Raw genomic sequence first — 57,671 nt, 5'->3', positions numbered from 1 at the left:
AAGATTTAAAGCGAAAGCTTCCAAAGCTGCGCAGGCACAAAGTATCGCCAAGCGGCTGGATAAAATAGAAAGGATCGAGCAAACGGACAGTGGTCCATCCAAAATACGGATGAACTTTACCGTAGATAAAATGCCCGGTAAGATCCTCACTACTTTGGAGAATGTGAGCAAGTCCTTCGGCAACCTCACCATCCTGAAGAACACCAGTGCAGAGATCAACCGCGGCGATAAGATCGCGCTGATCGGTGCAAACGGTAAAGGTAAATCCACCCTGCTCCGCGTGATTGCAGGAACAGAACAATTTGAAGGTAACCGTGTACCCGGCCACAACGTAGTAACCAGTTTCTATGCCCAGCACCAGCTGGAAGCATTACACATGGATAATGAGATCCTGGAAGAGCTGAAGAGCGTAGGCAGCGGCCGTTCCGAAGTAGAACTGCGTACCCTGCTGGGTTGCTTCCTGTTCCAGGGTGATGATGTTTTCAAGAAAGTAAGGATCCTTTCCGGAGGAGAGAAAGCCCGTGTAGCATTAGGTAAAGTGATCATCGGCCAGGCCAACTTCCTGCTGCTGGATGAGCCCACGAACCACCTGGACATCAACTCTGTAGAGATGCTGATTGATGCTTTAGGTAAATATGAAGGCAGCCTCGTACTCGTATCGCACGACCGGTATTTTGTGAGCAAAACCGCTAACAAGATCTGGGAGATCGTAGATGGTGAGATCAAGGAATTCAAAGGCAACTACACCGAGTGGGAAGAATGGAAGAAACGCCAGGCATTAGCAGCAGCACCTGCAAAAGCCGAAAAAAAAAACGCTCCGGTAGTACAGCAGACGCAAGCGCCAACTAATCCGGCGCCGCAGAAAAGCTCCATAGACAAGGACCTGAAGAGAGAATTGCAGAAACAGCAAAAGTTGTCGGAGCAACTGGAACAGCAGATCACTACGCTGAAAGACCGCCTGAAACACCTGGAAGCTGATATGGCCAACCCGGATGTATATGGCGATAAACAGAAATTCCGCAACACGGAAGATGCTTATAAGAAAGCGAATGCAGATCTGGCCAAAGCCAATACGGAATATGAGGAAGTGTTTGAAAAGGTGATGGAACTGGAAGAGAAAATGAAAAGCTAAATGTTTGCCGCGCTGCAAAGGGCGGTTTTTCTCTTCTTGTTGAAAGAATAAAGAACAAAAGCAAAACGACCTTTTTAGGCAGCCTTTTCTCTTTTTGTTGAAAGAATAAAAGAACAAAAGCAAAACAACCTTTTAGGCAGTTTTCTCTTTTTGTTGAAAGAATAAAGAACAAAAGCAAAACGACCTTTTTAGGCAGCCTTTTCTCTTTTTGTTGAAAGAATAAAAGAACAAAAGCAAAACAACCTTTTAGGCAGCCTTTTCTCTTCTTGTTGAAAGAATAAAAGAACAAAAGCAAAACGACCTTTTTAGGCAGCCTTTTCTCTTTTCGTTGAAAGAATAAAAGAACAAAAGCAAAACGACCTTTTAGGCAGTTTTTCTCTTTTCGTTGAAAGAATAAAAGAACAATAACAAAACGGCCTAAAAGGCCGTTTTGCTTTTGGAGCACTTAACAAGAAAAGCTCTCTTCAATTTATAATGGTTGGCTTAGCCCCCTTTTACGATCTCCAGGATCCCCTCATTCTCTATAATGATCATCCCCTGCCTGTCCTGTGTAATACCTTCCGTTAGTTTGTAGGTATAAGTAGGCTTATGGCCTTCCATAATGGTAGGGAGATAAGTAAAGCTGAAATTATCACACTGCTCCCTTAGTGCCTCTCCTACTTCAATAATATGCGTGGAAATAATGAAAAAGCAGTTCCTGTTTTCCGAAAAAGCTTCGGTGATGCTTAGCGTGGCATCATAGGCATCTTTAACATTGGTGCCTTTAAACAGCTCATCAAATATTACGTACAGGTCCTTGTCCGCAGCTACTTCTTCCGCTACTGTTTTTACACGAAGCACCTCCGCATAAAAATGACTGTAGCCCAATTCCAGGCTATCAGGTACGTTAATGGAAGTATAGAGGCCATCCATCACAGAGAATTCCATCTGGCTGGCTGCCACCGGAAAACCCATATGTGCCAGGTAAACACAGATCCCGAAAGATTTCATCAGGGTAGATTTCCCTGCCATGTTTGCTCCTGTGAGGAATATCACGTTTTTGTTCCCGGATAAGGAAACCGTATTTCCTATGGCATTTTCAACCGCAGGATGATAAAGATCCGTAATCGTTAACTTGTTACTGCTTTTGGGCAGCGCAACTGCATAATTAAATCTTCTTTGCCTGCCAATGGCTGATACCGCCACATATACATCCAGATGAAAGATGAGCGTCATCAGCTGCTTCATTTGGGCATGCATGGCTGTTCTCAGCAGATGATCATACTTCACCAGTTTCACCAGGGATAAGCTGTTCACTCCCCGCTCCTGCTGCAGCCAGCTGAGTTTTGGATGACGAAAAATTACCCCGATCAATTCCAGCTGCTCTTTGTAAGCACCTTCCCGGTCCTGCAGCTGTTCAGCAAAATCCCTGAAATGGTTGAGCATTTCAATGGTCTTGCATATTTCCCCGTTTAATTGCTCATATGCGGTATCCTGCGCTACGATCTGCAATACTTTCTTAGAGAGCACGTGCATGATATTGCTCCCTCCCGCGCTCAGGTAGTTTTCCATCACCGCAAATTCTTCCGCTGTAAACGGAAAAGTTACAGGCTGGGTAGAGAAGTACCTGAATATGCTGCTTCGCTGATTGATCTCCTCCGCATCCGTTAACGGATGCTGGAACAGATGGTCCATCAGTTTACGGCCACCCATGGTGATCACGGTATCAAAAAGACGGGAGATGGAATTGTTCTTATGGCGCCCCGGAATATTGAGGTCATTCAAGGTCTGTTTATCTGCAAAGAAACTCATACGCTCGCTGTTTTGCTTTTTCTGCTCCTGATGATCTCCAGGATCCGTTCATTATTGATGATGACCATGCCATGCCGGTCTGCCGTAATACCTGTTTCCAGTTTGTAAGTATACACAGGTGTGTTCCCCTCCATCCTGGTAGGGAGGTACACAAAATTGATATTGGGGCATTGCTTTGCCAATACATCTCCTGCTTCAATGATGTGTGTAGAAACCACGAACATGCAGTTCCGCCTTCCCGCAAAAGCCTGTGTAATAGCAATGGTTCCCTCATATGCATCCTTTACATTCGTACCACGAAAAAGCTCATCAAAAATGATGAACAGGTTTTTATCTGCTCCCAGCTCTTTGGCTACTTTCTTTACCCGCAACACCTCTGCATAGAAATGACTAATCCCGGAACTCAGGTCATCCGGGAGATTGATGGTAGTATATATGCCATCCCTCACAGAAAATTCCATTCCTTCGGCTGCTACAGGCAGGCCCATATGCGCCAGGTAAAGCGCAATCCCCATCGATTTCATTAAAGTAGATTTACCAGCCATATTAGCCCCGGTAAGAAATAAAACATTCTTCTCAGGGGTGATGGTGATATCATTTGCTGTTGCATTTTTAACCAGGGGGTGGTAAACCTGGCGCAGTGTTACCGTATGATCACCCTTATCAAGGGCAACCGGGAAAACATATTTACGCGCTGTTGCTACCTGTGCAATAGACATGTACACATCCAGGTGATAGATGTAAGCGAGTATTTCCTTTACTGTATCGCGGATAGTGAACCTGAACACCCCATCCAGACGAACCGCTGTTTCATAGGAAAGTTTTGCATTGGGCCGGCCCTCACTCATAATAGTTTTTAGCAACCCTTCTATCGCCTGCAGGTCTTGCGGGATTGGACCGATCTCTTTCAGAAAAACAGCCAGGTCCGTACATATTTCCAGTATGGCCCCTATCCCCTGAACGATCAGTTTGTAATCGCCATCTGCAGAGATCATCTGGCTGAATTTCCTGGTTAAATTCTGCTGCTCAGCCGAAAGCCTTGTTCTCGGATCAGTCATGGCCAGGTAGATCTCTGCACTGTCCAGTGCAGCTGCTTTGATGGGGAAAGGCAATGTTACCCTGCTGAAGAACTGAATGGTCAGACTTCTGTTGTTGATAGCATCTGCATTATCCAGCGGAAACAGGAATAACCTTTCCAGGATAGTTGCGCCGCCGCTGGTATGCGTTTGATTGTAGATATTAAAAACAGCATCCTTGCCTGGCTTACTGAAAATATTCAGGTCTTCCTGTGTTTGCTTATCGGTTTTAAAACTCATCAGTTATTGCGTCTTTTGAACAGGATAATAGCACCCAGTATTACTAGTATCGCCGGGAGAATGTATTTGAAAGCAATCGTCAACAGGGAAAGCTGTTCCTTGCTAACCGTCATATCTACGTCTTTAGCCTCAGGCCGGTTCTCATCGAACGGAAACTGACCAATGCTCAGCCACCTGAACAAAATGTCTACACTGTACAGTCTTACTTCTTTTACCTCCCGTTCTACATTTTCAAACTGGCTATTGCCGAGGTAGTCTGCATCACCGGAAACAATGATGCGTTGTTCTTTGCCGTTCACTTTTCGTTTCAGGGTTACAGCAACCGGGAAGGTGCCTCTTTCATCGCCCTGTGCGACATCAAACACCAGTGAAGGCATACTGTCATTAACAGGTACCACTTTGTTCCAGCCACCTGCAGGGCTCATCAATAATGGCTGAATTTCAAAAGGACCGGATGCATCATATATTAAAGCGGAAGCCTTATCTAATATCACATTCTTTTTTGCCTGTAGAAAGAGTGGCACATAACGGTCAATGTCTTTTGCCTGCGGTGCATATACAGCAGCAATCTTTTGCTGGTCAAGATCTTTTTCCGGCTTAACTAACATGCCCGGCTTTTGCTGAATACCCAGGTTAGCTAAAACAGGATTGATAACAGATTGCCTTCCGGGATTAGTAGTGATCAGCAGGTTTCCTCCGCGTTCTATATACTGTTTTATTTTTCCAAGCGTGATATCACTCAGAGCTACCGTAGGATCAGCAATCACCAGGATGTCAGTTTTAGCAGGCAGGTCCTGGCTGTCCAGGTTAATCGTATCCACCTGGAAACCCTGGTTCACCATCGCCTTTCTTTTGGATCTATCACTGAGGATAGTGGCATATCCCCGGTCCTTCTTATCCGAAATACCTGTTTCATTATTGCCGGATAAAAAGAGGATATTGGGATCTTCTACCGATAAACGTTTCAATGCGGCTATCCATTCTGCTTCCTGCGGGTACTGTCCATATTCATCCATAAAGAACCGCAGGTAAGTGCTTTTCCCGTTGTATTCCAGCTTCCTGATATTCATGTAGCCCTCCGGTTTAAGATCGATCATTTTGTCAATCTCTTCAGGCCCTACGAAATTTTTAAAGTCGAAGTCGCTCACCAAAGCAACTTTTTCCCCCAGCTCATGAATGTCTTTGATACCCTTGAAATTGGGGTTCCACCTGGTAACGGACATCATGGTATCTGTGATCTCATGGTAATAGTACACGTACTCATTCTCAATACCCGGAATAAAGCGCTTGTACATGCTTTGAGATTCGAGATCACCATTGCGGAACACCGGCATTAAATTGTATGGATTAGGCGCCAGCATGTTCACATAGGTGGTTATCTTCAATTTCCCGGTTATCTTCTTTGCTACCTGCTGAGCGGGTACTGAGATCGTCATTTGTTTTCCTGCGGACAGATCGAGATAACCGATCAATGCGGGAATGGTGGTGAGATAACCTACACCAAACACAGCTACAAGCAGGAGCACATAACGCCCTGCCTTTACACGCCAGGGTTTCAGCTCACGCTGATTTCTCAGGTAAAGTACGGACAGTGCGAGGAACAGGAATATGATGATCAGATAGTACGCCACATCTTTCGTGGAGATCAATCCCATGATCATCATTTGAATGCTGCCTGAAATGGAAAGGAAGGAAGTGATATCCCGCACAATATCCATAGACTGGCCGATGCCACCTACATACCTTAATGCCGCAAATACTGCCAGCGTAGCGATGGCTGCCACGATCTGGTAGTTAGTGAGGCAGGACATAAAAAGCCCGATGGCCGCATAGGTACAGATCAGCAGGAACAGCCCGAATATTCCTGCCATCAACATACCCGTATCTGCATGTTCAATGGTCAAAATACCGGTAATGGCAAATAAAGTGATGATGGCAATAAAAGCCAGGCACAGTGTTACCAGTGCCAGGTACTTGCCAAGAATGATCTCCCGTAGTTTAACCGGGGAAGACAGTAATAGCTTAATAGAACCACTGCTGGTTTCCCGGCTCATGATGCCCATGGTCAAAATAGGCAGATATAGGTATAGGGTCTGCTGAATAGTTACAAAAAAACCGGCCGGTATACCATAAACGTTCCTGGTAATAGGGCTCGACAACCGCCCGTGCAACGCAATGGAATTCTGAAAGCTTTCCAGCGTTCCCATCACGGTGATGCTGCACAACACACAAAATATGGGAAGCACGATCCAGATAACCGGCGAATAGATCAAAATACTAAGCTCAAGCTTTGCAATCTTTAATATCTTTCTCATGAATATTTTATCTTTTTGTTTTTTTGGATAATTGCGCAAAAACTTCATCCAGGGATGTTCTTTCCTGCACCAGTTCCGTTAATTCCCATCCTTGTTGAACGGCATGCGTAATAACCCGTTTGGGTACATCCTTATCCGCAGAAAAACGTAACCGGATGCTTCTGTCATTGAGGAATTCAACCCCCGTAATGCCTGGTATAGCACTCAGTTCTTCGGCAGCAGGTGGATTATCCATAGCAAGCAGCATAGAATCCGGCAGCACATAATTGTTAAAAGCATCCATCGTATCCGCAAATACCATCTGGCCGCTCTCGATCATCTTCACTTCTTTACAGATAGCTTGTACTTCTGAAAGGATATGGGTAGAAAATATCACAGCTCTTTCTTCCCCGATCTCGCGGATCAGTTTCCTCACTTCCAGTATTTGATTAGGGTCCAGTCCATTGGTGGGCTCATCCAGTACTACCAGCCGGGGTTTATGAATGATGGCCTGCGCAATACCGGCACGCTGGCGGTAGCCACCGGAAAGATTGCGCAATACCCGTTTGCGAAAATGTGTAAGACCACATTTTTCCATGACCTCCTCTACCGCTTTTTTCACTTTATCTTTTGCTACGTCCCTTATAGCGGCGCAGTAAGTCAGGTATTCTTCTACCGTCAATTCCAGGTGCAGTGGTGCATTTTGCGGTAAGAAACCAAGCAGTTTTTTCGTCTCTTCCGGTTTTTCCCTGATGTTGATGCCGTTGATAAAAACATTGCCTTCTGTTTGATTCAATACCCCGCAAAGAATATTCATCGTGGTAGACTTACCGGCGCCGTTTGATCCAAGAAGTCCCAGTATCCCCACTTTATCAATATCAAAACTGATATCACGGATCGCCCAGTCCCGGGTGTATTTATGAGAAAGATGCTCAATTTTAACAATGCTTTGTTTCACGTAGTTTGATTTATTGTTTACTTAAAATCTCCGCCAGTTTCTTTTCCAGGTCCTCTCCTCTTAAGCCTTTCGCAACGATCTTCCCATTAGGGTCTATCAGGAAATTCTGCGGCACACCTCTGATGCTATACAATTTCACCAACTCGTTATTCCAGCCTTTCAGGTCGGAAACATTCGTCCATGCAAGACCATCATCTTTTATAGCAGCCAGCCATTTATCCTTTTCACCAGGCATATCCAGCGAAACACTGAGCACGGTAAACCCTTTGTCTGAAAAGTTTGCATAGGCTTTTACCACATGGGGATTCTCCTTGCGGCAAGGCACACACCAGGAAGCCCAGAAGTCCAGCAACACATATTTACCGCGGAAATCTTTCAGGCTAACAGGCTTATCGTTCACATCATTCTGTGTAAAATCGGGTGCAGTTACCCCTACCAGAGAGCCTTTCTCTCTGTCAAGATCCTTTTTCAGCGCCACCCCCATTTCAGTAGTACGTATCCTTTCCGAAAGATGACCGAAAACCGGTGTTACAGCCGGATCAAATTCACCATTCATCAGCCGTGTATTGATCATATCTCTCAAAACGATCAGGCTGAAGGTTTCATCCGGATGCTGCTGAATATATGCCGCGCGGAAGTTGTGTTGTTTTAGCATAGCCTCTTCATACAACTTCTTCCAGCTTTCCATAAAAGCTTCCGTTTTCTCCGTCTCTCCCCTTGCCGTTAACGCCATGATCACATCATTCACTTGTTTTTGAACGGGCGCCAGCTGTTGTTCGTACTTTTTAAGGCTCTCATTGATCTTCGATCCGCTAATGGTGGCCTCCCCGATATTTTCGCTGCCATTGATATCGGTCTTCCCGCTTTCTAAATAAAAATTCAGTGCATCCCTGTCTAAAGGACTGGCGTTTTTATGCACTACTATCAGGTTTACTCTCGCAGCAGCTTCCACAGCACCTTTAAACTGGCATTTACCCTTTACCACATCAACCGAATCCACCCTATTTTCCTGCATCAGGTATGCTTTCACTGCATCCGAGCTTTCATTCAATTTTACGTTGAGGAGATAGTCTTTGCTTTGGGCGTTTGCCAATACAGGCAGGCATACCATTCCCGTCAGGAAAAAATTCCTGTAAATTTTCATTATTTTCATATGGAGATTATTTTATGGCATTAGACCTATGTCTCCGATCAACGCTATGTTATAAGCGCCGAAGAAAGGTTCTATAGAAAGTATAGTGAATTTCAGATACCGGGCCGTGCAGTTTCCCGTTGCAACAACCTGTTTAGCATCGCTGGTTTGCCCGCCATACGTTCCTTTATCCTCCCAGTTTAAACCATCCATGCTTATTTCGATCTTTAACTGCTTTACATAACCACCTTGTTGTGTGTAGAACGGCGCAGGCGTACGATAGGTCACTGCACTGAAATCTATCGTGCCATCAAGGTCCAGCACTACATGTTGCGGTATGCCATCTTCTGTTGACCATAAGCTATTCACATCATCGTCCAGGAGGTTGCGCGCCGGATTGAACAGGTCTTCAGAAGACACGCTTTGGATCTTCCAGCCTGCCTTTGAGATAACAGAAGACCTGCCGGTTTTGACTACAATAAAAAGCGTCTGATCTTTCGCGGCATCGCCTTCGATACCATCTACGGATTGGATAACGATCGGCAACACATAAGTGGTGAGTGATTTCAACTTTGTGCCCTGCACAATGTTGATCTCTGAAGCCGGCCCCCCGATATTACAGGAAGGCTGGTAAAAATGCCACGAGTTAGCTGGCAGCAACAATGCCTCGCCATACTTCGCCTTATATTCCGTCAGCTTCTCATTATCCACGGCAAAGGTGACGTTATGATCCCCCGCAATGGGTGCATTGGCTATGGCGTTTATGTTCACAATAGCTACTGAATCATTTTCGACAGGCAAATTCAGTAATATCGTATCTGATACCTGGAGCCGGGCAAAAGAAATGCTGCCCGCTGGTATTACTACTTTATCGTTGTCTTTGCTGCAGGATGCCAGTATAACCAGCATCCAGCAAAGTAAAATGGTGTTCTTGTTCATCATGCAGGAATTAATTTTGTTGCATACCTGGATTAAAATAGAGTACCTGTACCGGGATCTTCAGCGTGTAAGCTGCTGCCGCATGCGGAAGCGTGGCAATGATATTACCCCTGGCATCGTACCTGTTCACCACCGGCATTTTTTCTTCCTTATCCAAACGCCGCATATCAAACCAGCGTAATCCGCTATAAGGCATTTCATTGTTCCGTTCACGCAGCACCCACGCCAATACCTCTTCCTGATCACCTGATTGCAGCGGCTGGTAATCCGCAGTGGCAAAACGCATCACCCTTATTTCGTTCAACTGGGTAAGCGCCGTAGTAAGGTCAGTGGCACGTGCCGCAGCCTCTGCAATGATCAGTTTCATTTCAGGCAATGAGGTGCCGGTATTGGTGCTCTGCAAGGCGTAGTTGGTTATCAGGGGGAAGTAAGTCGTATTTCCACGCCTGGAATAATTATCGCTGGAACTGTACATCAGTGCCAGGCGGAGGTCCTTCTTGCTGAAACTGCTAAGGAAAGCAGAATCCGGCGATTCGTACCCCATCAGCCTGCGGGAATAGATAGCATCCTGCCTGGTACTTAACGAACTTACCGTATTGGGGAGCGTGGTTCTGAAATCCAACATAGAAAGCGTGCCCGTTTGTATGGCGAGTGCTGCATTCTTACTGGCTTCAGGATAATTCCGCATATACAGGTATACCCTTGCCAGTACACTGTATGCTGCCGGCACAGAGCCACGGTAGCGGTTCTTGCTGTTGTCTTTCGCCAGATCAGGTAAAGCCGTGCTGATATCTGCAATGATGTGATCATAGATCTCCTTCACCGTACTTCTTCCCGGTACTTGCTGCGTTACATCGTTAGACGTAACAAAAGGAACGCCCAGGTCTTTATCTGCCGTTGCAGGATCATATGGCTTTCCGTATAAATTAACGAGATAGAAATACTCAAATGCCCTGCCCAGCAACGCTTCAGCCTTCAGTGCCCTTTTCGCTGCCGGTGTGCCGCCGGTTGCATCATCAATACCCAGCAGTACCGTATTGTACTTGTTGATGTTGGCATAGTGAGCACCCCAGCAGGCCGGAGCAGCTTTCAGATCTGTATTGAATTGCGGAGCCCAGGTATAGACCAGCTCATTCGCTGATACCGCCGGCACCTTAATATTTACATTATCAACATTATCCGCCAGCAGGTTCAGTTCCGCGGTAGCAGATGCGCCGAGTTTATCTGCATCGTTCAGCCATTGATCATAATTGTTAACGGTGGAGAGTATAGTGAACCCTTTGGGCGTAATGTCCAGATATTTGTTGCAGGCGCTGATGGCCAAACAGCCAAGCGCAATAAATCCTGTTAAATATCTTTTGTATAACATAGTGTAGATTTAGAAATTAGTAAAGAGCGCTGCTGAATAAGTGGGCGTGATGTAAGGCTTGGCATAACTGCCTGTTGCCATACTGTAGTTGTATTTGTTCAACCCACGCGTCCACACATTCGATGCCTGCAGTTTCACTTCAAAATGGTTCATACCGATCCGCTTCAGGAACAGGCTGTTGTTAAAAGTATAAGACGCCGTGATATCCCGGATGGTCACATAGTTACCTTTCACGACATAGTTGTCCGCATTCCGGTACACCATTCCTGCAAAGAAATCATTAAAACCTGCCAGCGCCATTACCGCATCAGGGTTCTTTTCATCACCGGGTGCTTTCCAGTAATTACCAGCCCCATCTAACGGACGGAAAGCTGCAGGATCAGCACGTGGCACCTGTACTTTGAACCCGCCGTAATAACTCACCATGCAGTAGAAATAGAAGTTACCAATGTCTAACCGGTTACTCAGGCCGATATTAGTAGTGGGAATAGAAGTTCCCGTATAATAGAATGCTGCAGAAGTATTATCATAATTCAGAGAGGAAGATGTATTGCCTTTGTCATCCCGTACCATCGGCATGCCATTGGCATCCAGGCCGGCATAACGATAGGCATATAAAGCTCCTACCGGCTGGCCTTCCACATACCCTGCGGCATTTGTGCTGGAGGGCCATAACGTGAGGTTCTGATAGATCTTCAACACTTTGCTGGTGTTGTAGGAAAGCACGAAACCTGTATTCCAGTTCACATTTGCTTTTTTGATCCAGTCTGACCGCAGCGTTATTTCCATCCCCTGGTTGTTGATGGAAGCATTGTTGATGAAAGAAGGACTCGTACCAATGGTAGGATCGATCTGTCCGCTGGCCAGCAGGTCTGTACTGTTCTTGTGATAGAAGTCTATACTGCCGCTCACATTATCCAGGATACCATAATCGAGGCCGACATTCACATTCTTCGTTTGTTCCCAACGCAGGCCACTGTTAGCATTGGCGAACAAGCGCAGGGCATCGGAGTAAGGTGTGGTATAGGTGTTCAGATAACTCTGTGCAATGACCTGTGGAAGTGAGAGTTTGGCAACGTTCCCGTTAAAACCATATGCTGCACGCAGTTTCAGCTGTTTCAGCCAGGGGGCGCCCTGCATGAAATGCTCATTGGCAATATTCCATGCACCACCTACTGACCATAATGGTTTGTAGCGATACTTTGGATCCGTACCAAAAAGGTTAGACTGATCAATGCGGATACTACCGGTCAGTGAATACCTTCTTTTGTAAGTGTACACGATATTGGAATACCCGGATACAAACCGGTCCTCTGTGTACAATTGATCAAACAGGTTGGCATAATTGATGTTGCGGCGGTTTACAAATGAACCGATGATAGTGCTGTTGGCAATACCATCATAGTTGATGGGCTGCTGCAGCAAAGTTTCATCATTGTAACCAAAGTAAGCAGCACTGCTTCCCTGTTGGGTGAGGTTCCTTACTTCTGCACCCGCAATGCCGTTGATGGCATGGTCCTTACCGATCGTTTTGTCGTAGTTCAGCTGCGCACGAATGGTATAGCTGCTCGTCTTTGTATTTTGTTCACGCAGGAATCCGCCTTTGGGAATATTAAAAACAAGGCTTCCATCTGTATTCTGCGTAACATAGCTGTCTATATACTGGTGTGCTTCTGAAGATCTTTCAGAGGCGTTATGACGGAGATTGATGGTGTTACCTTCGTAAATACCACCTAATGTGACCGTAATACCCGGCAGCAGTTTATAATTAAAATTGAGGGTAGTTCTGTTGCTGGTGCTGCGCGTTCTGTCGTTTATTTCATGCACGTCTGTCATGGGATAATACAGGTAATCCAGTAGCCCGTTATCCATCATTACCTTGTTATAGAACGGGTTGATAGTAGAACCACTGATAATGGGCATAGGTTTCCCGTTTGCATCCTGCAGCCGCTCATAGGGATAAATGCTGTTGATATCTGGAACGGGCGCAGCATTCTCGCGGTTTTCCTGGTAGTCTGTCATCAGCTCTGCAGACAAGCGTTCAGAGAGCTGCAACGTGGTTCTGCCGGAAAGAATGATCCGGTTGTTATCATTATTTATCTGAGCGAGTTTGTTACGCGCGTAATTGGCCGTAAAATAATAAGTAGCATTGCTACTGCCGCCGGACACATCCAGGTGATAATTTTGGATAGAGGCGGTACGTTGGAAGAGCTTGCCGTATTCCGCCGAATTATTATGATCTTTCAGCGCATCGAATGCCCTGGAAGCCTGATCCGGTGTGATGATGGAGGCAGCCTGCTGCGCCATAATGTAGTACGCCGGCGTTTCTGCATTGGCGCTGTTACTGGTGTTCAGGCGATTCCAGGTAGTAGCATCTATACTGTTCTTATTGATGTCCTGATCATACCCCACATTGATCGCTGAGCCGTCTTTCGCCCAGCGGTAACGGGTATAATCATCTGCAGGCGTAAAACTGGTAGTAGCACGGAAATTCATCCTGGGATGCCCTGCTGTCGCCTTCTTCCTTTCGATCACGATCACACCGTTGGATGCACGCACCCCGTAAACCGTGGCAGCCGCCGCATCTTTGAGGATGGTGATGGATTTGATCTCATTAGGATCTATCATACTCAACGATAGCTCCGTAGGAAATCCGTCAATCACGATCAGTGGATTTTGATTGCCCGTGATGGTAGAAATACCGCGGATATTAAAGAGACTTTTGGAAGAAGGAACGCCATTCACCGTACTGTTGAATTTGATATCATTGTTGATGAGCAGGCCGGATACTTTTCCATTGAGGCCAGACAGGAAATCCGTACTGATCTGCGATTCATATTCCTTCGTGGTGATCTGCGAGATCGCTCCTGTACTCTGCTCCGGCCGGATGCGCTGATAACCGGTGTTAACCACCACCTGCACATTTTCCAGCACGGTAACCGAAGGTTCCAATTGAATAATAAGGCTGGTGGCATAAGCAAGGGTTTCGGTGACAGGAACGGACCTGGTTTCATAACCAATGTAGGACACCTCGATCACGTCTCCGGGAGAAACGTCTAAGTGCAGCATACCAGTGGCATCCGTTATACCGGACCGCCTTTTCTTTTTGTTGACGACGGAAGCACCTGAAAGCGGAACACCTGCCCGGTTGATGACTTTGATATTCAGCGGTGGCACCGGTGGCAGCATGGGAAAAGTGGCGGGAGGAGAGGTTGCTGGTTTTCGGGAGATAAAAATAGTTTTACCCTGGATATCATACTTGAACGGAATGTCTTTCAACACAATGTTCAGCAGATCATTTAACTGCAGGTTGTAGGCATCCAGGGAAATAGATTTACGGCTGGCAATAAGGTCCTTACTGCTAAGCACTACATACCCCGTCTGCTTTTCAATAGCAGTGAAAACCTGTTTCAACGGCAGGTCTTTGCCGGACAGTGTGACCGTTTGTGCGCTGCCGGAGGCATAGGCATGAACAAGAACAGTAGTCAGAAAGAAGATGGTTAGCTTCATAACCATGACGATTTTGGTTAGCGTGTGATGCCTGCCGCAAACCGGATGCCCAATGGGCACACGGAAAAAGCGCACACCACAATCCGCAGTTTTTTGCATAAATTGTGAATGTTTGGTTGAGAAAAAATGGTTAGATGTCATTGGTTCAAGCCCGAACGTCGCCGGTTACCGATTCCAGTCGGTATCCGGCTCTTTGTTTGAAGCGGGCATACTTTCCCCCTTTAGCCACGAAGGCTATTGAAATTGCATGATATATTGCGTGTATTGTTTACTCCTTTGCATTCCCTGGCAGCACCGTCAATATGCGGCCTTCCAGTCTGTAATTCACCCCTAGTTCCTTTAGATTCTTCAGTAAGCCATTCAGCGGCACATCCCTTGTCATTTTGCCTATCAGGTCTATGTCCGGTATACCTTTTTCATATACCACGTCAATATCGTACCAGCGTTCCAGTTGCCGCATTACTTCTAACAGCGAAGTGTTTTCAAAGTTGAACATACCGTTCCTCCACGCCATTACCTGGCTGGTATCTATCTTATTGGTCACCTCAATATGCGTATTCACCTGCGCCTGTTCTCCCGGCCTGATAACACGTTGCTCATTACCTCTTACTATCTTTACAGCACCCTCCAGCAAAGTGGTGGCAATGTTATCTCCATTCTGATAGGCATTGATATTGAAATGCGTGCCCAATACTTCTACCGCCATCTTATTATTAACATTCACCACAAATGGCATTTCCTTGTTTTTCGCTACTTCAAAGTAAGCTTCTCCTGTGATCTCCACTTTTCGTTCATGACCTGTGAAGGCAGTGGGATAGCGGATCGTACTGGCTGAATTCAGCCATACGATCGTACCATCAGGTAATCTCAGCTGGTATTGGCGGGCTTTGGGTATAGCGATCTTATTATACAAGGGCTGGTCACCATTTCCTTCATAAGAGAGTTTGCCGTTTGTTACTTTCGCAATTACACCGCCTTGTATAGCCACGCTCCCATTCTGCATCGTGTCCAGCAGGATCTCAGAGCCGTCAGCCAAAGTGAGGATGGCGCCTGCTTTGCCGGGCTGAATATCCGATACTGCCGCAACGGGCATCACGTGCTGTGAGCGGTTGGCAAAAAAGTACGAGCCGGCGCCCAGTAATAATAAAACGGATGCTGCCGCCCACCATCTGCGATATAATGGTATGCTGCGTTTTGTAAGCTTATTCTCCCTGAATAATTGAAATGCGTTTTCGGTATGCTGAAAGTCCAGCATAACCGCAAGGTAGCGGTCTATCTCACCTTCATCCTGTATCTGCTCAAATACGGCCCGGTTGGCCGCTGACTGTTGCAGCCAGGCCTCCAGCAACACGCCTTCTTCCGGGCTTATCTCCTCTTCCCGAACGTGTTTATATAATATGGCAGTGATCTCTGTTTTCATAATGTATTATCAGCCTGTAATAAATAAACGACTGAAGACCGCTCCGCATCACAGCGATTTCATAAATAAATAAAAAAAGGGAAGTATCAGGCGTTTCTTCAATAACACAGCGCGCAGTTTTTCCAGCGCCCTGGCCTTTTGGTTGCGGACATTATTAGGTGTTATGCCCAGCTTTTGGGCTATTTCAAGTGTATCCAATCCCTCTACGAAGATCATTTTCAGCAGTTCTACCTGGTTGGGGGGCAGTCCCTCCACTTCCTGGAAAATACGGTTAAAGAGGTCTTCCTTGATGATAGTGGCTTCCAGGACGTCTTCCGAGATCTCCTGCCCGCCGGCTATTTCGTCCTGTTTGGCCAGGCGGACCTGCAGGTGTTTCTTATGATCCAGACATTTGTTACGGGCTACTGTAAAAAGGAAAGTCCCCGCGGCCTTAACCGTCGCATCCCGGAAACCCTCCCGCCGGTCCCAGAAAGCAGCGATGGCATCCTGGGCAATATCCTGCGCTTCCGCGGCATCTTTCATGAGGTCCAGGCAGAAGTATTTCAAACGAGGGTAATATGCATGAAAGAGGATCTCCATTGCCTTCTCATTCCCATCCGCTATGCTGGAAAGCAGGTCCGGATGATCAATATGTAGAAAGTTGGTTGGCAAATGTTCCCCTGGTTTAAAACAAAATGCAAAGTATAATAAAATTCTTAAAAGGTGGTTTTGATTGCAGAGGGGCTTTTTTCAATGGATTGCATTACTATTATTTTCAAATTGTGAATAAATCACTGTCAAAAACACTGATTTCTTGTCATTTGACAAACCGGCGGAAGCTGATATTTCGTAAATTGAATGTTCACCAAAAAACAATCTTTATGGGATTTCAGGAAGGAGTAATAAAAGTAAACGGCAGCATCGGAGATGAGGTCGGTTACAGGGTGGATGGAAAACTCCGCATCCGCAAAAAAGCAAAAAATGTAAAGAGAAGCGAGGCCACCAAACGCGCCGCTATCGATTTTGGTACCGCCAGTGCAGCCGGAAAGATCATCCGCCGGGGCGTAAAACAGGGGCTGGATATCCGCACGGATAATAAGCTGACCAACCGCCTGAATGTAAGAACGAAGCAGGTACTCTATGCCGGCAGCAATGAGCCCGGCGAGAGAACTTTTAAGCGGGAAGCAATAGCGGGATTAACAGGCTTTCAGTTCAACAGCCACACAGACCTGGGCCGGTTGTTAAATTTCCGGCCTAAGGTGAAACAGGATGGCAAAGGAAATCTCCGCATTGCCCTGCCTGCCCTGACAGCCAGTGATATCCTTCATGCAAAGAACACCACGCACATACAGATCAAAGCGATTGCTGTGGGTGTGAACTTCACTGATGGTGAATACCAGGATGCAGTATCTGACAAAGTATTGATCGATCTCAGGAAACCGGCAGTGGCAAACGAATTGATCCTGCCTTTCACTGCAGGCGATGATGAAACCATCGTAGTATTACAGGTGACTGCATTCAGGGAATATGCCGGACAGCTGTGTGCATCAGGCAACCGAAAATACTTCGCAGCAGATATCATTGATGTGATACCATCACTGGTGATAGAAGAAGCAAACCTTGTACACCATAGTCATGCAATAGGTAAACCGCTCTTTCAGCTGCACGGAGATCATACCCTCGCCACCCCACAACGGGAATGAAACAAGGCGAGGCGGGTGACAGGAATTGATGTGAAGTTTTTCTTCCGCCAGGGAAATTATATTCATCACCCAAAAAATGGAAGTATTTTTGTAAAATGAAAGTGCATATGAAACATCTTGCTGTAAAAAATACCGATCTAAGCAGCCAAAAGAGCAATAACTCCCCGCTCTGACAGCTAAACATCCCCTTCACCACACCTTCACCTCCGGTACACATTCTATCCACATCAAGTCCACCTTCCATTCGGTTATCTCTGGTCTATCAGCCGTCAATCGGGCATCTCCCCCTGGTAGTACAAGCTAAACACTGTAACAACAACCTTCTTCATCATCCCCGTAGCATAAGACTAAAAGTACAACGACTTATCATCCTTAAGATATAATTCAAGGAATTTGGTAAAAGAATAAGCGATTATTTTAAATTCTTCACCACAAATTATGTATATCTCGTTAGCATCACTTTCTTTATCATATAATTTGATCGCATATGTGAAAAGATGAAAACTGTGATCTGCAATTACAAAAACATTTTTATGATCTGTTAATTTAGAGGTTATGTTTCTATAGTCCGGGGGCCCAATCCAATCCTCCAACTCATCCTTAACCGTTTTAAATTCATCAAAAGGATAAAGTTTAAATAAATTGTTGTCATAACCTTCCGTTCCATTCAGTTCCTTAAAATAATCCAGTATGTCGCCGGGTAATACCAACCTGTTACTTTGATAAAAGGTTTTAAGATCTATCTCTGAAACAGGTTGAGAATGTGTCACTTCATTATTCTTCCAAAATTCGCTTATTGCAAGAATTATTTGATTCTCCTCCATATTAACGTTTGTAAGGTTTTATTAATCATCCCGTAACAGCAAATGCTGCAGCATGAGCATTTTATTATAAGCAGGGCTCCGGTAATAATACGTCACCACATGATAACCACTGAAGATCTTCTTGAATGGATCCGGTAAAAGCGAATTGAATCCCGCCATAAAGAAAACAAAATTGGTATCCTTAAATGAAACCTTCGGTACCGTGGTAACTCCCAGCCATATCAGCGCTGTAGAGAGGATAACTTTATCCATAGGATCCCGGGCCATGCGAAGCTGCGCCTGCGCATCCACAATAAGTTGGGGCCGGTGTTTCTCCAGGGCAGCAATGGGAAACCTCCCCATTAAACGCGCAATATGATAGAGCAACACCGGTGTCCGGGCATAATGGGGTGAGATATAGGCAGGATGCGTGATATACTCGCGGTGATGAATAAAGGAATCAAGCAATGCCGTGGTGGCCTCATCGTAACGCCCGCCTGCCATACCGTAAGCATGATTGAAATAAAGTACATTCGTCAGAACACAGAAATCAAAGTCAATAGGCATATCGCGGCCAAACCAGGTAGAATAAGCAGGTATATGCCTGTACTTCGGAAAGGTGTTCCGGATGCTGTACCGCACTGTATTGGCATGTTGCTCCATCAGCAACTTCACAGCACGGGCTGTACTATCGTCCGCCTGCATGCCCATCAGGAGAATAACCGTATCGTCCACATCATCCGGCAACGTATGCCATTTTTTAAAAAGCCCGAGGAAAGGGGAATTGGGGAAAACAATACCAGGGTTCGTTTTCCAGAAATTGTAAGTAACATTATGACGGAAATGCCGGAAAGAAGAACGGGCATTACGGAGGATCCGTTGGCAAAGCAGACTATCTTCTCCATGAAACTTCGTTTGTAATTCCGATAAAGTGAAAGCGATCAGACCGGTGAAGAAGATATTGTTATCCTCCCTCATCTTCCCATGCAAATTGCCATAATGCCGATAACTCCGGAACATCCCCGTGTAATAAAAACTATCTTTTTCGATCTGTTCCGCCGCAATTTCCTTCAGAAGACGGGATGCCTGCCCGCTGGCCGGCAGAACAAATGCCAGCAACATGATCACAACTAAAGATTTCCGCCATTGTACACAGCGCTTCCAGGTGAAACGCATACAGTGGCAGATGCCGGAAGGTTTTTCCATGTCAACGATCAACGTTTTGCGGGGCAATTCCGAAAAGTCAGGAAGTTGTGCCAGGCCTTGCTGAACGGTTTGCAATCTGCTGATAGCGAATTCACCAAAAGAACAGATCGCCATCATATCCAGCAAAAACTGTTGCTTACGTTCAGCCGATCCAGGCAAAGTATTGATGGATGCTTCCAGGTTATTCACCATGCCCATAAAAAATTCATGGAATGCAGAAGCATCCCGCATCCGCATAGGCAGTGTCTGGAAACCTGTTTGTAAGTCTTTCCAAATATCAAAAAGATCATTCGTGAGTTGGATAATACCGCCCAGCTGAAACCAGCATTGCCGTTCAACAGCACTCACTTCTTCATCCAGGTAAAAGCTGCATAACAAAACAGCATAACTCCCCTTCCCTATTGTTACACGATGCAGATCAGTATCTGTGATAGCAACAGAAGCCTGTAGTGCAGAATCTATCTGGGCCTGGAACAAACCGCGGGTAGCATCGCCGTACGCTGCTTTTTGTTTTACGAAGTTGTTGAGGTATAAATGCGCATGCAGGAACATCCGCTCTTCAATACGTTGCGCCACAAAAGACGCCGGTTCATAAGAGATGTTGTGCAACGCATCCGATGAAAGCTCCCCTCTGTCCGTAAAATCATCGAAGGTAGTACTGCAGATAAAATACAGCAGCATCCGCTCCCGTTCCCCGTCAGACACTTTACGCCCGCGGAAATTAGAAAAAGCCTGCACGATCATGGGCACATAGATGCTGTAGCTGGTAATGATCTTCCTGCGGGCATCCTCTCTTAAACGCCCGCCAAGCTCCACTTCCAGGGCAGACAAATACTTCGCTGCCCAAACGGCCTCCCGCTTGCGGCTGGTAATGATCCCTATCACCCGGTAAATAACACGCATACCAAATTGCAACCAGTACATAAGCTTAAATATATTGAACAAACAACATGGACAAGATCCCCATCAGCATCACTATCTTGATACTTCCGCTTAACCGGTTATAATCGGCGCAGGCTTTCGCCTTAAAAACTTTCAGTATGATCCGGATCAAGGGTATCATCACCAGAAGGATGATATAAACAGATAACACCCTGGTCCATAAATTCCCTCCCCACAAATAGGGTTGTATAACACCCAGCAGGATGATCATGCAAAAAAGGTTCAATACCACGATATAACGTACAACAGCATCGCTTAACACAATAGCCATCGTCTGGCCTCCGTGAAGCCTGTCCCCCCCTATATCTTCCAGGTCTTTTATTACTTCCCGTGCAAAAGAGAGAAGGAATGCAAACCCGGTGTATAACAATGTGGCCATTTGCAGGTAACGGAACCGCTGTTCCACCATCATGAAAAGCACCAGCACGGCAGATGCCGTAATACCAGATACGAGCACATTCCCCGTGAGGAAACTTTTCTTCAGGAATGCGGAATACATGAACAGTAAAACGATAGAAATGATCACACAGATCAGTGGCAAAGGATTAGAAAGCGATATACTCAGCAATATGGCTGTTACGTTCATAGCGATATACAAAGCCAGCGCCGTTCTTTTACTGATGCCCTGTGTGATAAAAACCTTATGGGGTTTATTGACCAGATCAATAGGAACATCGAAATAATCATTAATAATGTAACCCGCTGCCGCAATCAACTGGTAAGCGGTTGCGATCATCAGGAAATTCCGGAGCTCCACCAGGGGGCCTATACTATATCGCAGCATCAAAGGATTAATTACACAGTATTGGAACAGGAACTGCGTTAGCAAAATAAATAACAGGTTTGGCCAGCGCACCAGTTTCAGGAAGAGGGATATGCTTCTCATTTGGTTGTAGGTATTCTTAGTTAGGGACGAAGGGCGAAAGTAAAAAAATAAATGGCTATATTTAAATACCGTATGAAAGTATTTTCACAGATCATAAACTGGCGCCTGCACCACGTGTTCTTCTGGCTGGCCTTCTTCGTGGTATGGATCACACTAAGAATAGATGACTATCCTGATCTGTTACCCACTATCCTGGCCGGCCTCTTAAAAGTACTGTCCCTGGCCGGTGCTGTATACTTTACCAATTACGTACTCATCCCAAAACTGTTATACACTAAAAAATACTTCTCCTTCTTCCTCAGCTTTACAGCATTAGTGCTGGTCACCGGTTTCCTGGTGATAAAGATCCTCAATCTCATCCTCACCCCTTACGCCTCCCGCATCACCCACTGGCCCAATGCCACCTTCAACAGCCAGGTATACGATGTGTACATCCCCCTGTTCTTCATGGTAGGTGCTGCTGCAGGCATTAAGTTCTACATAGACCAGTTAAGGACCTTACACCGTTTGCAAGGTGCATTGAGAGCTGGCGCAGAACAGGAACTGCAATATTTAAGAGCGCAGATCAACCCCCATTCGCTCTTCAATTCCCTCAACACGATCTATTTCCTGATCAATAAAGAGAACAAGGAAGCCCGGGAAACGCTGATGAAGTTCTCGGACCTGCTGCGTTACCAGTTATATGATTGCAATACGGATAAGATCGATATAGAGAAAGAGATCCAGTACCTCAGGAACTTTGTGGCCATACAGCAGTTGCGGCATGATGAACGATACAATATCACCTTTGATTGCGATGAGAACGTAAAGAATTTCAGCATTGCCCCGCTCCTGCTGATCACCTTTGTGGAGAATGCGTTCAAACATGTATCTGCCCACGAGCAGAATGAAATAAACATAACGTTAAAACGCAAAGATCAAATACTGCAATTAACAGTACACAATACCAAAGAGAACCGCCCCGCAGAAGAGCCCGGCGGCATCGGCCTCGCAAATGTGAAAAGAAGACTGGAATTATTATACCCCGATAAGTACACATTGGATATTTCAGACAACAGCGCTACATTTACGGTCACCCTAACTTTAGTCATATGAAGATCCGCTGTATCATAGTTGATGATGAACCGCTGGCCCGCAAAGGCCTGAAGGAGTACATTGCCGATGTCAACTTCCTGGAGCTGGCCGGTGAATATGATTCCCCCATCAAAGCAGCAGAGGCCCTGCAGCAGGAGCAAATAGACCTGATGTTCCTGGACATCCAGATGCCGCGCATGACGGGCATTGAATTCCTCCGCTCACTCCCGCAGCCGCCACAGGTGATCTTCACTACCGCCTACCCGGATTATGCCGTGGAAAGTTTTGAACTGAATGTGCTGGATTACCTCGTAAAGCCCATTTCCTTTGAGCGTTTCATGAAAGCAGTGCTGAAAGCGAAGAATCAGCAGAAGAACACTACGGACTATTTCTTTATCAAGTGTGATAACAAACTCGAAAAGATCGCCTACCAGGATATCCTGTTTGCAGAAGCACTGCAGAACTATGTGGCCATCCACACTTCGTCCCGGAAATTCATCACTTACCTCACCTTTAAAGGTGTGGAAGATTACCTGCCCACAGACAAGTTTGTGAAAGTGCACAAATCTTTCATTGTTGCACTGGATAAAATAGATAGTATTGAAGGGAATGAATTACTGGTTGGGACGAACCATATTCCTATCAGCAGGACTTTAAAGGAAGAGGTGATGGAAAGGATCTTGAATAACAGGTACCTCAAAAGGTGACCTTCACCAGATCGCTCACCATCTTCAATAGTTCCTGCTCCAGCTCAACGGCCTCACCATGGCAATTGATCAATTCCTTTTGTGCAGCTGCTTCCTGCAATGGATGAAGGCTCAAACAACCCGCCACTACTTTCCCTACTTTAACATCCAGCGCAAGCACTTTTGCCATCAAAGGCGCCAATAAGTTGTATTTGGAAGTATCCTGTGCTGCGAGGATAACACGGGACGCCATCAGGTCACTCAGCTGCTTATGCATTTCCGTATTATACGACTTTATATTCCCTCTTATCGCTGCAGGGCTATGTTGCACAGACCAGCAAAGCCAGTTAATGGAATGGATACAGGAAGTGAGGTTTTTTGCCAGGTCCGCTAATGCTAAGCGAACACTTTTCGGCGTATCTGATCCGCGGCTCTTTAAGTAATAACCGACAATTAAAATAGGTACGCCTATTAAGACGCCTTCTATGATGCTAAGCCATAATGCTTGTGAATTGGGTAACATACGGGGATAAAAGTTTTGCTACAAAATTTAGCAAAATAACGCAAACTCCCTATCCCTCCTTTGTGCTATCTAACTGCGGTCCCACTTCCGTTTGGAAAATAACATCAGTCCCTTATCGATCCCTTTCCTCATCTCAGCCTGCTCTTCCTCGGGTAAAGCCAGCACTGCGGTACATTCTTCACTACAACATCCATTGTATTTCGCTGCACATGCAGCGCATTGAATAAATAAAAGATGACATCCTTCATTGGCGCAGTTGGTATGATCATCACAAGGTTCTCCGCACTGATGGCATTGGCTGATCACTTCGTCACTGATCCTTTCTCCCAGGCGTTCATCAAATACAAAGTTCTTCCCGCGGAACTTGTTGGGCAGGCCCCACTCCTTCGCTTTGTTCGCATATTCAATAATACCGCCTTCCAGGTGGAACACATTTTTGAACCCCTGATGCAACATGTACGCACTCGCCTTCTCACACCTGATCCCACCGGTACAATACATAATGATGTTCTTCTCCTTCTGGTCCTTCATCATATCCACCGCCATGGGTAATTGTTCCCGGAATGTGGAAGAAGGTACCTCCAGCGCTTTATCAAAATGCCCTACTTCAAACTCATAATGGTTCCGCATGTCTATGATCACCGTATCCGGATCTTCCGTCAGCTCATTGAATTCCTTCGCATTCACATACTTACCGCGGTTAGCCATATCAAAGGCCGGGTCCGTGATCCCGTCCGCCACGATCTTTTCCCGCACTTTTACCTTTAATACCCAAAAAGATTTGCCGTTATCATCTACCGCCACATTAAGACGAATGCCTTTCAGGAATGAAATGGAATCCAGGTGCTGGCGAAATTCCTCAAAGTGATGCGCGGGAATACTCACCTGTGCATTTATTCCCTCATGCGCCACGTAAATACGGCCAAAGACATGTAACTGGAAAAGTGCTTCGTAAAGCTGGTTTCGGAAGACCTGCGGGTCTGCAATTTTGGCGTACTGATAGAAGGAAACAGTTACGCGCTGAAAGGTTTCTGTTGCTAACCGGCTCTTTAGCTCGGTGGCAGACAATCTGTTATGTAATACCATAAGGAAATTTTAAGGACCAACGCCGGTGGAACAAAATTTCTGACACACCATTTTATGACATGCCGCCGCAAAGTTACAGAAAAATCTTATCCACAGAAACTACCTAATTTCAGGTAGTTTCTAACCCATTGGGAATCATAACAATTTATTAATATTTACCATTTATAAGCTTTTTGCATAGGTTCTGCCACAAAAAAATGTGGCACGCTATTGGAATATTGTGATAGTATTAACACAAATGGACAGTGCGGAATGCAATATTTCCTGACCCCCTTAAATAGAATTTATATGAGTATCTACGTTTTCTACTTCTTCGCTGTGATCATTGGTTTGTGGGCTTATCGGTTAGCCGCTTATTTTTTTGGTGGAAGTCCAAAAACCTCCAGAAACTCCCAGGCAAGGGGTGAAAAGAGAAGAGTAGCACGCTACTAAGTTATTTTCAACTATATCCTGGCAAGCAATTAAAAAATATAAAAAACGAGGTACCTTACAAGGCCTCGTTTTTTTATGGGCTTTCACTTATGAAACAACTATTATTACTGCTGTTACTCCCCTGTTTCACATTGGGGCAGGACTACACCACCAAAGAGAACATTCATTATTATACAAAATCCACAGACAGCTATATGGACCAGCAATGTGTGCTGGACGTGTACTATCCCACCAATATCAAAAATGCCCCCACGGTAGTCTGGTTCCACGGCGGCGGCATTACCGGGGGTGACAAAGAGATCCCTGCGGCTTTAAAAGGAAAAGGCCTGGTTATTATCGGAGTTAAATACCGCCTCTCCCCCAAAGTAAAGGCACCGGCTTATATTGAAGATGCGGCCGCAGCCATTGCCTGGACCTTTAAACACGTAGCAGCATATAATGGAGATACGAACAGGATCTTTATATCCGGCCATTCCGCCGGGGCTTATCTGGGCGCTATGGTCACCCTCAACAAGGAATACCTCGCCAGATACCAGATAGATGCCAACAGGATAGCCGGCCTTATTTCCATGAGTGCACAGGCCATCACCCATTTTACCATCCGCCAGGAACAGGGCATAAAAGACATTCAGCCCACTATAGATAAATACGCACCGCTTTTCCATGTAAGAGCAGACGCCCCACCGGTATTGCTGATCACGGGCGACCGGGAGATGGAAATGTTAGGCCGGTATGAAGAAAACGCCTACTGGGCCCGCATGATGAAGCTGGCAGGGCATAAGCAAACTACCCTGTATGAGTTGCAGGGCTTTGGCCATAATATGACGGCACCCGCTTTTCCCCTGTTATTAAAATTTATAGCCGAAAAACGCTAAGAAAATCGTGTAATGCTGCTTTATCATTATAGATAGTCTTAAAAAACCAGCAATTACATGAAATTCAGCTTCTTACTTTTATCAGTATTCGCTCCGGTGGCGGCTTTTGCACAAACACCTAACTTCACCATCACCGGCAACATCGGCAAACTGGATAAACCGGCCAAAGTATATATTGATTATTCTGATACCAACGGAAAAGGTAAGGAAGACTCTGCCTCCGTGGTGAACGGTGTATTTACATTTAAAGGTTTCATTACCGGGCAAACTACCGCCCGCATGTCCCTGGACCATGAAGGAAAAGGCAAACCTTTTTCCATTTACTCCCCTGGTGCCGATGTGATCTACTTTTATTTCGGACCGGAACAGATCAAAGTAACATCCAAAGACTCTTTAAGCAACGCGGCCTGGAAAGGTTCCAAAATATACGATGAGCATACTGCCTTTAACAAAAAGATCGGTGGCTCCATCATGGAGCTAACGGCTATGTACCAGAAAGAGTATGCAGAAGCATCCCCTGAAGATAAAAGAGACGAGGAGTTCATGAAGGCCCTCAATGCTAAACAAACGGAATTAAGAAAACAGAGAGGACTGAAAATGGTGGAATTCGCCAAAACTAATCCTAACTCCTTCTTTTCCCTGGTAGCACTGTCTGAAGCAGCAGGCTCCTATACTGACATGGCCACTGCACAAACCATCCTCAGCAGCCTGAACAAAGACCTGCAAAAAATGGATATGGCAAAGGAACTGCAACAGCGCATCAATGCAGAGAAACTCACTGCTGTTGGCAAACCGGCTCCCGCCTTTACCCAGAACGATGTAAACGATAAACCACTTTCACTTACTGATCTCAAAGGCAAAGTAGTATTGCTGGACTTTTGGGCAAGCTGGTGCAGTCCCTGCCGTGCAGAGAATCCCAACATGCTGAAACAGTATAAGATCTATAAAGACAAAGGTTTTGAGATCCTCTCCGTATCCCTGGATTCCAAAAAAGAACCATGGGTAGAAGCCATTGCACAAGATGGCCTTCCCTGGCTGCACGTATCTGACCTGAAAGGCTGGAGCAACGCTGCAGGCCGCCTGTATGGCGTAAGAGGTGTACCCGCCTGTTACCTCATTGACAGAGATGGAAAGATCATTGCAACGGATGTACGTGGTGAGAAACTGAACGAGAAACTCGCAGAGATCTTTAAAAACTAATCCTTCCCTTATTAAAGCAAAAGCCCCGGCTGGTCAATCAGCCGGGACTTTTAATTTTATTTGCTATATGAAAAGATCCAGGCTGCTGGTTATTTGTCTGACCATTATCTCCGCCAACACTTACGGCCAAAACATACATAAAGCGATAGAAAAAGCCTGGCCGGCCAGCGTGCGCATGTGGGGTTACGACACAAGTTCCAAACAACAAATGAGTGCCCAGTTCAGCGCAGTAGTAGTAAGCCCCCAGGGCGATATCCTCACTGCTGCACATACTTCCACGCCCGGTAAAACATACAAAGTAATGTTCCCGGATGGTAAGGTAGCCATTGCCCTGGCGCTCGGCAAAATAGAGATGGCGGATGATCCCACCATACCAGATGTGTCTATGATGAAGATCATTACACCCGGTACATGGCCGTATGCAGAGATGGGTTACTCCTCTTCCTTAAAACTCAACCAGCCCTGCATCAGCATAGCCTATCCTGAAACACTGAACCAACACCTGCCCGGTGTACGTTTTGGGATCATCACCAGTCTCGGTAATAAACGTGGCTTTTTACAATCCACCTGTGCAATGGAACCCGGTGATTCCGGCGGGCCGCTGTTTGATGAGTTGGGAAGGGTAATTGGCATACACAGCGCGATTACTATCTCAGAATCTGAAAATTTCGAAATACCGGTAGACCTTTACCGTAAGTACAAAACGGCACTGGCCGAAGCAAAGAAATTCAATGCGCTGCCTGCTGTTGAAGATCCCATAGGCAAAGATCAAATACAACTGCAAACATATACCCCCATTGAAAGCAATACTAAAAACGCCTGCGTCCTCATTACCAGCATGATAAAAGGTAAAGAAGAAAAGATTTACGGAACAGCGTTCGCCAACGCTTATGTTGTAAGCAAAAGTTCTATGGTAGGAAATGAGCCGCTCATCAACCAGAGAAAAGCTTCCATTATACGCCGCGACAGAGAAAATGACCTCGTGCTGCTAAAAATAGAAGCGCCTTTGCAAGACGGCATTACACTCACAAAAGCAAAACCAGACAGTATATCTTTTAAACAGCTCGGCCAATTCCTGGTAAGCCCGCGATTAGATACCGCTAACGCTATCAGCGTAGTAGGCACTTTACCATTCAGCCTGCCCAGGATCAATAGCACCGGTTTTTTGGGCGCTTCCATCGCCATTAAAAACGGGCCATTGCTGATCACGTTCATACGCAAAAACTCTCCTGCCGCCGCCAACGATCTTAAGGTGGGCGATGAAGTGATCAGCATTAACGGCATCACATTCAGCAAAGCGGAAGAGTTTGGCGCTACACTGCAAAAGTATTGGCCAAACGATACCATTACCATCAGCCTGAAAAGAGAAGGAACCGTTTATACAAAACAGATCATGCTGGACGAAAAGCCAATCCCCACACCAGGCCATCATCCTGCAGAAATGTTCGCCGGTGGCAAAAGCTACCGCAGAGATGGTTTCACCCGGCTCTTTGCGCACGACGCCATCTTAACACCCAGCCAGTGCGGCGGGCCTGTGTTTGATGCAGCCGGTAATTTTATGGGAATTAATATAGCCAGGTTTAGCCGTACCAGCACGCTGGTGATACCTTCAGAAGTAGTTTGGGCCTTTATAAATATCCACTAGTAAAAAAACGAGGCCCTGAAAGCCTCGTTTTTTATTGGCACTCCATGTCTTTATACAACCCACTGTCTTTAATAGCCCAGTCTGCCATGGCCAGGAGCACAGGGCTTAATAGCTCGGCCGATGGTGTGAGGCTATAAATAGTTATCGGTGGCATCTCCTGTTCCACTTTCCTGTTGATCAGGTTATCTTCTTTCAATTGCTTCAGGTGCTGCGCTAACATCTTCTCCGTAATAGCAGGTATTGACCGCCTCAGTTCACTGTAACGTTTAGGCCCACTCATCAGGTAATACAATATGATCGGTTTCCAATGGCCCCCTATCTTATTCATTACATAAGTTATGGGGCAGGTTATTTCAGCAATACCTTTATTTTGATGCAGGGTTGATTGTTCTTTTACTTTCGTCATGGCTACTTACTTTCGGGTAGGTACTTGTAATTAAGTTTGTACAAATATAGCTTTGCATTATGAAAATTACAATAACAGGTTCGCTCGGCAACATCAGTAAACCGCTTGCTGAAATACTGATTAAAAACGGCCATGAAGTCACCATTATCAGCAGTGACCCAAAGAAGGCAGATGATATAACAGCGTTAGGCGCCAAACCAGCTATCGGTTCGGTTTCAGACGTTGCTTTCCTGACAGACGCCTTTACCGGCGCCGATGCCATTTACACCATGGTGCCACCAAACTTTGGTGCCCCCCATATCAGGCAATACATGGCCCAAACGGGTAAAAACTACCAGGAAGCCATAAAGGCTGCCGGCGTGAAACGGGTGGTAAACCTAAGCAGCATTGGCGCCCATCTGCCCGAAGGCACCGGCCCCATTACAGGACTTTACGATGTAGAACAGACACTGAACTCCCTGGACGGTGTAGCCGTAAAACATTTACGGGCAGGTATCTTCTATATCAATTTCTTCTTCGATATAGGGCTTATCAAAAACATGGGAATAATGGGTAATAATTACGGAGAAAAGACCAAACTGGTGATGGTACATCCAAGAGATATTGCAGTTATTGCTGCTCAGGAACTGCAAACCCCATTTGAAGGAAAAAGCCACCAATACGTTGTGAGTGATGAACAGGAGATGACTGAAGTCGTAAAGACACTGGGCACTGCCATCGGTAAACCAGCACTCCCCTGGGTCCAATTCAGTGATGCAGAAGCATTTGCAGGCATGACCGCCGCCGGTATGCCAGAAGCTATTGCAGCCGCTTATGTAGAAATGGGCAATGCCATCAACAGCGGGAAATTATATGAAGACTTTAAGCCCACCACCTGGGGAAATACCAAACTGGCCGACTTCGCAAAGGAATTTGCTGCCGTTTATGCAGCACAAGGTTAGAAAATAGCAGGGGTTGTATGAAAAATAAAAGATAGCCCGGAGAATTGCATAAATGATGGCATGCCTCCATCAGGTACCCGAATAAAAAGGGGCCGCATCATACTTTTGATACGGCCCCTTCTATTTTATTCTTCTGGTAAGAATATATCGTAATGATTTGATCGCCGGTACCGCAGCACCAATTGCGAATAAAGCATCCATATTATCTATTCAAACTGAAACGCCTTCCCCAGCAATCCCCCAAACCCAACCCTTACCCCAACCTTTGTAGGCAACTGGCTCTGGTACCCTGCCACCACATCTACCCGCAACACCTTAAAGATGTTTTCTAACCCCGCAAACACTTCCACATAATTATTATTCCTGTTCACATAGAAAGCATTAGACCCTGCTACCAGGTTCCATTTCAGCCGGTTGAACAATGGGATCTTATTCGTCAGCAAACCATTGAAATGATGTTCTATGTTACCCGTAGCATACAGATTAGCAGACGTACTGTACTGATAATAAGGCGCTAACTGGAAGCTGTTTACATATTTGATGTTGTAGAACGTTTGGTTACCATTAAAGTGTTGCAGATCAGGGATACTCACTTTGTTATTATTAAAGAAACCACCTGTGGTGAATTTATAAGACAAGGCGCCGAAGAGTTTGAAATTCATATCGTCCTGCACAGATAATTTCCACTTGTCGAAATCCGCATCAATGAACCCTTTGGTATACATCAGCGTGAAGGTGGGATACTTCGATCCAATAGCACGTTTATACTTAGGGTACTCAATGAATTTTTGCCCCGGTTGATAACTCAGTGCACCCGTTAACGTTAGTACCTGCTCTTTTACGAAAGGCAGGTTCGCCAGTTCCTCCGGATGATTGGGTGTGAAGGTTTTGCTGGCATTTTTGAAGAGCACATAATCCGTGGTGTTCTCCACCGGGATCCTGTCCTCATAAGTAGCGTTCACATTCAGCTTCATCGCATTCTGGAAGTTGCGGTTAAAGTTCAGGCCGCCATACCAGCTCTCATACAGCTTCAGGTAGTTCTCCTTGGCCAGTAAGGTATATAATGAGTTAGCGATCGGGCCGATAGGATTCTCTTTATTGAACTGGGTGATGCGCTTCCCTCCTGCTATAGTCCATGTGTTACGGGAACCAAAATCATCCTGTCCGCTGCCGGAGAAGGTTAATGCGGTGGAAGCATTCAGATGTGTATTACTGAAACCATACCGGATATAATTAGCCCAGTGTAAATATCGCTTATTCGGCAGGCTGAAGCTTACAGATGGAGCAACAGCTAAAGAAACACCTTCCACCGTATTATAACTCAGGCCTTTGAGCAGGGAAGCAACATGTAACGAATGCGTGGCAATACTGCTATCTCTTTTAAAATACCAGTTATGCCCGAAGCCATTCAGCAGCACAGCATCTGCCTTTATTGGCTGCGGTTTTTTACGCAAAGAATCCAGGTGATACCGGGAGCGGGAGGAATCCCTCCTTACCTTTGCAGTACTGTCCTTCACGCGGAAGTCCTTCTGCTCCTCGGCTTCCAGCGGAACAGGGCGTATACTATCCCAGTATTTTATTTCGCGCTCAGCAGCATCCACCTCATATCTCATCACTACTTTGTTAAAGAAGTTTTTCGGGAATACAGGTTTCAGGTTATAGTTCGAGTATACGTTTACGTTATTAGCCGTTACATCAAACCCTAACATCTTCATCGCTATATATACCACCTGATCTTTTGTACGCCATACTTCATTATTCACCGGTACATGCGTTTGCCTGATTATCAGTGTGTCCAGCAGCTCCAGCTGGTATTCCCTGGTAAGCATCAGGTCTGTGCTGTGTATGCGCCAATCGTCTTCCGTAATATAAATGTACCCTGCAAACACCGGTTCATATTTCCGGCGCGGGATCACTTTGATCTTGTTCACCAGTTTACCATCGTCCAGGAAAGTACCTTCCAGCCGGTATTTATAATTGAGCATAGCCGTTTCTGCAATGGGAGATATAAAACCACGCGGTCCGAGGTCTGAGGTAATGGCCTCTACATTATTATCATAAAAACTGATCGTAGTAGGGAAACTGAACCCTAAACCTCCCCCGCTCTGACGGGAGGAAAGAACCTCCACCTTCATATCCGGTTGCCTATAATTTAAACGGGTATAGGATTCTGATAAACCCACAATGCCTTTGCGGGTAGAATCCAATCCCAGGTCCTCCGCATCCACTTTCTGACCGAACACCCTTTTGGGTGCATTACGGAGTTTGGCCAGCATTTTAATATAGGCGTCACAGGTATAGGCTTTTACCTGGTTTTGATAGAACGATCTCTTTTTGATAGCCTGCCGGATGATGGCATAAGCAGGATCTTCCCCACCGGACTTCACCACTACTTCCCTGATCTGCATACTTACCGGCTCCAGGACAAAGTTCAACTCCTGCACAGCGCCAGTGACCTGTATGGTCTTTTCCAGCTTCTTATAGCCCATATACTGGCAGAGGATGGTATACTGGCCGGATGGCAGATCCAACTGGTAACTGCCGGTGGCATTGGCCGTCGTACCATTGGTAGTGCCTTTGATCATCACTGTGGCATAGGGCAACGCTTCTCCTTTTTGATTGGTAACGGTGCCGCGTACAATACCGGCATGGGTTTCAACGGCCAACAGAACAAACAGGGCAGGGAGTAGAAGTTTCGTCATATACCAAAAATAACCGTTAAGGCTATTAGGTATATGCTACGTAAGAGGGTTTAAATCAATTTTAACTTTTGGCTTTGCGCACCGGCCGGAACATACTGCCGGATAAAGCACTGATAGCGCCCACAATACCACCCAGCAATGCGGTTATAATGATCATGATCACTGGTGAGCCGGGTTGTTTGAGAATAAGGTCCGCCATCCTGCCGGCCAGGATATGCCCATTGGCGTTATCTATCACCAGGGCCATGATGCCCCATAACAGGAAAACACCCAGGAACCCGCTTCCAAACGCCTTCGCGGGCGTTTGTGGCAACGCGATAGCTACTACAAACGCCGCGATGGCAATGCACCACCAATCCAGGAACATTCCCAGCACATAAGACAATAAGGCTGTTAATAAGAGGCAGAAAAGAAAGCGCATATGTTTTGGTTATTTACTTGCTTCAAGTGCTTGTTCAATATCCTGCAGGATATCATCAAAATGCTCCAAACCCACAGAAATACGGATCAGGCCGGGTGTGATCCCTACCTTTTGCCGTTCTGCTTCACTCAGCTTCGCGTGGGTAGTGGAAGCAGGATGTGAGGCAATACTGCGGCTGTCTCCCAGGTTAGCCGTGAGGCTCAGCAATTCCAGCTGGTCCAGGAAACGGCCTCCCCTTGCCAGTCCGCCTTTGATCTCAAAACAAACGATCCCGCCACCGGCAGACATTTGTTTCTTTGCAATCGCATATTGAGGATGGCTGGGCAGGAAAGGATATTTCACCCATTCCAGGTGAGGGTTCTTTTCCAGTGCAGTGGCTAAGGCCAGCGCACTTTCCGCATGGCGGGCCATCCTTACATGTAAGGTTTCCAGGCTGCGGCTCAGCACCCATGCATTGAAGGGGCTCATGGCAGGTCCGGTGCTCCGGCAAAACGCATACACCTCATCCACGAGTTCTTTGCGGCCTACTACTATGCCACCCAGTACACGGCCCTGGCCGTCTATCCACTTGGTAGCAGAATGGGTAACGATATCAACACCCAATGCAATAGGCTTTTGCAATACCGGTGTGGCAAAGCAATTGTCTACATTGAGGATCACTTTATGTTTCTTCGCGATCTTCGCCAGCAATTCCAGATCTATCAGGTCCAGCCCCGGGTTGGAAGGTGTTTCCACGAAGATCATCTTTGTATTGGGTTTGATCAGCGCTTCAACGGTTTCCGGTTTGGTCACGTCAAAGTAGGAATGCTCGATGTTCCATTTAGGCAGGAACTTCGTGATCACCGTATGGGTAGAACCAAAGATGGAGGAGGAAGAAAGCAGATGATCCCCTGCTTTCAGGAAAGCCATGAAGCTGCCAAATACAGCGCTCATGCCGGAAGCGGTGGCAAAGCCAGCCTCCGCTCCTTCCAGGGCACACATCCTGTCAATGAACTCTTCTACGGACGGGTTGGAGAAACGGGTATAGATATAAGCATCATTCTCGTCAGCAAAAGCTGCGCGCATGTGCTCTGCATTATCGTAAGTGAAGCTGGAAGTAAGGTACATCGGCCCGCTGTGCTCATTATGGGACGTACGTTGCGACTGTATCCTGATGGCCTGTGTTTCCGGATGATATGTTGGTTTGTTTTTCTTCTTGTTCATTAGTCTTTCTTCTTTTAAAATAATATCAGCCTTCGTTGAGCTTCACTTCCCAGGTGAGCTGTGTATGCCCCTGGCGGAGTGTTTCGGCAACGGAGCAATATTTGTTCATGGACAGTTCCACGGCACGTGCCGCCTTATCCGCGTCAATATTGCCACTGAGGTGGAACACGACATGCGCTTTTTCCCAAAGGGAGGGTTCCTTTCCTTTCTCGCGATCGGCTTCGACCTCAATACGGAAGTCTGTGATCTCCTGGCGCTGCTTTTTCAGGATCATCACCACATCAATAGCGGAACAGCCTCCCAGGCCCATCAATAACATTTGCATGGGGCGTACGCCGTTGTTCTTACCGCCATTTTCAATGGAGGAGTCCATCAATACCGTGTGGCCCTGTTCGTCCACCGCTTCCATGTTAAACCCGTCGTCAATACGTTTTAAAGCGATCTTCATGTTGTGCTGATATTTTTCTAATCGACCACAAAGATAACGGATATACATTAAAAATTTCGGTATGACGAACAGCATTCATAATTACGAATTGACAATTCGTAATTGAATTTGTAGGTTTGCGCAAATTTCGAATGTAGTTGTCATTGCAAATCTTTCATAGTCACCAACCTTTTCACCTGGAATCCGGCGAGGTACTTCCCTCCCTGCAGATCGCCTACCACACGTATGGAACGCTCAATCAACAGGGCGATAATGTGGTATGGGTATGTCATGCCCTCACCGCAAATTCTGATGTGGCAGACTGGTGGAAGGGCCTGATAGGCGAAGGCTGTGTGATAGATCCGCAAAAACACTTCATCGTTTGCGCCAATATCCTGGGCTCCTGTTATGGTACCTCAGGCCCGCTGACGGTCAGCCAAACCACCGGTGAACCTTACTACCGCAACTTCCCTACCGTTACCATCCGCGATATGGTACAGGCACACATCCTCCTGCGCCAGCACCTCAATATTGCCAGCATTCACCTGCTGGTGGGTGGTTCCATGGGCGGCTACCAGGTACTGGAATGGGCCATGATGGAGAACGAAAGGATCGGCAAACTGTTCTTATTATGCACCGGCGCCGCAGAAAGCGCCTGGGGTATTGCTGTGCATACTGCACAAAGGCTGGCCATTGAAGCTGACGACACCTGGCAACAGCCCACCCGGGAAGCCGGCGCACGTGGCCTCAAAGCCGCCAGGGCCATAGGTATGCTCACCTACCGCAACTACAAAACCTTTATGCGTGCCCAAACAGACCCGGATAAAGAGAAAACAGACAACTTCAAAGCATCCTCCTATATCAATTACCAGGGAGATAAACTGGTGAAACGTTTCAATGCCCAAAGCTACTGGCTGCTCACCAAAGCCATGGACAGCCACAATATTGCCCGTGGCCGCCACCAGGATATTGAAACCTCCCTCAGCCAGATAGAACAGCAAACCCTGCTCATAGGCATCGCCAGCGATATCCTTTGCCCCCCGGAAGAACAGCTGCTGCTGGCCAAACATATGCATAACACCGTTTACCATGAGATAGACTCCCCCTACGGTCACGATGGCTTCCTGATCGAGTTTGAAAAAATAGGGCTTATCCTCGCTGCCTTCCTGGCACAGAAATAACTCATCCTCGCCGCATTCCTGGCACAAAAATAACCATCTGTTAATCAATCTATTAATAGAAAACTTTTCATTTATCCAAAAAACCCTTAACTTCTCTCTATAAAGTAATGTCGACGATTTAGCCCAATGTCATTCATCATATGTAAATAATAAGGTCACATAGTAAACAGTAATTAAGGTCAGCCAAATCCTCATTAAATTCTCACTTTATGAATTGCTATCTACCCAGGCAAGCATGGTTCATTGTTATGTTTATTTTTTTATGCCAGACAGCCTTCTCCCAAAACAGCCACACTATTTCCGGATCTGTAGTTGATGCCACCACAGGCAAAGGCTTGCCGGGCGTTTCTGTGTCTGTAAAAGGAGCCACTTCCGGTGCTATTACGGATGCCAACGGCGGTTTCAAATTCACCACCGGGCACTCCCTGCCGGTTACCCTGCAGTTCTCTTCCGTAGGGTACAAACCGGAAGAAGCCACTGTAACAGACGCTTCCGTGAATGTGAACATACAACTCTCTTCCACGGAGATCCTGGGGAAAGAGGTAGTGGTGTCTGCCAGCAGGGTGGCGGAAAGTATCCTTCAATCGCCTGTATCTATTGAAAAGCTGGACATCCGGGCCATCAAAGCCACGCCTGCTCCTTCTTTCTATGATGCGCTGGCCAATATGAAAGGCGTGGAAATGAGCACACAGAGCCTCACCTTTAAATCCGTTAACACCCGCGGTTTCAACAGCAATGGTAATACCCGGATGTTGCAGTTAATAGATGGAATGGATAACCAGGCGCCCGGTCTCAACTTCTCTGTAGGTAACATTGTAGGGATCACGGAACTGGATATGGATAATGTGGAAGTATTGCCCGGTGCAGCTTCTGCCCTATACGGACCCAATGCCCTGAATGGTATTGTATTATTGAACAGTAAAAGCCCTTTCCAGTACCAGGGCCTCAGCGCCAACATCAAAAGCGGCCTGCTCAATGAATCCGGCAGAACCAACAGCAGCACAGGATACTACGATGTGTCCATCCGTTATGCCAAAGCCTTCAATGATAAATTTGCCTTTAAGATCAACCTGGGTTATGTGAAAGCAGACGACTGGCAGGCATATGATATCCGCGACCAGAGCCTGCTCAACGGCAGCAAACTCAGCAACACCGGTCACACTGCCAACCCCGGTTACAATGGCGTGAACACTTACGGTGATGAAACGAATATAAACATGAAAGGGTCCTTACGCCCTGCTGCTATGACAACCGGTAATGCGCTCGGTAATGGTATTGCACAGCTCTCTGCTGCTACCGGCGGGCTCATCACACGTGATCAGATCTTCAATGCCATCATGCCGGATTCCAACAACGCTTATGTTTCCCGCACGGGTTACGCTGAACGTAACCTCGCAGATTATGATACCAAGAACCTGAAAGTAAATGTAGCCCTGCACTATAAATTCAACAGCAACCTGGAGTTACTGGGGCAGGGAAGTTATGGTACAGGTACTACTGTATATACCGGCGCAGACCGTTACTCCATCAAGAACTTCAAGATGGGGCAATACAAAATAGAACTGCGTGCTGATAACTTCTATGTACGTGGTTATACTACGCAGGAACGTTCCGGAGATTCTTATGCTATCGGTACTTTAGGCGCCGGTATCAATGAAGCCTGGAAACCCAGCACTACCTGGTTCCCCCAATATTTCGGTACTTATGCCGGTGGTGCTTTAACCACCTTCAGCACGGTATTCCAGCAGCAAATAGGGCAAGGCCCCGCCGCTGCTTTTGCCGCAGCAACAGCTGCCGCTCAGGGCGGTGCAGCCAGCTACCACGCTGCAGGAAGAGCTGCAGCAGATCAGGGCCGTTTATTACCCGGTACACCAGAGTTTGATGCCGCTGCACAAAAAGTAAAAGACAAATCCATCCCCGGCGATGCAACCGGCGTTGGTGCTAAATTCAACGATAAAACCAATCTCTACCAGGCAGAGTTCATGTACAATTTCAAGAACCAGATCTCCTTTATGGAACTGATGGTGGGCGGAAATTACAGGACTTATGATCTTAATTCAGACGGTACCATCTTCGCAAAAGATGATAACGGAGAAGAATTCAAGATCCAGGAATATGGTGGATACGTGCAGGTAGGTAAAAGATTACTGATGGATCACCTGAAGGTTACCGGCGCCTTGAGATATGATAAGAACGAAAACTTCGCCGGTCAGTTCAGCCCCCGCCTTTCTGCTGTATATACTTTCCTCCAGACACATAATCTCCGCGCTTCTTATCAGACAGGTTTCCGCATCCCGCATTGCCAGGATCAATACATAGATCTGCTCACGCCACAGGCAAGGCTCATAGGTGGTTTGCCATTCCTGCGCGAAAGATATGGCCTCAATACAGGCCCGGTATATACACTGGAATCCGTACAGGCAGGCGCTCCGCAACAATATACTTTCAGAGAATTCAAACCTGAAAAGATAGTAGCGTTTGAGTTGGGATACAAAGCCCTCATCGCTAATAAACTGGTGATAGATGCTTACATATACACCAATACTTTCAAGAACTTCAACGGTACACAGATCCTGGTGCAGCCCACCAGTGCTACCACACGGAATATCTATTCTATCCCCGTGAATTATGAAAAAGACATCAAGTCATGGGGATGGGCGCTGGGATTGGATTACAATCTCCCGCAACAATTCGTGGTGGGTGCTAACGTATCTTATAACGAACTCAGCAATGAAAAAGACCTGGGCAGTTTCAAGGCCATGTATAATACACCTAAAGTGCGGTATAATATCTATGTCGGCAACCGGAACATCGCCAGATCTTTCTTCAGCTTCAACGTTACCTGGAGATGGCAGGATAGCTTCATCTGGTCTTCTTCCTTCGTAGGCCCTGCTGTAAATGCAATGAACATGGCAGAAATTCCTTCCTACGGTACACTGGATGCACAGGTGAGCAAACTGTTCCCCAAACCTAAGGTGACCGTGAAAATAGGTGCTGCCAACCTTACGCAGAACGTTTACATTCAGTCATGGGGCAACCCATCCGTTGGCGCACAATATTATGCGTCCATTGGTTATAATCTCTAGCTTACACTTGCTTAATGCCATAATAGCGAAGGCCCCCCGGATTTCCGGGAGGCCTTCTGATTTGTTGTAACCCTCATGATTGCTCATGGGTATCTTTGTCTATACGTTGAAGCGGAAATGCATCACATCTCCGTCGCTCACCACGTATTCTTTTCCTTCAATGCGTAAACGGCCATTATCGCGGGCAGCAGCTTCAGAGCCAAACTTCACATAGTCATCATAAGAGATCACTTCTGCTTTAATGAATCCTTTCTCAAAATCAGTGTGGATCACACTCGCAGCCTGCGGTGCTTTCCAGCCTGTATGAATGGTCCATGCACGTACTTCCTGCACACCGGCAGTAAAGTAAGTGATCAGGTCCAGCAATTTGTAAGCAGAACGGATCAGGCGGTTCAGGCCCGGTTCTGTAAGACCGTATTCAGCAAAGAACAATTCTTTATCTGCAGGATCTTCCAGTTCGGTGATCTGTGCTTCAATAGAGTTGTTCATGATGATCACCTGTGCATTCTCCGCTTTCACTGCTTCTTCCAGTGCTTTAGAGAATTTGTTGCCCGTATGCAGTGATGCTTCATCCACATTGGCTACATATAACACCGGCTTTTCCGTGAGTAAGAACAGGTCTGCAATAGCTACCTTTTCTTCTTTGGACAAGCCCAGTTCGCGGATGTTCCTTCCTTTCTCGAGGTGCTCCTGGCAACGTTTCAGTATTTCAAATTCTACTTTCGCTTTAGGATCGCCACCGGTGCGGGCCATCTTTTCAGTACGTGCTACTTTCTTCTCCACACTTTCCAGGTCTTTCAGCTGCAGTTCCGTATCAATGATGTCTTTATCGCCCACAGGATTGATCGGTCCTTCTTCCCGGAGGATGTTCTCATCTTCAAAACAGCGGATCACGTGTACGATCGCATCTACTTCGCGGATGTTGGCCAGGAATTTATTTCCTAAACCTTCCCCTTTGCTGGCGCCTTTTACGAGGCCGGCAATATCTACAAACTCCATCGTTGTGGGAACGGTACGGTTAGGCTTCACCAGCTCTTCCAGTTTTGAGATCCGATGATCCGGAACATCCACCAGGCCTACGTTCGGCTCGATAGTACAAAAACGATAGTTGCTGGCTTGCGCCTTCGCGCTGTTGGATACAGCGTTAAATAAAGTGGACTTTCCTACGTTCGGTAATCCTACAATTCCTGCTTGCAAAGCCATTTCTTAAAAAAATTTGCGCAAAGATAGTGCATCTCAACGAGTAATAGCGTGTTAAAATTTACTATTTTGGCTCCCGGTTAGCTTTGTGTTAATTCGTAACTGATTGAAAATGATGCTAAACCGGTTCTAAACAAACCAGATATTATGGCTTTAAACTATGTATGGATCGGCTTCTTTGTGATTGCTTTTATCGTAGCATTATTCAAATTAGTCGTTTTAGGGGATACCCAGATCTTTGGGCAGATGACGGAGGAACTGTTTAAAAGTGGTAAAACAGGCGCTGAAATAGCCATCGGTTTAACCGGTGTAATGACCTTCTGGTTAGGCATTATGAAGATCGGTGAAAAGGCAGGTATGATTGAAAAGTTTGCCCGCTTCGTAAGCCCGCTCTTCTCTAAACTGTTCCCGCAGATCCCGCCAAAAGACCCCGCCATGGGTTCTGTGGTCATGAATTTTTCCGCCAATATGCTGGGGCTGGATAATGCAGCTACCCCTATGGGACTCAAAGCCATGAAACAATTGCAGGATGTTAATCCGGATAAAGATACCGCCAGCAATGCACAGATCATGTTCCTGGTACTGAATACAGCCGGGCTTACCATCATCCCCACTTCTGTGATGGCAGTGCGGTTAACGATGGGCGCCGCTAATCCTGCAGATATCTTCATTCCCACCATGATAGGTACCTTCATCTCTTTTTTATCGGGCATGTTAGCGGTAGCCATGTATCAGCGCATCAACCTGTTCCGTTTACCGGTATTTGTTTTTATAGGTGGGTTTATAGGCCTCATGTACCTGTTATATCTGTGGATGCGCAATATGCCATCGGAGCAGATAGCCACCAATACAGCCATGATCGGTGGCATACTGATCTTTTCTGTGATCATTTCCTTCCTTGTGCTGGGGTTCATTAAAAAGATCAATGTATACGATGCCTTTATAGAAGGCGCAAAGGAAGGTTTTACCACCGCCGTAATGATCATCCCCTATCTCGTGGGTATCCTCGTAGGTATTGCTATCTTCCGTGTAACCGGCTGCCTCAACTTTATAACAGATGGCATTGGCATTGTAGTAGCATGGATGGGATTCAATACGGATTTCGTACCCGCATTACCGGTAGGGATCATGAAAACCTTCAGCGGCGGCGGCGCACGCGCCCTTATGATCAGCACCATGGAAACCTATGGTGTAGATACATTTGTTGGCCGGCTAAGCTGCATCATGCAAGGCTCTACAGAAACCACCTTCTACATCCTTGCATTGTACTTCGGATCCGTGAACATCAAAAAAACAAGGCATGCCCTCGCCTGCGGATTGATCGCTGATGTGGTTGGCGTTATCGCCGCCATCATTATCGGGTATATCTTCTTTCATTAAACAGACCACCAGGTATCACCATCATATTACTAAAGAATGAACCAAAAGAAAACATTACATGAGGACTGGATTGCCGTGATACTGGCATTCGCCAGCATTGCACTGATCTGCGCCGGGCTCCATCCCGCTATGCCAAAATTTGAATGGAATGACGGTAACTCACTCCTGGCAAAACTTTCAGACACCAGTAACCTTCTAAAAACAGGTGGCCTGTTCCTATGGGTATTAGGCAGCCTTCTCATCGCATTCCTGCTGAGTGGCAAACGCATCAGTATCCGGTTGATCATTGGTCTCGTAGCTATCATGGCCATCTCTATGTTCGCACAGGTATTCACCGGCAATGTGGCCGTGAAAGACCTGGGCATTGAGATCGTGTTGTTCAGTCTGCTGCTGGGCCTGTTCATCAGCAATGTGCTTGGTGTGCCGGAGTGGTTAAGACCTGTATTACAAACAGAACTGTTCATCAAAACAGGATTGGTATTACTGGGTTCCGGCATCATCTTCCAGGAGTTAATTAAAGGCGGCGGATTAGGCGTACTGCAATCCGTAGTGGTGGTATTCACCGTTTGGTATTTCACCTTCTGGTTATGCAAACAATTCAAACTGGATGATGAATTCAGGATGATGATCTCCAGCGCCGTATCTATCTGCGGCGTATCTGCAGCTATTGCTACTTCCGGTGCCATTGAAGGAGATAACAAGAAACTCTCCCACGTGATCTCACTCGTATTGATCGTGGCTATTCCCATGATGATCTTCATGCCCTATGTAGCTATCTGGATGGGCATGTCCCCTGCCGTAGCAGGTGCATGGCTGGGTGGCACCATTGACACCTCCGGTGCGGTGGTAGCAGCAGGTACCATGCTGGGAGAAGAAGCATTGAAATATGCCACACTGGTGAAGTTCTCACAGAACGTATTACTCGGGCTGGCAGCTTTCTTTATTTCTGTATGGTGGTCCTATTCCAAAAAAGAACTCAACCAGCCGAAGCCTACCTTACGTACCATCTGGGACCGCTTCCCGAAATTTGTGCTGGGCTTTATACTCGTGTCTCTCCTCTTCTCTTTCGGATTACCGGGCACGTTAGTGAAAGAAGTGAAAGGAAACATCAAAGACCTGCAAACCTGTTTCTTTGCACTGGCATTTGCCTGCATAGGCCTGGAAACAAAGTTCACAGATATCTTCAAAATGGAGAACGGGCGGCCTGCTATGGCATTCATCATTGCGCAGGTGTTCAATATACTCGTTACGCTGGGTATGGCTTACCTCGTGTTTGGAGGAATAAAATCTTAAAAAAAAAGGGGGATGTTCTAATCGAAACATCCCCCTTTTTTATCTAATCATATTTCCCCGTCTTATCCTCAATACTCACATCTCCCCCACTATTGTTCTGTATCTTAATAAACACCAGTATCTGCCCCGCACCGGCCTTAAAACACACCTCCTGTGCCTGCTTCACTACTTCCATCAACTGATCGTAGGTGCCTTCCATCACGGTCTCAAACGGACACACCCTGTATTTCACGCCGGAGTTATGGATCACGGCAATCGCTTCGTCTACAACAGCGTATACTTTATCCGCTGCTACCTGCGGCAGGATCTGCAACGCCAGGTTGATAATATGATCATGCATTGTCTTCTTTTTTCTTTAATACTACTTCATAGAGATCATGCCGCATATCCTTCAGCGTTTGTACGCTTCCGAAAGCATGCAGCTCTTTTAATAACACCAGGTCCACATCCGCCACTACGATCATTTCTGTGTTAGGTGTGGCATCTGCTTTCACCCCTGTTACCGGAAATGCAAAATCAGAAGGTGTAAGCACCGCAGACTGCGCATATTGCAGGTCCATATTGGTAACCCTCGGCAGGTTCCCTACACAACCGGCAAGCGCCACGTAACATTCATTTTCGATAGCCCTGGCCTGCGCACAGAACCGCACCCGGTTATAACCATTCTGCGTATCCGTGAGGAAAGGAACAAACAGGATCTGCATCCCTTCTTTCGCCAGGATGCGGCCCAGTTCAGGGAACTCCACATCATAACAGATCAGGATGCCTACCTTACCGCAATCCGTATCAAACACATGAATATCATTCCCGCCTTTCATTCCCCATGCACTGATCTCACTGGGCGTTGGATGTATTTTGATATAGTGGTCCCAGGTACCATCCCTGCGGCAGAGATAAGCGATATTATACAACTGCTCGTCTATCACAATAGGCATGGTGCCTGTAATGATATTCACGTTATAGGATACGGCCCATTTTGAAAATTGTTCCCGCAATCCTTCTGTATATTTAGCCAGCCCGCGGATGGCCGCTGCCGGGCCCAGCTGGTTGAACTCCAGCATCAGTGGCGCATTGAAGAATTCAGGGAATACCACAAAATCCGCCTGGTAATCACTCACCGCATCTACAAAAAACTCCACCTGCTGCAGCAATCCATCCATACCATTATAGTCGCGCATCTGCCATTGCACCAGGCCAATGCGTACCGTGGATTTATTATAACGGATGGTATCCTGGTCTTTCTCATAATAGATATTGAACCATTGCAGCAAAGTAGCAAAGCCTTTGGAGGCCTCATCCATAGGGAGGTAATTACGAAGGATCTTCTTTACGATGAAATCATTGGAGAACTGGAAAGTAAGTGTAGGATCATAGATCTCTTTGTCCCGCACTTTCTCAATATAATCCCTGGGCGTCAGCTGCTCTGCATACTTCTCATAATTGGGAATGCGGCCGCCCGCTACAATACCTTCCAGGTTTAAATGCTCGCACAACACTTTACGGGCATCGTACAACCTGCGTGCAAGACGTTTGCCCCGGTAATCAGGATTCACAAAAACCTCAATGCCATATAATGTATCCCCTTTGGGATTATGCGTGCTGAATGTATAATGACCCGTAATTTGCTCATACGTGTGATCATCCCCATACTTCTCATAATCCACAATGATAGATAATGCACAGCCTACCACTTTCCCGTTTACGGCAACGGCTATCTGCCCTTCCGGGAACAGTGTGATCAGCCGCTGAATAGTGCCCTCGCGCCAGTAACTGCCCTGCATATCTGCATATGCGGACACCATGGACTCTTTCAGGTCCATGTAATCCTCCGCCGTCAGTGGGCGGACTTCAATCGTTTCTTCTGCCATAATATTGGAAAGTTAAGAAAATTATATTTGCTTACATTTGTGCCTTAATTTTCCCCATCCTTCCAACTTTATGATTATTCAGAACAGAGACATTGTAATTGTAGGTTTACAACCCTGGTATACCAAAATAGGCAGTAACTGCAAGAACATTGCGCTGGAGTTTTCCCGTCACAATAGGGTGTTATACGTAAATTCAGCATTAGACCGCCGTACGGTATTGCTGAGCAGCAAAGACCCGGACATTGCAGAACATATACAGATCTCAAAAGGAAAAGGAGAAAACCTGCTGAAAGTACAGGAGAATTTCTGGAACCTCTACCCCAAACGGATATTGGAATCCATCAGCTGGCTGCCTTTCACCGGCGCCTTCATGCTGGGCAACCGGATCAATAATAAAAGATTTGCCAAAGATATACAGGAAGCCGTGGATCAACTGGGCTTTAAGGACATCCTCCTTTTCAACGACAATGATATCTACCGCGGTTATTACCTGAAAGAATTCTTAAAACCCGCCCAATACATTTACTATAGCCGGGATAACCTGGTGGCCATGGATTTCTGGAAAAAACATGGTGCCACCCTGGAACCGAAACACATTGCCAAAGCAGACGTGGCCGTAGCCAATTCCCTCTACCTCACGGATATGCTGAAACAGTATAATAAGAACAGCCACTATGTAGGCCAGGGCTGTGACCTCCGTTTATTCGATCCCGCAATAGCCTTGGAAAAACCCGCTGAACTCGAAGGACTCAAAGGCCCGGTGATCGGGTATGTAGGGGCTTTAACAGCCATGCGCATAGATCCAGCCATCCTCATGTATATCAGTCAGCAGCGGCCGGATTGGAACGTGATACTGGTAGGCCCGGAAGACGAAGTGTTCCAGCAATCCGCTTTGCACCAGCAACCCAATGTTCATTTCCTGGGGCGGAAAGATATGGCTGCATTGCCCGCTTTCCTGCAGCATTTTGATGTATGCCTCAACCCGCAGTTAGTGAACCCCATCACCATCGGTAATTATCCTTTAAAGATAGATGAGTACCTGGCCATGGGTAAACCTTCTGTAGCCACCGCTACCAAAACAATGGAACTGTTTGAAGGTTATGTGCACCTGGCAAAGTCCGTAGAAGAATATGTGCCCTTGATAGAAAAGGCCCTGCAGGAAAATGATCCCAGGCTAACAGCGGCGAGGATCGCATTTGCACGATCACACACCTGGGAGAATTCAGTAGAAGGTATTTATAAAGCAATAAGCGGGACCCATTAGGTCCCGCTTATTTATTTCTTAGCTAGTGTCCGATCTTTATAAACTGTTTCGACCATCGTTTAAACTCTGTCGTTCCCACCACATTCAGGATGTATTGACCACTTGGTAATTCGTTCACCGGAATATCTTCCTGTAACCTGTCTATGAAGTTAGTGGTCATTTGTTTCTTCAGTTTGCCACTCATATCATAGATCTCTATCGTCACCTTATGTGTTCCTTTCCTGTAAAGCGTCAGCCTTGCAAAACTACTGGCCGGATTAGGCGTCAGGCTGCTGGAATCATCCTTAGCCGCGGTGTTGTCATCCACAACCACCACTTTGAAAGAGGAAAGTGATTTGCTGCCTTTATTATCCGTTACCGCCAGCTGGAAGAGGTATTCTCCCGCGATCAGGCCGGTAATATTCGTCTGTGATTTTTGCGCATCCCACACAAGGCTGTTATTAGGTCCGGAAAGCTGGATCCATTCGTAAGTGCTGATCGTTCCATCAGTGTCATAAGACCCTGCACCGTTAGCAGTGATCATATTCGTTGGCAGTGCTATCTCCAGGTCTCCCTGCGTAACAGCTACCGGCGGTTTGTTTTCAGCAGATTGTACCGGCAATACGGTGATCGTTACTCTTGCAGTAGCCGTAGCATTTGAATTATCCGTTACCGTTAGTTCAAACACATATTGCCCTTCTACAGTAAGGTCCGTAATAGCCGTACTCATGGCGTTCGGCGAACCTACAGCACCTGCAGGGCCGCTTATCTTCTTCCAGCTGTAACTGGTGATCATACCATCTTCATCAGTAGAAGAACTACCGTCAAGAGAAGTACCTGTTACCGGCAGAATGATGGTGAGACTACCATTCACCCTGGCAGTAGGCAGTTTATTAGCCGCAGAGTTCACCACTACTTTTACCTGTACGGAACTGGTAGCGTTGTTATTATCTTTTACAGTGAGTTCATACACATATTGACCAACAGCCGTGAGGTTCGTGATATTCGTTTTCGCAGCCGCAGGAGACGCAATGGTTGCTGTAACAGGACCACTTAATTGTTTCCATGCATAAGATACAATAGTACCGTCAAGGTCTACAGAAGAACTACCATCTACAGTGGCGGAATTAGCCGGAGCAGTAATGTTCACATCTCCGCTGGTTTGTGCCACCGGTGGTTTATTCTGTATAGCCGCATTCACAGTGATCGTAATATTGCTGGATGCACTTAATCCCTGGTTATCTGTTACCGTGAGTTCATACACATATACCCCTTCCAGTGTATACCCTGTTACCGTTGTTTTGCTGGCATTGGTAACCGTGATGTTACCGCTGGCAGGCCCACCCAGTTTTTTCCAGGAATAAGCAGCAATGGTGCCATCCGGATCAGAAGAAGTACTGCCATCCAGTTGTACGCTGTTCACCGGCAATGTGATGCTGGCATTCACGCCTGCTCTGGCCACAGGGGGCTTGTTTGCACCGCCTGCTACTACAACCACTGTTACCAGGTCTGTAACGGTAGCACCTCTGTCGTCCTTCACACTTAATTCGTATACATATTCACCCGCAAGGGTTAAACCTGTGATCGTTGTTTTGCTGGCAGCCGCCGTAGTGATAACACCTGCGTTCGGTCCACTCAGTTTCCTCCAGGCCCAGGTGGCAATAGTACCATCCGGATCGTAAGAAAGAGAGCCATCCACCTGCGCGCTGTTAACCGGCAGTGTAATGCTCACATCCGGGCCTGCATACACGATCGGCAGCTGATTTACACCAGGCAATACCGTCACCTTCACATAGTCTGTTTCTCTCGCACCTGAGTTATCTATCACTTCTAACTGGTACAAATAATCCCCTGCAAGTGTTAAACCGGTCACAGCCGTTTTGCTGGAGGCTGCGTTAGCGATAGCACCTGCTGCCGGGCCGCTTATTTTCGTCCAGGTATACTTGCTGATCGTGCCATCCGGGTCAGAAGATGCAGATCCATCTAATTGTACATTACTTACAGGCTGGGTGATCGTAATATCAGCACCTGCGTTGGAAACCGGTTTTTTGTTGGTAGCCGCATTCACCGTGATCGTAACATTGCTGGAAGTACTCAGCCCCAGGTTATCAGTCACAGTCAGTTCATACACATACACACCATCCAGCGTATACCCTGTTACCGTTGTTTTGCTGGCAGTGACAGTAGTAATAGTGCCGCTGGCAGGGCCACCCAGTTTTTTCCAGGAATAAGTAGCAATAGTGCCATCAGGATCAGATGAAGTAGAACCATCCAGTTCAACACTGCTCACCGGCAGGGTGATGCTGGTATTGATCCCTGCTCTGGCTACAGGTGGCTGATTAGCCCCTCCTACTATTACCACCACTTTTACCTGGTCTGTAACAGTAGTACCACTGTTATCCTTCACCCCTAATTCGTATACATATTCACCCGCAAGGGTTAAACCTGTGATCGTTGTTTTATTAGCATTGGCCGTAGTGATAGCACCACCGGCAGGACCACTTATTTTAGTCCAGGTGTAATTGGTAATAGTGCCATCCGGATCAACAGAAGCAGATCCGTCCAGCTGTGCGGTGCTGGCAGGGAGTGTAACAGTTACATCTGCTCCGGCATTGGCAACCGGTGGCTTATTAGCCGCAGCTGCTGCTACCGTGATCTTCACCTGGGAAGTAGCAGTAGCACCACCATTATCCGTCACCTTTAATTCGTACACATAATCACCTTCAAGCGTTAAACCAGTTACCGCCGTTTTATTGGCAGCGGCTGTGGTGATAGCACCGGCAGCAGGGCCGCTCAGCTTCGTCCAGGCATAAGTACTGATCGTACCATCCGGGTCAGCAGAAGCAGAACCATCCAGCTGTGCAGTGTTCACAGGCAGTGTGATGGTCACATTCGTACCTGCATTGGCAACCGGCAGTTTGTTGGCCGCGGCCAATACCGTCACCTTCACCTGGTCTGTAGCACTGGTACCGCCATTATCTTTCACGCTTAGTTCATATACATATTCACCGGCTATGGTTAAGCCGGTAACAGTTGTCTTATTAGCTGTACCTGTAGTGATAACACCGGCAGCAGGGCCGCTGATCTTCGTCCAGGTATAATTGGTAATTGTTCCATCGGGATCAGCAGAAGCAGAACCATCCAGTTGTGCAGTAGTAACGGGCAGCGTAATAGATACGTCTGCACCTGCACTGGCAACGGGCGGTTTATTGGCGCTCGCGCCCTGCACTGTAACCGTCACCTGTTTGGCATTGGTGAGGCCACCGTTGTCTGTAACCGTGAGCTCATATACATATACACCATCCGCAAGGCCTGATACAATGGCATTGCTGGCGGTGATGTCATCAATTGTTCCGGATACCGGGCCAGCTACCTGCTTCCATAGATAACTTACGATCACCCCATCCGGATCAAGGGAAAAACTACCCGTTAATTGTGTGCTATTGGAAGGCAGTACCAGCGTAACATTCGTACCTGCATCAGATACAGGCGGTTTGTTGGCTGCAGCCAGTACATTCACTGTTACCAGGTCTGTTGAAGAAAGACCGGCATTATCTGTTACTTTCAGTTCAAATACATAAGAGCCTACTTTCAAACCGGTCAGTTGCGTACTTGCACCGTTAGCTGTAGCAATCGTAGCTGCAGGGCCGCTCACTTTCTTCCATGCATAAGTGGCAATCGTACCGGAGGAAGCGCTGCCATCTAATGTGGTCGTATAATTATCAGCAGGTACCAGCATCTTATCTGCGCCGGCATTGGCAACAGGTAAAGGAGCAGCACTGCCGTTGAATTCGAATGCACCGGCATCAAAAGAATTATTCACGGGCCGGGCTTTGCCATCAAAGTCATTGGTTAAAGCAAGATCAGCCATGTTCCTGCCAACGTCTATAGCACCGGAACCTGTCTGCAACCTGAAATCTCCCGCCAGCGGGTTCACGAACTTACCTTCCTCCAGCGTTTTGAAATTCACGTTGTTCTTGAAATCATAGAGGATAGGCTGCGCGCCTTTCACATAATAACCCGTCATAGGATCATCCCATTGTGTGCCGGGAGCTACTACTACGTTATTATAGATCTTATGACCCAGTTTAGTTTCATAACCATAGACCTTAATACCATTCACACCGGTATTATAGATCGTGTTATTATAGATGTAAGCAGTGGCCGGATCAAACAGAGGTTTATCCGCCACATTGATCCCTTCATAATGAATATCCGTTACTACGTTGTTGTACACATAGTTAATCCCGGAACCAAAAATTTCAATACCGGAATTATATCCCTTACTCACAAAATTGCTATAGATACGGAGGCTGCTGCCTCCGCCCGACAAAATGCCATAGCCGTGTGCAGAGTTGCGGGCCATGGCATAATTAACAACGCGATTGTTATAAACCCTGTTGTCACCATTATAAGCAGTGGATATCTGGATACCATCACTGCCCATATTTTCCAGGTTGTTATTATAAACAGAAAGATTCTCGATGAGATGTGATTTCATATCCACACAACTACCTTCTGTATAGAGATAATGTGTGTTACCGATATAAAAACCTTCCCATGCAGAGTTGCGGCACATCAGATCGTGGATCTTTACATTCTTCATGGTGAAGCTGCCATCCAGCCATTCAGGATGGGCGCAGGTTTGCAGGGTTTTAGCCTGCAGGAACATACCTGCATCATGAATGTAAGCATGGTGCACATCAAAATCAGAAGTACCATTACCGAAGAACATGCCGAACATTTTCATGCCGTTCTTGTTGGTACCATTCACATCAAAACCATATTCAATACCGGCAGCGCCGTTACCTTCTACTTTAAAATATTTACACGTACTTAATACAAAACTTGCAGCAGTGGCAGAGCTGTTCACACCTGCTCTTACAAGTCCTCCGCAGTTAGTGATGATAATAGGTTTCGCTTCAGTGCCCAGCAGTCTTCCAAAATGGATATACTCATAATCACCCGGAGGGATACACAAAGTATCTCCTGCCGTTACCCCTAACTGGGTCATGGCGTTATCGTAATAAATAATGTTGGTGGAAGAAGGATTAACAGTGATGCGTTTATTGCCCGGAGGTGGTGGTGGAGGCGGCGGCGGTGGCTGTACCACCGTTCCCCTCGTATACTGCAACATCCACTCATATACGTTCAATCCTGTTTGAGGATCTTTATAATTAGGATCGTATGTTTTACTCCAGGCATCATGAGAACCACTGCTGAATATCGTTATCAATGCTTTTGGATTACCACCGGCAGCATTGATCCCATTCACCCAATCATGCGAATATTGTACAGGTACTGTTGGGTCCTTGTCATTATGGAAAGCAAATACCGGCATGTTAATGCTGGCGATATTAGCCTGTAAACTCGGCGTTCTGGGTGCATCATTAGGATTCCAGGCACCACACACTACTACAGCAGCAGCAAACATCTTCGCTTTCTCTGTATTCTCAGAAATAACACCCCATGCAACACCGCCACCCATACTCAGTCCAGTCATGTACACCCTGCTCTCATCAATACGGTAGATTGTTTTCAGATAAGCCAGTAATTCATGTACATCATTGCCACCAGGCCATGTTTTAAACTGCGGAGAGATGACGATAAAGGAAAAAGATTGTCCGTTACTGGTAAAGGAAGCAGGGAATTTACCCTGGTTGATCAACTTGGGAGGACCATTCTGCAATACTGCTGATAAGGGAGTGGTCATGTTAGCACCAGCCAGTTCACCCACACCATGCGCAAATATTATAACGGGATATTTTTTGGTAGTAGTGGCGTAGTCAGCCGGCAGGGATTCGTAATAACCTGCGAGATTATGTACCGGAGCCCCGGCGGGGATAGTTTTTGGAACTTGCTGGGCGTTGGCCTGCAAGCTGAGAGATATAAAGGATAAATAGCAGAGACAGCGGACACACCATCCCCTTATCTGATAGAATTTCTTCACAATAATTTGGTTTTTCTAGTATGGATTTTTGTCTGGTCCGAACCGGACCCCTTGCCTTGTGTCTTAATCACCCCTCTATTCCTCTTAGCCTAATGCACGTACTTATACTTGTTTACAAATAAAAGAAAATTTATCCAATACAGATGTTAAAAAAATAAATATCTATTAGCTTTAATAATAAATTATTTATTATTCTTTTCGTACGCAGCTGATAATGTATCAGTTATTAATATTAACGTACATTTTCCACTTATTTAATTTATAATTTAATAAACTTGCATCCTGAATTAACCTCGTTCCATTTGTTTTTAATCGATATCCTGCTAGAAACCAGATCATTGTAATAAAATTTAATTTATCTAATAATCACATATGATATCAAGGCTTTTATCCCTGACCAGGAATAAGCAATTTTCATCGTTGTTAGGCAATCTGGTTTCTGCATTTTTCAACCTCTTTTCTTTTTGGATCATTGTAAGGATCCTGGGCCGGGATGATGCATCCGGTAAAATAGACCTGAAAGAATTTGGCCTGTGGGTAATATTCACCAATAACTATAATATCCTCGATCAGATCCGCACCGGCCTGCTGCAATCCGGTGTGATCAAGTTTTATGCGGGCGCTGATATGGAAACTGCCCGCAAAGTGTCCGGCGCGGCCTGGCATGTATCTTTGCTCATCACTGGCGCATATGTGGTGCTTGGCTTTGCTGCATATTTTGTAACGTATTCTTTCATGGACGATACATGGCGTATGTTCATTCCATGGTTAGGTATCCTTACCTTATTATCGCTGCCCATGAATTTTGCCACATGGGTTTTACAGGCAGAGAACCGTTTTAATAAGATCGTATATATCAGGGTGGCGCAGAATGGTTCTTTCGTAGTGCTCCTTGCATTGCTATGGTGGTTTAACATGGTATCGCTCCCCAATGTGTTATATGCATACAGCACCTCCATGGTCATCTCCAGCGTGTATTGCCTGCTGATGAAATGGACAGGCATCCGCAACATTGTTTACCGCACCAGGGAACATGCGCTGGAACTTTACCGGTTTGGCCGGCTGATCATTGGCAGCATGGTATCTTCCTCCCTGATCAATAACACCAATAACTTCGTCATCCTTAAAATGCTGGGGGCCGCACAGGTAGCACTTTTCGCCATCCCTCAGAAATTCATGGAAGTGATTGAGATCCTCCTCCGGAGTTTTGTAGCCACGGCACAGCCAACTTTATCCGCTGCTGCCAACCGGGGTGATAAACAAGCCGTAGCCATTGCCTTCTGCAGGTACACCGGCACCGTTACCTTACTGATCCTGCCTGCTATCATCTTCATGCTGATCTTTACGGAACCGCTGATCGTTATCCTGGCAAAAAGTAATTACCTGGGCTCAGCCGCCGTAGTACGGATCACACTGATCAGCGCCATCCTCTGGCCGCTGGATCGCTTCAACGGTGTTACGCTGGATATGATGGGCCTGGCGCATGTGAACTTCTACAAGAACATACTGAAAATGATCCTCAACGCCATCTTTGCGGTGGTACTGGTATGGATCTTCCCCAATATTATTTCAGTAGCACTGGCTACCATACTGCACATCCTCTTTGCTGTCGGATATGGTTACTATGTGATGAAAAAACATATGTCCGTGCACCTGAAAGACCTCTGGCATTACGGCTGGATGGAGTTTAAAGTACTGGTAGGAAAAGCCTTCAAACTCAAGCATACCTAATTTATGAGAATAGCGTTCATCATCCTGGCGCATAAGCAACCGGCGCAATTACACCGGCTTTTAACGAAGCTGCAACACCCCGGCATTGATTGTTTCGTACACATAGATGCAAAATGCAACATAGAAGATTATGCTGCCGCACTTGCCCTGCCACAGGTATATACCGTAACACCGCGTGTGGATGTTACCTGGGCCGGATGGGGTATTGTGCAGGCCACGCTGAACGGTATGGAAGCTACCCGCAACTCCGGTAATTCCTACACGTATATCACCATGCTCAGCGGCCAGGACTATGTGATCAAAACAGCAGATCATATCTGGCAAACGCTTACACAACCAAACAAAAAACAATACATCGGGCTTATCACGGAAGAAGAATTAAAACCCATGATGTCCAAGGTGGATAACTATCACCTGGTAGAATATAACTTCCCCGGCAAGTTTAAGTTCGCGAGCCTGCTCACGAAAATACTGCCCGCACGCAAACCGCCATTCGGCCTCAAAATTCACTCCGGTTCTGCCTGGTGGACGTTGACGCAGGATTGTGTGAATTACCTGCTGGATTACATCCGGGAACGCCCTAAACTGGTGCGTTATTTCAAACTCACCTGGGGTTCTGATGAATTCATCTTCCAGACCATTTTAATGAGCAGCCCTTACAAAGAAGCGGTAACTGGTTATGACCTGCATTATATCGACTGGGGCAAGGATCGCGCAAAAGGACAAAATCATCCCAAAACACTGGGATTGGAAGACGTGGACAAAATGCTGCAAAGCGACCGGCTGGTTGCACGAAAATTTGAGATGGATAAAGATCCAGGCTTGCTGGATAAAATTGACACAGAACTAAAAAGGCTGTTCTCTTAACGAGAACAGCCCTGTGGTATAATTATAAAAAAACACTAGACTCTTTTCTTCCACAACGTATTAAATCCGCCGGTAAAACCAATAGGCAGGATCTCCGCTACTTCACAATCCAGCTTCTGCAGGAATTTGATCCGCTTGGTGAGCAGGGAAAAAGGAAATACGTCTTCCACAAAATTCGTTTTCGCAAACTTGATGATCTGGTAATTGTTTGTTTGCGCAAGGTTCAGCAGATCCTTACGGGTAAAGAACTGTACGTGATCCAGGTTATCTGCCTGTGATTGTACCGTAGTACCTTTAAACCCAAGCGCGCTCTTTATTTTATTGAGGAACTTCCACATACCGGGGTTATTCCTGGCTTTCAGCATAGGCCTTGTTACACACAGTTCCCTTGGACCCACGCCATTGGGTACGGTCACTACCAGCAAACCGTTATCCTTGATGGTATCATATATTACACGCAGTAATTTTTCAGGATGATCCAGGTGCTCCAGCACTTCGCTGCAGATCACTGCATCATACTTCTCCCCTGCTGCTGTGAGTGCTTCTGCACTGATGGCTTCAAAGCGCACATTAGGCAGCGTGTTCTTAGAGCGGGCTACATCAATTGTTTTCTGGCTGATATCAATGCCTAACACATCATAGCCAAACTGGCCAAGATGGCGGCTGATAACGCCGTTACCGCAGCCTACGTCCAGTACACGGCCATTTTCAGGAATTTCTTTCTTGAGGTTCTCTGCAATAAATTTCAATCGCTTGATATCCGCGATACGTTCATATTCGTAGGTGATCGTTGCTTGTGTCATGTCAGTTGTGGTAAAGCTGTTGATATATTTTCTCAATTTGCCGTGTCATACCAGATACCGTGTATTTACTCCGTATCGTATCCATGGCACGTTGTTGTAATTGTCCTCTCAGGGTTTGGTCTTTGGCCAGTTTCACAATGGCCGCAGCCAGTGTTTCGCTGTTCTTTGCAGGTACCAGCAATCCATTGTCTCCATCCTGCACTGCTTCGCGCGTTCCATCCACATCGCTGGCAATCACTGCTTTTCCCATGGCCATTGCTTCCAACACACCTATCGGGAATCCTTCCCATAAGGAAGGCAGGCAGTAAATGTCCACCCCTTTTAATACCGCCGGTACATCCTGGCGGAAGTTATCAAAGATCACGTGATCTGTTAAGTTCAGTCTGCGGGCAGCTTCCAGGGCTGCATCTTTCAGTTCCCCTTCTCCTATCATCAGCAGTTTCATTTGCGGATACTGCTTCAGCGCGAGGCTGAAACCTTCCAGCATGCCTACAGGATCTTTTTGCAGCGTCATCCTGGCAATATAACCGATCACCAATTGATCTGCTGTTATGCCGTAAGCCGCTTTCACATCCGGGTATTCCGCACCGGGATTAAATTTAACCGGGTTCACACCATTCTTGATCACAACGGAATCAAACCTGCCAAAGGTTTTAATACCCGTTTCCCGATTGGAATCTGATACACAGATATTCACCTGCGCTTTACGCGTAATGAACTTCTCTGCTGCAATACGCGCTCTTTTGATCAATGGATTCAATCCATCGTGAAAAGACCAGCCATGGATCGTGTAGATCAATGGCAAACCTAATCTGCGCGCCGCCCACATCACATTCGTATTGGCACGGGTGCCATGTACGTGTACAATATCTATCTTTTGATCTGCAAGGAATTGGCGTACTTTCTTCCAGATACTGATGTCAAATGCTTTTTCGCTGGCAATCACAAACACCGGTATGCCGATAGCTGTTAATGCCTGCACCATAGGCCCGTCTGTGAAAGAAAGCACCACCGGTTCAAACAATTCGCTGTCCATTGATTTCACGAGGTCCAGCACATGGCTTTCTCCCCCTCCTATCTTACCCTGGCGGATGGTTTCTAATACTCTTATTTTACGGCCCTGTTCCATGTTACAGCTTTTCGATCCAACGGTCATACCATAACTGGAACACCAGTATATTCCACAATTTCTGATGGCTTACCTTACCCCCATCCAGGTATTTCTTCAGTAGTTCCTGTACATGCGTTGCATTGAACAATCCTGACTTTTGCAGGCGTTCAGGGGCCAGGTAATACTGCATCTGATCTCTCAGATCATCTTTGAACCATTCCTGCAAAGGTGCTATGAAAGGCCGTTTAGGGCGGTCCATCATAGATTTGGGAATGTATTTATGCACGATCGTTTTAAGGATGTATTTATTGGTTTGCTCTTTCACTTTCAACGCTGCCGGCACGGTAGCCAGGAATTCCAGCAAACGATGGTCCAGCATCGGTTCGCGGCCTTCAATGCCTACGCTCATGGTAGCACGGTCCACTTTCACCAGGTTATTATCTACCAGGAAAGTACGGTAGTCAATAGCCAGCAATTTATTCAGCGGATCGTTGATAGCACTCAGCTCTCCGTTCAGGTCAAAGTTGGTTTTATACTTGCCCGTAGCAGAACCCATGTAATAAGCCGCTTCACTTTCCGTCATGTACTGGCTGATGTATTTCAGTGCCTGTTGCGGTTTACCATCCTGCCAGATCATTTTCATCTTTTCATACCGGGAAGCAAAGTTGTACTGCTTGTTAAAGTAAGGGATCACTTCCGGTTGTATCACACTCATTGCTGCACCCAGTAATGATTGTACCGCTCTTGGCAGCTGGCTCGTATATTTAATGGCCTGGTTAAACTTATTATATCCGGCAAACAGTTCATCACCACCGTCTGCAGACAATACCACTTTCACATCCTTGCTCGCCAGTTTGCTCACCAGTGTGGTGGGCACCGTAGAGTTGTCCGCAAAAGGTTCATCATAGATCTCCGGCAACTGATGTAATACATCTTTTGCATCCGCAGCGCCAATGA

43 protein-coding genes (2 of these 43 only partly in view) are annotated in these 57,671 nt (G+C 46.4%); 16 read left to right on the top strand and 27 right to left on the bottom strand.

The features are described 5' to 3' along the window. A protein-coding gene (locus GFS24_RS04705) for an ABC-F family ATP-binding cassette domain-containing protein (protein ID WP_153658406.1) crosses the window boundary here: on the top strand, nt 1-1,132 show its 3' portion. 821 nt of this gene lie to the left of the window's left edge; 1,132 of the gene's 1,953 nt are visible here — the last part of the coding sequence; its start codon lies off the left edge, out of view; its stop codon occupies nt 1,130-1,132. A gap of 483 nt (nt 1,133-1,615) precedes the next feature. Here GFS24_RS04705 and GFS24_RS04700 read toward each other — a convergent pair whose 3' ends face one another. From GFS24_RS04700 to GFS24_RS04655, 10 genes are all read right to left on the bottom strand, one after another. Then, nucleotides 1,616-2,923, bottom strand: coding sequence for a DNA mismatch repair protein (locus GFS24_RS04700; protein ID WP_153658405.1), 1,308 nt, complete (start codon nt 2,921-2,923; stop codon nt 1,616-1,618). Then, nucleotides 2,920-4,239, bottom strand: a complete 1,320-nt coding sequence (locus GFS24_RS04695) for a DNA mismatch repair protein (protein WP_153658404.1) — start codon at nt 4,237-4,239, stop codon at nt 2,920-2,922. Before GFS24_RS04695 ends, GFS24_RS04700 begins: the two co-directional genes overlap by 4 nt. Beyond that, nucleotides 4,239-6,554, bottom strand: coding sequence for a Gldg family protein (locus GFS24_RS04690; RefSeq protein ID WP_173002970.1), 2,316 nt, complete (start codon nt 6,552-6,554; stop codon nt 4,239-4,241). Before GFS24_RS04690 ends, GFS24_RS04695 begins: the two co-directional genes overlap by 1 nt. A 7-nt stretch (nt 6,555-6,561) precedes the next feature. Next, nucleotides 6,562-7,491 (bottom strand): ABC transporter ATP-binding protein, encoded by a 930-nt coding sequence (locus GFS24_RS04685; RefSeq protein ID WP_371729818.1) that lies wholly within the window; start codon nt 7,489-7,491, stop codon nt 6,562-6,564. Nucleotides 7,492-7,501: 10 nt separating this feature from the next. Next, nucleotides 7,502-8,644: a TlpA disulfide reductase family protein gene (locus GFS24_RS04680; RefSeq protein WP_153658402.1), complete on the bottom strand. Its 1,143-nt coding sequence runs from the start codon at nt 8,642-8,644 to the stop codon at nt 7,502-7,504. Between the two features lie 12 nt (nt 8,645-8,656). Beyond that, nucleotides 8,657-9,565, bottom strand: coding sequence for a discoidin domain-containing protein (locus GFS24_RS04675; protein ID WP_153658401.1), 909 nt, complete (start codon nt 9,563-9,565; stop codon nt 8,657-8,659). Nucleotides 9,566-9,572: 7 nt separating this feature from the next. Further along, entirely contained in the window at nt 9,573-10,931 is a 1,359-nt protein-coding gene (locus GFS24_RS04670; RefSeq protein ID WP_153658400.1) for a RagB/SusD family nutrient uptake outer membrane protein, read from the bottom strand. A 9-nt stretch (nt 10,932-10,940) separates the two neighbouring features. After that, nucleotides 10,941-14,441: a SusC/RagA family TonB-linked outer membrane protein gene (locus tag GFS24_RS04665; protein WP_173002969.1), complete on the bottom strand. Its 3,501-nt coding sequence runs from the start codon at nt 14,439-14,441 to the stop codon at nt 10,941-10,943. Nucleotides 14,442-14,709: 268 nt separating this feature from the next. Continuing rightward, nucleotides 14,710-15,861 carry a FecR family protein gene (locus tag GFS24_RS04660; RefSeq protein WP_153658398.1) on the bottom strand — a complete coding sequence of 384 codons (1,152 nt, stop codon included), beginning with the start codon at nt 15,859-15,861 and terminating at the stop codon, nt 14,710-14,712. 48 nt (nt 15,862-15,909) lie between these two features. Then, nucleotides 15,910-16,512, bottom strand: a complete 603-nt coding sequence (locus GFS24_RS04655) for an RNA polymerase sigma factor (protein ID WP_153658397.1) — start codon at nt 16,510-16,512, stop codon at nt 15,910-15,912. A gap of 209 nt (nt 16,513-16,721) precedes the next feature. Between GFS24_RS04655 and GFS24_RS04650 the strand changes: the two genes are divergently transcribed. Further along, the gene (locus GFS24_RS04650; protein WP_153658396.1) at nt 16,722-17,543 is read left to right on the top strand and encodes a hypothetical protein; all 822 of its coding nucleotides are present in this window, start codon (nt 16,722-16,724) and stop codon (nt 17,541-17,543) included. A 347-nt stretch (nt 17,544-17,890) separates the two neighbouring features. Here GFS24_RS04650 and GFS24_RS04645 read toward each other — a convergent pair whose 3' ends face one another. Genes GFS24_RS04645 through GFS24_RS04635 form a run of 3 tightly spaced genes read right to left on the bottom strand, consistent with a single transcriptional unit; the run spans nt 17,891 to nt 21,380 of the window. Then, nucleotides 17,891-18,367: an SMI1/KNR4 family protein gene (locus GFS24_RS04645; protein ID WP_153658395.1), complete on the bottom strand. Its 477-nt coding sequence runs from the start codon at nt 18,365-18,367 to the stop codon at nt 17,891-17,893. Between the two features lie 21 nt (nt 18,368-18,388). After that, nucleotides 18,389-20,476 carry a hypothetical protein gene (locus tag GFS24_RS04640; protein ID WP_153658394.1) on the bottom strand — a complete coding sequence of 696 codons (2,088 nt, stop codon included), beginning with the start codon at nt 20,474-20,476 and terminating at the stop codon, nt 18,389-18,391. 4 nt (nt 20,477-20,480) lie between these two features. After that, a complete protein-coding gene (locus GFS24_RS04635) occupies nt 20,481-21,380 on the bottom strand; it encodes a geranylgeranylglycerol-phosphate geranylgeranyltransferase (RefSeq protein ID WP_153658393.1) in 900 nt (299 codons plus the stop codon). Nucleotides 21,381-21,452: 72 nt separating this feature from the next. Between GFS24_RS04635 and GFS24_RS04630 the strand changes: the two genes are divergently transcribed. After that, on the top strand, nt 21,453-22,475 hold the full coding sequence (locus GFS24_RS04630; protein ID WP_173002968.1) for a sensor histidine kinase: 1,023 nt from the start codon (nt 21,453-21,455) through the stop codon (nt 22,473-22,475). Next, complete coding sequence (locus tag GFS24_RS04625) at nt 22,472-23,161, top strand: LytTR family DNA-binding domain-containing protein (RefSeq protein ID WP_153658391.1); 690 nt, start codon at nt 22,472-22,474, stop codon at nt 23,159-23,161. The genes GFS24_RS04630 and GFS24_RS04625 overlap by 4 nt, the downstream gene beginning before the upstream one ends. Here the strand turns inward: GFS24_RS04625 and GFS24_RS04620 are convergent. Beyond that, on the bottom strand, nt 23,151-23,663 hold the full coding sequence (locus GFS24_RS04620; RefSeq protein WP_153658390.1) for a hypothetical protein: 513 nt from the start codon (nt 23,661-23,663) through the stop codon (nt 23,151-23,153). The genes GFS24_RS04625 and GFS24_RS04620 overlap by 11 nt on opposite strands. A 69-nt stretch (nt 23,664-23,732) precedes the next feature. Then, the gene (locus tag GFS24_RS04615; RefSeq protein ID WP_153658389.1) at nt 23,733-24,749 is read right to left on the bottom strand and encodes a rhodanese-related sulfurtransferase; all 1,017 of its coding nucleotides are present in this window, start codon (nt 24,747-24,749) and stop codon (nt 23,733-23,735) included. A gap of 288 nt (nt 24,750-25,037) precedes the next feature. Between GFS24_RS04615 and GFS24_RS04610 the strand changes: the two genes are divergently transcribed. The 4 genes from GFS24_RS04610 (at nt 25,038) to GFS24_RS04595 (ending at nt 28,901) form a co-directional block, all read left to right on the top strand. Further along, nucleotides 25,038-25,181 (top strand): hypothetical protein, encoded by a 144-nt coding sequence (locus tag GFS24_RS04610; protein ID WP_153658388.1) that lies wholly within the window; start codon nt 25,038-25,040, stop codon nt 25,179-25,181. An 89-nt stretch (nt 25,182-25,270) separates the two neighbouring features. Next, nucleotides 25,271-26,056 carry an alpha/beta hydrolase gene (locus GFS24_RS04605; protein ID WP_153658387.1) on the top strand — a complete coding sequence of 262 codons (786 nt, stop codon included), beginning with the start codon at nt 25,271-25,273 and terminating at the stop codon, nt 26,054-26,056. Nucleotides 26,057-26,113: 57 nt separating this feature from the next. After that, entirely contained in the window at nt 26,114-27,256 is a 1,143-nt protein-coding gene (locus GFS24_RS04600) for a TlpA disulfide reductase family protein (protein WP_153658386.1), read from the top strand. A 67-nt stretch (nt 27,257-27,323) separates the two neighbouring features. Further along, a complete protein-coding gene (locus tag GFS24_RS04595; protein WP_153658385.1) occupies nt 27,324-28,901 on the top strand; it encodes a trypsin-like peptidase domain-containing protein in 1,578 nt (525 codons plus the stop codon). Nucleotides 28,902-28,932: 31 nt separating this feature from the next. Here GFS24_RS04595 and GFS24_RS04590 read toward each other — a convergent pair whose 3' ends face one another. After that, entirely contained in the window at nt 28,933-29,229 is a 297-nt protein-coding gene (locus GFS24_RS04590) for a helix-turn-helix domain-containing protein (RefSeq protein WP_253906397.1), read from the bottom strand. Nucleotides 29,230-29,366: 137 nt separating this feature from the next. On the opposite strand from GFS24_RS04590, the gene GFS24_RS04585 reads away from it, so the two are divergent. Then, the gene (locus GFS24_RS04585) at nt 29,367-30,248 is read left to right on the top strand and encodes an NAD(P)H-binding protein (protein WP_153658383.1); all 882 of its coding nucleotides are present in this window, start codon (nt 29,367-29,369) and stop codon (nt 30,246-30,248) included. 206 nt (nt 30,249-30,454) lie between these two features. On the opposite strand, the gene GFS24_RS04580 is transcribed toward GFS24_RS04585, so the two are convergent. The 4 genes from GFS24_RS04580 to GFS24_RS04565 form a co-directional block, all read right to left on the bottom strand. After that, on the bottom strand, nt 30,455-32,950 hold the full coding sequence (locus GFS24_RS04580; protein WP_153658382.1) for a DUF5686 family protein: 2,496 nt from the start codon (nt 32,948-32,950) through the stop codon (nt 30,455-30,457). A 61-nt stretch (nt 32,951-33,011) separates the two neighbouring features. Beyond that, nucleotides 33,012-33,371 (bottom strand): hypothetical protein, encoded by a 360-nt coding sequence (locus tag GFS24_RS04575; protein ID WP_153658381.1) that lies wholly within the window; start codon nt 33,369-33,371, stop codon nt 33,012-33,014. Between the two features lie 9 nt (nt 33,372-33,380). Next, nucleotides 33,381-34,574 (bottom strand): PLP-dependent aspartate aminotransferase family protein, encoded by a 1,194-nt coding sequence (locus tag GFS24_RS04570; protein WP_153658380.1) that lies wholly within the window; start codon nt 34,572-34,574, stop codon nt 33,381-33,383. A 25-nt stretch (nt 34,575-34,599) separates the two neighbouring features. Next, on the bottom strand, nt 34,600-35,022 hold the full coding sequence (locus GFS24_RS04565) for an OsmC family protein (protein WP_153658379.1): 423 nt from the start codon (nt 35,020-35,022) through the stop codon (nt 34,600-34,602). Between the two features lie 137 nt (nt 35,023-35,159). Here GFS24_RS04565 and metX point away from each other — a divergent pair, with 137 nt between their 5' ends. Then, complete coding sequence (gene metX / locus GFS24_RS04560; RefSeq protein WP_253906396.1) at nt 35,160-36,182, top strand: homoserine O-acetyltransferase; 1,023 nt, start codon at nt 35,160-35,162, stop codon at nt 36,180-36,182. Nucleotides 36,183-36,391: 209 nt separating this feature from the next. Beyond that, nucleotides 36,392-39,268, top strand: coding sequence for a TonB-dependent receptor (locus GFS24_RS04555; protein WP_153658378.1), 2,877 nt, complete (start codon nt 36,392-36,394; stop codon nt 39,266-39,268). 99 nt (nt 39,269-39,367) lie between these two features. Here the strand turns inward: GFS24_RS04555 and ychF are convergent, their stop codons facing one another. Then, entirely contained in the window at nt 39,368-40,471 is a 1,104-nt protein-coding gene (ychF, locus tag GFS24_RS04550) for a redox-regulated ATPase YchF (RefSeq protein WP_153658377.1), read from the bottom strand. Nucleotides 40,472-40,615: 144 nt separating this feature from the next. Between ychF and GFS24_RS04545 the strand changes: the two genes are divergently transcribed. Together GFS24_RS04545 and GFS24_RS04540 are read left to right on the top strand one after the other, a co-directional pair. After that, nucleotides 40,616-41,848: a nucleoside recognition domain-containing protein gene (locus GFS24_RS04545; RefSeq protein WP_153658376.1), complete on the top strand. Its 1,233-nt coding sequence runs from the start codon at nt 40,616-40,618 to the stop codon at nt 41,846-41,848. Between the two features lie 36 nt (nt 41,849-41,884). Beyond that, on the top strand, nt 41,885-43,141 hold the full coding sequence (locus tag GFS24_RS04540) for a YeiH family protein (protein ID WP_153658375.1): 1,257 nt from the start codon (nt 41,885-41,887) through the stop codon (nt 43,139-43,141). Between the two features lie 43 nt (nt 43,142-43,184). Here GFS24_RS04540 and GFS24_RS04535 read toward each other — a convergent pair whose 3' ends face one another. Both GFS24_RS04535 and GFS24_RS04530 read right to left on the bottom strand, forming a co-directional pair. Then, entirely contained in the window at nt 43,185-43,481 is a 297-nt protein-coding gene (locus GFS24_RS04535) for a thiamine-binding protein (RefSeq protein ID WP_153658374.1), read from the bottom strand. Next, on the bottom strand, nt 43,474-45,009 hold the full coding sequence (locus GFS24_RS04530; RefSeq protein WP_153658373.1) for a bifunctional GNAT family N-acetyltransferase/carbon-nitrogen hydrolase family protein: 1,536 nt from the start codon (nt 45,007-45,009) through the stop codon (nt 43,474-43,476). Before GFS24_RS04530 ends, GFS24_RS04535 begins: the two co-directional genes overlap by 8 nt. A gap of 70 nt (nt 45,010-45,079) precedes the next feature. On the opposite strand from GFS24_RS04530, the gene GFS24_RS04525 reads away from it, so the two are divergent. Then, a complete protein-coding gene (locus GFS24_RS04525) occupies nt 45,080-46,273 on the top strand; it encodes a glycosyltransferase (protein WP_153658372.1) in 1,194 nt (397 codons plus the stop codon). 22 nt (nt 46,274-46,295) lie between these two features. On the opposite strand, the gene GFS24_RS04520 is transcribed toward GFS24_RS04525, so the two are convergent. After that, nucleotides 46,296-52,202 carry a PKD domain-containing protein gene (locus GFS24_RS04520; protein WP_153658371.1) on the bottom strand — a complete coding sequence of 1,969 codons (5,907 nt, stop codon included), beginning with the start codon at nt 52,200-52,202 and terminating at the stop codon, nt 46,296-46,298. 372 nt (nt 52,203-52,574) lie between these two features. On the opposite strand from GFS24_RS04520, the gene GFS24_RS04515 reads away from it, so the two are divergent. Continuing rightward, nucleotides 52,575-53,933, top strand: a complete 1,359-nt coding sequence (locus tag GFS24_RS04515; RefSeq protein ID WP_153658370.1) for a lipopolysaccharide biosynthesis protein — start codon at nt 52,575-52,577, stop codon at nt 53,931-53,933. Between the two features lie 3 nt (nt 53,934-53,936). Further along, nucleotides 53,937-54,800 carry a beta-1,6-N-acetylglucosaminyltransferase gene (locus GFS24_RS04510; protein ID WP_153658369.1) on the top strand — a complete coding sequence of 288 codons (864 nt, stop codon included), beginning with the start codon at nt 53,937-53,939 and terminating at the stop codon, nt 54,798-54,800. 35 nt (nt 54,801-54,835) lie between these two features. On the opposite strand, the gene GFS24_RS04505 is transcribed toward GFS24_RS04510, so the two are convergent. The 3 genes in view from GFS24_RS04505 to asnB are tightly spaced (at most 1 nt apart) and all read right to left on the bottom strand, a layout consistent with a single transcriptional unit that may run on beyond the window. After that, entirely contained in the window at nt 54,836-55,603 is a 768-nt protein-coding gene (locus GFS24_RS04505; RefSeq protein WP_153658368.1) for a bifunctional 2-polyprenyl-6-hydroxyphenol methylase/3-demethylubiquinol 3-O-methyltransferase UbiG, read from the bottom strand. Nucleotide 55,604: 1 nt separating this feature from the next. Further along, nucleotides 55,605-56,732 carry a glycosyltransferase family 4 protein gene (locus GFS24_RS04500; protein WP_153658367.1) on the bottom strand — a complete coding sequence of 376 codons (1,128 nt, stop codon included), beginning with the start codon at nt 56,730-56,732 and terminating at the stop codon, nt 55,605-55,607. Nucleotide 56,733: 1 nt separating this feature from the next. Beyond that, nucleotides 56,734-57,671 carry the final stretch of an asparagine synthase (glutamine-hydrolyzing) gene (asnB, locus tag GFS24_RS04495; protein WP_153658366.1) on the bottom strand. The gene runs 964 nt beyond the window's last position, so only the last 938 of its 1,902 coding nucleotides appear in the window; the start codon falls outside the window, past its right edge; it ends in the stop codon at nt 56,734-56,736.

The organism is Chitinophaga sp. SYP-B3965, assembly GCF_009647655.1.
Taxonomy (GTDB): domain Bacteria; phylum Bacteroidota; class Bacteroidia; order Chitinophagales; family Chitinophagaceae; genus Chitinophaga.
This window is presented reverse-complemented; position numbering and strand designations above follow the sequence as displayed.

Excerpts from the sequence above, each read along its gene's own strand:
- GFS24_RS04595 (WP_153658385.1), top strand. The coding sequence starts at position 27,324 with ATGAAAAGATCCAGGCTGCTGGTTATTTGTCTGACCATTATCTCCGCC.
- GFS24_RS04555 (WP_153658378.1), top strand. The coding sequence starts at position 36,392 with ATGAATTGCTATCTACCCAGGCAAGCATGGTTCATTGTTATGTTTATT.
- GFS24_RS04525 (WP_153658372.1), top strand. The coding sequence starts at position 45,080 with ATGATTATTCAGAACAGAGACATTGTAATTGTAGGTTTACAACCCTGG.
- GFS24_RS04625 (WP_153658391.1), top strand. The coding sequence starts at position 22,472 with ATGAAGATCCGCTGTATCATAGTTGATGATGAACCGCTGGCCCGCAAA.
- GFS24_RS04615 (WP_153658389.1), bottom strand. The coding sequence starts at position 24,749 with ATGGTATTACATAACAGATTGTCTGCCACCGAGCTAAAGAGCCGGTTA.
- GFS24_RS04700 (WP_153658405.1), bottom strand. The coding sequence starts at position 2,923 with ATGAGTTTCTTTGCAGATAAACAGACCTTGAATGACCTCAATATTCCG.
- GFS24_RS04570 (WP_153658380.1), bottom strand. The coding sequence starts at position 34,574 with ATGAACAAGAAGAAAAACAAACCAACATATCATCCGGAAACACAGGCC.
- GFS24_RS04510 (WP_153658369.1), top strand. The coding sequence starts at position 53,937 with ATGAGAATAGCGTTCATCATCCTGGCGCATAAGCAACCGGCGCAATTA.
- GFS24_RS04635 (WP_153658393.1), bottom strand. The coding sequence starts at position 21,380 with ATGAGAAGCATATCCCTCTTCCTGAAACTGGTGCGCTGGCCAAACCTG.
- GFS24_RS04670 (WP_153658400.1), bottom strand. The coding sequence starts at position 10,931 with ATGTTATACAAAAGATATTTAACAGGATTTATTGCGCTTGGCTGTTTG.
- GFS24_RS04565 (WP_153658379.1), bottom strand. The coding sequence starts at position 35,022 with ATGAAGATCGCTTTAAAACGTATTGACGACGGGTTTAACATGGAAGCG.
- ychF (WP_153658377.1), bottom strand. The coding sequence starts at position 40,471 with ATGGCTTTGCAAGCAGGAATTGTAGGATTACCGAACGTAGGAAAGTCC.
- GFS24_RS04695 (WP_153658404.1), bottom strand. The coding sequence starts at position 4,239 with ATGAGTTTTAAAACCGATAAGCAAACACAGGAAGACCTGAATATTTTC.
- GFS24_RS04580 (WP_153658382.1), bottom strand. The coding sequence starts at position 32,950 with ATGACGAAACTTCTACTCCCTGCCCTGTTTGTTCTGTTGGCCGTTGAA.
- GFS24_RS04545 (WP_153658376.1), top strand. The coding sequence starts at position 40,616 with ATGGCTTTAAACTATGTATGGATCGGCTTCTTTGTGATTGCTTTTATC.
- GFS24_RS04605 (WP_153658387.1), top strand. The coding sequence starts at position 25,271 with ATGAAACAACTATTATTACTGCTGTTACTCCCCTGTTTCACATTGGGG.
- GFS24_RS04660 (WP_153658398.1), bottom strand. The coding sequence starts at position 15,861 with ATGAAAACAGAGATCACTGCCATATTATATAAACACGTTCGGGAAGAG.
- GFS24_RS04530 (WP_153658373.1), bottom strand. The coding sequence starts at position 45,009 with ATGGCAGAAGAAACGATTGAAGTCCGCCCACTGACGGCGGAGGATTAC.
- GFS24_RS04640 (WP_153658394.1), bottom strand. The coding sequence starts at position 20,476 with ATGTACTGGTTGCAATTTGGTATGCGTGTTATTTACCGGGTGATAGGG.
- GFS24_RS04585 (WP_153658383.1), top strand. The coding sequence starts at position 29,367 with ATGAAAATTACAATAACAGGTTCGCTCGGCAACATCAGTAAACCGCTT.
- GFS24_RS04575 (WP_153658381.1), bottom strand. The coding sequence starts at position 33,371 with ATGCGCTTTCTTTTCTGCCTCTTATTAACAGCCTTATTGTCTTATGTG.
- GFS24_RS04610 (WP_153658388.1), top strand. The coding sequence starts at position 25,038 with ATGAGTATCTACGTTTTCTACTTCTTCGCTGTGATCATTGGTTTGTGG.
- GFS24_RS04540 (WP_153658375.1), top strand. The coding sequence starts at position 41,885 with ATGAACCAAAAGAAAACATTACATGAGGACTGGATTGCCGTGATACTG.
- GFS24_RS04590 (WP_253906397.1), bottom strand. The coding sequence starts at position 29,229 with ATGAATAAGATAGGGGGCCATTGGAAACCGATCATATTGTATTACCTG.
- GFS24_RS04645 (WP_153658395.1), bottom strand. The coding sequence starts at position 18,367 with ATGGAGGAGAATCAAATAATTCTTGCAATAAGCGAATTTTGGAAGAAT.
- GFS24_RS04690 (WP_173002970.1), bottom strand. The coding sequence starts at position 6,554 with ATGAGAAAGATATTAAAGATTGCAAAGCTTGAGCTTAGTATTTTGATC.
- GFS24_RS04665 (WP_173002969.1), bottom strand. The coding sequence starts at position 14,441 with ATGAAGCTAACCATCTTCTTTCTGACTACTGTTCTTGTTCATGCCTAT.
- GFS24_RS04535 (WP_153658374.1), bottom strand. The coding sequence starts at position 43,481 with ATGCATGATCATATTATCAACCTGGCGTTGCAGATCCTGCCGCAGGTA.
- GFS24_RS04620 (WP_153658390.1), bottom strand. The coding sequence starts at position 23,663 with ATGTTACCCAATTCACAAGCATTATGGCTTAGCATCATAGAAGGCGTC.
- GFS24_RS04505 (WP_153658368.1), bottom strand. The coding sequence starts at position 55,603 with ATGACACAAGCAACGATCACCTACGAATATGAACGTATCGCGGATATC.
- GFS24_RS04515 (WP_153658370.1), top strand. The coding sequence starts at position 52,575 with ATGATATCAAGGCTTTTATCCCTGACCAGGAATAAGCAATTTTCATCG.
- GFS24_RS04650 (WP_153658396.1), top strand. The coding sequence starts at position 16,722 with ATGGGATTTCAGGAAGGAGTAATAAAAGTAAACGGCAGCATCGGAGAT.
- GFS24_RS04600 (WP_153658386.1), top strand. The coding sequence starts at position 26,114 with ATGAAATTCAGCTTCTTACTTTTATCAGTATTCGCTCCGGTGGCGGCT.
- GFS24_RS04675 (WP_153658401.1), bottom strand. The coding sequence starts at position 9,565 with ATGATGAACAAGAACACCATTTTACTTTGCTGGATGCTGGTTATACTG.
- GFS24_RS04680 (WP_153658402.1), bottom strand. The coding sequence starts at position 8,644 with ATGAAAATAATGAAAATTTACAGGAATTTTTTCCTGACGGGAATGGTA.
- GFS24_RS04500 (WP_153658367.1), bottom strand. The coding sequence starts at position 56,732 with ATGGAACAGGGCCGTAAAATAAGAGTATTAGAAACCATCCGCCAGGGT.
- GFS24_RS04630 (WP_173002968.1), top strand. The coding sequence starts at position 21,453 with ATGAAAGTATTTTCACAGATCATAAACTGGCGCCTGCACCACGTGTTC.